The organism is Nostoc sp. DedSLP04, from assembly GCF_034530775.1.
In the GTDB taxonomy this organism is placed as follows: Bacteria; Cyanobacteriota; Cyanobacteriia; order Cyanobacteriales; family Nostocaceae; genus Nostoc.
The window spans coordinates 1-52,532 of the sequence record NZ_JAVRCL010000060.1 but is presented as its reverse complement, the minus strand read 5'-3'; the positions used below and the strand labels follow the sequence as shown (position 1 = coordinate 52,532).

The following is a 52,532-nucleotide window of genomic DNA, read 5'->3' as shown; positions in this document are numbered from 1 at the left end:
GAGCAGGGGAGCAGGGGAGCAGGGGAGCAGGGGAGCAGGGGAGCAGGGGAGCAGAATGACCTCTTCCTCTTGCTGTGAAGCCTACTAGTTTTTTAAAGTTACTGCGTAACGATGCAACAAAGGTGCAGGTTGATGTAACAAAGGTGCGGGTTGATGCAATAAAGATGTAGGTCGATGCAATAAAGATGTAGGTCGATGCAATAAAGATGTAGGTCGATGTAACAAAGGTGCGGGTCGATGCAACAAAGGTGCAGGTCGAGAGACTTGTGTGTACACCGTAGCTTTATGAGGTCAATCTAAAATCTAAAATCCAAAATTGTGTGATGGCAATATCTGGAAATCCTTAAATTCATTCACTCACAAAAGATAACAATAAGATGGAAAGCAAACGAAACTGGAGACTAAGATACTGGATTATTGGCGGGTATGCCGTTCCCGTGCTGGCATTGTTAATTTCTGCCGGAGCGACGGTCATCAATATCAACACGGTGAACCAACGGTCAGAAAATTTACTGTCTTCTTATGAGATTAATTCAACAATTGATGATTTGCTTGTTAGTGTGCAAAGTAGTTCTAAGTCAACCCGGGGCTATTTGTTAGAAAAAACTCAGCAATCGCTTGAGAACTACCAAGAGACTCAAAAGAACTCCAGGGACTTTTTAGCAAAACTGATTGCACTTGCCAGATCGGAACAGGAGCGACAATCTTTAACCAAACTGGAAGAACTGGTGAATAAACAGCTTGTTTTTGAAGAGATCCTGATTGAAAAGGTGAATCAGGGCAAAGTCAAAGAAGCCATTGAAACCTGGAGCAAGGGGAATGCCCGCACTCTGGTTCAGGATGTCGTAGACATGATTGAACAAACGCAGGAGCGAGAAGATCGGACTTTTGCAACCACTGCGAAAGAGCAGCAAGAGGCGCTTAATGCCCTCAAGTTTACGGTGATGTTAGCTAGTGGACTCTCCCTAGTGGTATCTGTTTTGATTGGCATTTGGGTCATTAGCCGCGCTGCCCGCCAGATGAATGCCTCTGCCAGCGCGATCGCCGCTTCTACAACCGAAATTGCTACAACAATCGAGCAGCAAGAACGCACTACCATGCAACAAGCTAGTTCTGTTAACCAAACCACCACCACAATGAATGAATTGGCGGCTTCCTCGCGCCAGTCTGCCGAACAAGCAGAAGCCTCAGCCACCGGAGCGCGGCAGGTGTTGTTGCTGGTAGACGGTCGCACTCAAGAGGGTGAGTTCAGCCAATCGAGTCTACGCGAGAAAGTAGGCGACATTGCCGCCCAAATTCTCCATCTAAGCGAACAAACTAATCAAATCGGCACGATCTCCACTCTGGTTAGTGACTTGGCAAGTCAAACTAATATGCTGGCGCTGAACGCGGCAGTGGAAGCGGTGCGAGCCGGGGAACATGGCAAAGGCTTTGCAGTAGTTGCTGCCGAAATTCGCAAACTGGCAGACCAGAGTAAGCGATCGGCTGAAAAAATTAATGTACTAGTTTTAGACATTCAAAAATCGACCAATTCCACGGTCATGGTGACTGGTGAAGGCACGAAAACCGTAGAAAAGATTGTGGATGCCATCAAAACGATCGCGATAAATGGTCAACAAATTTCCCTCACTTCCAATCAACAGGCGATCGCAGTGCAACAGGTGGTAGATGCCATGAACTCGCTTAATATCGCCGCCAGAGAAACCGCCTCTGGTATTAGTCAAATTAAAGCCGGCACCCAACGCCTGAATGATGCCGCCCAAGAACTAAAAGCCGTTGTGTAAAAACATATTGGAGTTACAAGTATGTTAAAAAATATGTCTCTGCATGGACGATTGATGGGTTCGTTTTTGCTGATGGGCGGTATCGTCATGGTTGTAGGGTTTTTCGGCTGGCGGGGTACTCATCAATTAAGCAGCCATATCGACACCCTCAGTAATAACAGCCTCCCCAGCATCGACGGATTGTGGAGAGTTAATGAAGGGCAGACCCAGATCCAGTCGGCAGAGCGAGCAATTCTCAACCCCGAACTACCCGCAACAGCCAAACAGTCTGAGTTAAATCGAATGCAGGCAGCCTGGAAGCAGATTGACGCAGGACTTGAGGAATATGAAGCCACGCCCCGCAGTCCCGACGAGGACAAACTCTATCAGACGTTTAAGCAACAGTGGCAGGCGTGGAAGCAAGACCATGCTGCCTATCTTCAGGCTTACCAGGATTTTGCCCGCTTAGGTGTTGTAAACCCCACTGCCAAACAGCTGGAATTGACCAGCCAGAAGCGAGAAAATTCTCCAGAAATGAAGGTGGCGATCGCTGCTGCCGATCGCCTGACAAAACTCAGACAAAACGCTGTTGTCAAAAATGATGTTTCCTTTGCGGCTGCAACTAACTCATTGTTGCAACTGATCAAAATTAATCAGGATACTGCTGAAGATGCAAATAAAGCCGCCAGTGACGATACCCGCTTGACCACAGGTTGGGTGGTTACTGGTATTATTGCTGGGCCTCTGGGGGCAATCTTACTAGGATTTTTTCTGAGCAACAAAATTGCTAAACCGTTAACAGGCAAAATTGCTCAAATTGTTCAAACAATGGCTGCTTCTACCAATGAAATCGCCGCTGCGGTTGAGCAGCAAGAACGGACTGCGACTCGGCAGGCAAGTTCTGTCAATCAAACCACTATCACTATCGATGAATTGGGAGCCTCATCGCAGCAGTCAGCCGAACAGGCAGATTCGGCGGTAGCAGGCGCACGGCAGGCGTTGACTCTTGCCGGTAACGGTGCTGATGCTGTAAAACGTACCCTCAAGGGTATGGAAACCCTACAGCAGAAAGTCGCAGCTATTGCAGAGCATATCACACGTTTAAATGAACAAACCAAGCAGATTGGCAGTATCTCTGGTTTGGTGGGCGAGTTGGCAAGTCAGACTAATATGCTGGCGTTAAATGCGGCTGTAGAAGCAGTCCGGGCAGGGGAGCATGGTAAAGGCTTTGCCGTTGTCGCTGCTGAAATTCGCAAATTAGCAGACCAGAGCAAAAAATCAACCGAAAAGATTAGCACCTTGGTAGGGGACATTCAATCTGCCATCAGCATCACTGTCGTTGTCACCCATGAAGGCACTAAAACTGTGGAAGAAGGGACGCGAATTGCCCAGGAAACCTCAGAATCCTTTGCAGGTGTAGAAGGTGCAGTGAATAACATTGTCATCAACAGTCAACAGATTTCACTCAATATCAACCAGCAAGCGATCGCCATTCAGCAAATTGTCTCTGCCATGAATGACCTGAATATTGCTGCGCGTGAAACTGCCAGTGGCATTAGCCAGATCCGCTCTGGTACTCAACAACTAAACGAGTCAGCGCAAGCACTCAAGGCAACCATTTAGTCGCTCAACCCCCAATATAGATCGGTTAAAGGGGAAAAGGGGAAAGTTTTTGAATACATCCTTTACTCGCAACCCCATTCCCTAGACCACACTCGATTGTGAAAAATGCTTATCCGAACCGTATTGGCTCAACCTCTAACTACTTAAAACTATGATGATCGATGATGAAGAACTGAGAGACGTTTTCAAAGTAGCCAGCGAAGAACACCTGCAAAACCTGGATGATGGATTGCTGCATTTGGAAAACCATCCCGACGATCTGGCTGTCCTGGAAGCTTTGATGCGAGAGGCGCATTCCCTCAAAGGCGATGCCAATATGCTGGGAATCAAAGATATAGGCACTCTGGCACATCAAATTGAGCATGTTTTGACTCAACTCAAGCAACAAGAAAACCCTGCATCTTCGTTGGGCAATCGTACAACAGACTCACCCTATGAACGCCTCGCTCATGCGATCGCCGCTATCCGCAAACTCGTTCATGAAGCCGTCACCGGAGAACCTGCCAGGGTTGATACCTTTTCTGTTCTGGCCGAATTGATGGGAGCGCAGCCGGGAAAAAGAGAAGATAATCCAATTCAGGAACCAGAAGTCAACAGTATTGAAGTCATAAATACAGTAAAAACCAATACTTTAAATACAAGTCAAGAGCCAAAGGAAAACGCAGCAATCCAAAATCCAAAACTTGTACTGAGCGAAGTCGAAGTATCCAAAATCGTTCGACTGAGCGAAGCCGAAGTCCAAAATCCCCACACCCCCACCAATAGCTACCGCATCGAAACCATCCGCGTTGGTACTCGCCACCTGGATACATTGATGACGCAAGCAGGGGAGTTAACTGTCACCAAAATTCGGATTGCTCATCGCTTGGGAGAAATTGAGGCGATCGCTAATTTGTGGGAAGAATGGAATCGAGATTTATTCACTAATCGGTTTGCGTTCAGCCGAGAGCAACAAGGTGATGTCGCCCTGCAACGTCTAGAAACTTTTCATCATCACTCGGAAAAACGATTAGAGCAATTGGGTCATTTGGTGAAAACCTTGCAAAGTTCCCTTTCGGAAGACACAACCCGACTGGAACAACTCAGTAGCGATTTAGAAGAAGGGATTCGTACCCTGCGATTGCTGCCCTTTGCAACGATTTTCAACCTCTTTCCTCGGATGGTGCGCGATCTGGCACAGCAGCAGGGAAAATTGGTGGAGTTGATCGCAGAAGGCAAAGACACCCTTGCCGACAAACGCCTGTTGGAAGAAATGAAAGATCCGCTAATGCACATCCTGCGGAATGCGATCGATCACGGGATTGAGCCACCACAGGAACGGGAACGGCTAGGAAAACCAACAACGGCAACGATTCGGCTCAAAGCTTACCAGACTCCCACTAACATTGTGCTGGAAATCAGTGATGATGGGCGGGGGCTTGACCTGGATAGAATCAAACAAATAGCGGTGAAACGGGGCATTTGCGGTGAGGAAGAATCAGCAGCAATGACTCCCAGCCAGATCCAGGCGTTGATCTTCGCACCGGGATTTTCAACAGCCCCCCTAGTGACAGAAGTATCAGGGCGGGGTGTGGGGCTGGATGTGGTGCAAACCAATGTCGAGAAATTGAAAGGTACGATTCAGGTAGAATCGGTTCCCGGACTGGGATGTACGCTGCGCGTCAATCTCGGTATCACCTTAGCAACCGCCCATGTCTTGATTGTGCAAGTGAACCAAATGCCCTATGCCATTCCAGTGGAGTTTGTCCAAACCGCTTGCTTAATCAAGTCAGAAGAGATTTTTCCCTTGGAGGGACGGGACACAATAATTCGGGATAGTCAACCCATTTCGATTGTGCAGTTGGCCGATCTATTAGAACTGCCCCCGATGCCATCTGGGTTAACTCAAGAAACAGCACTTTCCTGTATTATTCTTCAGGTTGGGCAAGCACAACTGGGTGTAGTGGTGGATGCCTTAGTCGATGAGCAAGATGTATTGATTAAACCTCAAAGTCATTTACTTAAACGAGTCCGCAATGTTTCCGGGGCAACAATTTTAGGCACTGGAGATGTGTGTATGGTGCTGAATCCCCAGGATTTGGTGAAGTCAGCCCGATCGCGATCGCAGTCCATTTCTTCTACCCAAACTCGTCAACTTGCGCCCACAAAACCAACCGTCCTATTAGTCGAAGATTCTATTGCCACACGCACGCAAGAAAAGCGGATTTTAGAAACCGCAGGCTATCAAGTGATTACTGCTGTGGATGGTTTGGATGGATTGAACAAGCTGCGATCGCACACTGTTGATGCTGTTGTTAGCGATGTGCAAATGCCAAATCTCGATGGCTTGGGGTTAACTGCTAAAATCCGCCAATATCAAGAATATAGCGAACTTCCAATTATCCTGGTTACTTCCCTTGCCAGCGATGAAGATAAACGTCGGGGTGCCGAAGCCGGAGCCAATGCCTACATTATCAAAGGCAGCTTTAATCAAGAAGCCTTGCTGTCAGCCCTCAAACGGTTAGTGTAGAGGTTTTCAGATGAATGAAGAATAATTTTCTCGTATAGCCGTAGTCACATAAGTTAGGACATTTTGAAAATGTGAATGCTAGGAATAGTAATAGTTTTACCTTCTGCCTCCAGCAAGAACTGCCTTCTGCCTCCTGCTATAAAATCTCAACTTAATGTCAATTCATGAAAAACTCTGCCCCGATTCGCGTCTTTCTGGTGGAGGATTCGCTCGTCGCCTTAACCATCCTCAAGCGAATTCTGGCGAGTTCCCCGGAAGTGAATGTGGTGGGAACTGCTCCCAATGGTGTGGAAGCATTGGAGCGAATTCCAGCCGCACAGCCCCAGGTAATCTGCACCGATTTACACATGCCCAAAATGGATGGACTGGAACTAACCCGCCGGATTATGGCAGACTATCCCCGTCCCATTCTGGTAATCAGCACCTCCGTCAACACCCAAGAAGATTCCCGCAATGTTTTTAAACTGTTGCAAGCAGGTGCTTTGGATGTTTTTCCCAAACCCAGCATTGACTCACTTTCAGACTATGAACAAGTCAAGCACGAATTAATCAACCGGATCAAAGTTCTGGCAGGGGTTACAGTCTTTACTCGCCACACTTCCCGTGCGACGGTAGAACCCAGAAAGTATCCTGTTAGCCCTAAAAGTAAGCCAGAACCATTCAACTCAAAACCTGCCAGTAACTCGCAATTCCCGATTCGTAATTCCCCGTCCCTGCCGAAAGTCGTGGCGATCGGAGCCTCCACAGGCGGCCCCCAGGCATTGTACGCGATCCTAAAACAACTGCCTGCAAACTTTCCCGTACCCATTCTGTGCGTCCAACATATCAGCGAAGGATTTCTGCAAGGACTGGTAGATTGGCTAGCAGCAGAATGTTTCCTGCGGGTGACGATCGCCCAACCGGGAGAATTTCCCAAACCGGGTACTGTCTACTTCGCTCCCGAACGACAACACTTACAACTCGACACTCAAGGGCGATTTATCACCATCAGCACCCCTGCCGTTTCCGGGCATCGTCCCTCCGTCACAGCTTTGTTTCAAGCCGTTGCCACCTGTTACCCGCGATCGGCGGTTGGTATTTTGCTGACTGGCATGGGACGGGATGGTGCAGATGGATTACAAGCGATCGCTCAAGCCGGAGGCACTACCATTGCCCAAGATGAACAAACCTGCGTTGTCTTCGGGATGCCCAAAGAAGCGATCGCTCTGGGAGCCGCCCAACATATTTTGGCGATCGGCGAAATTGCTCCCATGCTATTGAATCGAATTTCCAGTTATAGGCTGGGTTAGGTGTAGCCATAACCCATCAATGCTATCCATGTCCAAATGCCAAAATCTGAGCAGCACTCAGCTTAAAACTAGGAATAACTGTCGATGCCAGAGGGGTGTCGCCCATATAAATCGTGTCTTCATATTGCCCGTTCACCCATAAGCACAGCGTCACTTGCTGTATTTCCGGGTCAATAATCCAGTATTCTGCAATCCCTCGTGCCGCATATTCTGTGCGTTTGTAACGGTAGTCTCGATCGCGATTCTGCTGTCCGGGTGACACCACTTCAATTACGATCGCAGGTGGCGGCATATCCCGTGTTAGGGTTGCCCGCTTTGCTCCTGCCAAGGCAGTTCGTGATTCTTCTGTATGAACGAGGATATCTGGCAATCGACACTTTGCCCGTCGCCCAGTTACTTCAACCTCTGTTCCCACAGCAATTAATGCAATTGGAAAATATTTTGCCAACTCAAATAACAGATATTTAGCAATGTCTAAATTGCCCTGGCTTTCAGTTGGCATTTCCACTAACTCTCCATCTACAAGCTCATAGCGCGTGTCAGTCCCGTCGTCATAGGCAAGGTATTCCTCCATTGTCATCAACTTTGGGACATTGAGTGCAATTTGAGTCATGGTTAGGAATCTCCGCGATCGCTGCCGTAAGGCTGTCAGGATAGAAAACTGGCTGTGCCAATTTTAGCAAATCTAATTCTGCACCAATGGTTTACTAATTTTGTCCAAATGCCAAAATCTGAGCAGCACTCAGCTTGAAACCAGGAATAACTGTCGATGCCAGAGGGGTATCACCCATATAAATCGTGTCTTCATATTGCCCGTTCACCCATAAGCACAGCGTCATTTGTTGCCTTTCAGGGTCAACGATCCAGTATTCCGCAATCCCTCGCGCCGCATATTCTGTGCGTTTGTAACGATAGTCTCGGTCGCGGTTGTCTTGTCCAGGTGAAACCACCTCAACCACCAAGATTGGCGGTGGCATATCTTGGGTAATTGTGTTGCTGCGTTGTCCTGCCAGCGTTGCGTATCCTTCCTCACTCAGTATGGTCAGATCGGGTAAGCGCACCTTTGCTCGTTTGCCACTCACCACAATTTCCATATCTTTGAGGTTGATCAGCACAATCGAAATGTATTTTGCTAATTCCAACATCAGAAGTTTGGCAAGCTTGCAGTTTTCTGGGGATTCAGTCGGCACTTCTACTAACTCTCCATCTACAAGCTCATAGCGCGTGTCAGTACCATCGTCATAGGCAAGGTATTCCTCCATTGTCATCAACTTGGGGACGTTGGGTGCAGTTTGAGTCATGGGTAGAAATCTCCGCGATCGCCGCCGCAAGGCTGTCAGGATAGAAAACTGGCTGTGCCAATCTTAGCAAATCCTCATTCTGCGCTAATGTTTTACTCATCGCACACTGTTAAGCTAAACCACATCTAGTTTGCATATCTAAGATTGATATAACTATTGTGGGGTGGGCAGCGTTCGACTGAACTTCGACAAGTGTTACAGTGAGCCTGTCGAACTGCTCAGTTACCGCGATCGCGCCGAAGTCTGATGAACAAGCAGCAGATCAGGAGCCAATAAATTTTCGTACAGCTTCTCGCAATTGTTCAGCATCAAAAGGTTTGATCAGATATTCTGTTGCACCCGCCAGATGACCCTTCACCCGGTCGAAGGGGGAATCTTGAGAAGTCACCATAATCACGGGCAAATGCTGAAACTGGGGCAGGCTCCGCACCGTGCGGCAAAACTCCAACCCGTTTACATCCGGCATCTGCACATCCAATAGCAAGACTGAAATTCGTTGATGATAAATGATCGACAGGGCATCAACCGCGTTAGCGGCTGTTATTACTTGATAGTCCGGTTCTAACGCTCGTTTAATCATTTGATGAATCACAGGGCTATCATCAAGCGCGAGAACAATCGGTGAGCTTGTCGTACCATTTGACATACTTTACAAGTCGATGAGTCAATCATCGTTGGCATTTAGCCTAGCATTCCCAAAGGAAGACTTGAACAATTGATATGTTGATAATTTTATACATACTTTAAGTACTTTTAACCAGAGGCTCAACCGGAATTTGAATCAAGAACTCGCTGCCTTTCCCAAGTTCTGAGGAGCATTTCAAAATGCCGCCATGTTTTTCAACCACAATTTGATAGCTGATGGACAGTCCCAGCCCGGTTCCCTTGCCGATGGGTTTGGTGGTGAAGAATGGATTGAACAGTTTTTGCTGGGTTGTTTCTGTCATGCCAGAACCGTTATCTCGAATCCGAATCACTACACTATCTGCGTGCGAAAATTGGGATAGATCGGAATTACCCGATTTTTCTCTACTAATGAGTTCTGTTTGAATGGTAACGATCGGATTAGGCGTTTCATCTAAGGCATCGATCGCGTTACCCAAAAGATTCATAAATACTTGATTCAATTGCCCCGCATAACAATCAACAGGCGGTAAATTGTCGTATGCTTTAATCACTTGAATCTCAAACTTGGCACTAGTTAATTTCAACCGACTCTTCAAAATTAACAACGTGTTGTCAATCCCTTCATGGATATCCACAGGTTTCATCTCTGCTTCATCCAGACGCGAGAAGTTCCGCAGAGATAGGACAATTTGCCGAATTCGTTCTCCACCCATTTGCATCGATGACAATAGATTAGGCAAATCTTGCATCAAGAAATCAAGATCGATGGACTCTATCTTTTCCTGAATAGCATCAGTTCCATTGGGATAGGTTGCTTGATAAAGATGCAATAGTTCCAGCAAATCCCGAACATAGTTGGTTGCATAAGTAATATTACCGTTAATAAAGTTAACCGGGTTGTTGATTTCGTGGGCAACTCCGGCCACCAATTGTCCCAGGCTCGACATCTTCTCTTGCTGTACCAGTTGCATTTGGGTTTGCTGCAACTGGCTCAGGGCGTTTCCTAGATAGGTGGCTTGAGTTTGAGCGGCAAAGGCGGTTGCTCGTGTTTGGGCAAGCAGTTCTGCCTGATCGAGAGCGATCGCTACTTGATCGGTGACAGCTTTGAGTAACCGGACTTCGCTATCAGTCCATTGGCGCGAACCGCGACAGTGATGGCAAATAATAGCACCCAATTGACTAGAATGGGTTCTCAGTGGCAGCAACAGCACCGAGGTTACTGCCAGTTGATGCAGCAGGGTGCGATCCTCCGGGGTGAGTGCCTCTGAGGTAGTAGAAACATCCTCAATCCTTAGCATATCTAGATTTAAGATAGTTTCTGCCAGAACGGAGCCTGGGCCAAGGGAAAGTTCCCCCAACGCCATCTGAATCTCTGGGTTAGTCGCTTCGTGAGTCACCATAAAGTTGAACCGATCTTTGTTGGGCAGACACCACACAAAGTCACAGCGATCGACTTGCAACAGACTATGAATCTCATTCACTGCCGTTTGTAAAATCGTGTCCAGATCCAGAGAATTACGGATTTGATTTGCCAGATTAAACAGAATTGAATCTTGTTGACCAACTAATTCCTGAGTAATCAATTGCTGTTTTAGTTGTTTGATTTCCGGGATCGTTTGACGCAGCTTCGTGGTGTTGCGCTTTAGCTCCAATTGCGCTACCACTTGGTGGCTGAGTGTCTGCAATCCTTTTTGTTGTTTCTGACTCAGATCGCGCGGTTCAATGTCCATGACGCAGAGTGTACCCAAGACACAACCGCCAGTTATTACCAGGGGCACTCCGGCATAAAACCGGATATTGGGAGCATTTATAACGAAGGGATTGGTGGCAAAGCGGGGATCGGCCAAGGTATCTGGAATTACAAATACATCTGACTGGCGAATGGTGTAGTTACAAAATGCGAGGTCTCGGCGAATTTCTGTTAATGTGATTCCCACCTTAGACTTAACCAACTGGCGATCGGCTCCGATAAAACTCACCAGTGCCATTGGAGTTTGGCACAGATCGGCTGCCAGTGCTGTTAAGTCATCTAATGCCCGATTGGGTACAGCATCCAAACCCTGAAACTGATACACTGCTTTGAGCCGTGTCAGTTCGTTGGTGCAGGCCATCTTTGTGCAGGGAAGCATGGAATCAAGTAATAATTCAGGGATTTTCATAGTTTTATTTTAATTGAGGGGCGATCGCTAATTTGACACTGAAACAGGTACATTTGCAATCGCTACTCTAAGTTTTCTAAAGCTTTAGTTTTTATAAGTTTTTCTTTTTTAGAAATATTTTAAATCAAATTATGAATGCGAGTTTAAGTATAACGCCGTCCATATGCAAATTTTGTTTTTTTGACCGCACAAAAGTTTCCAGTTTATCTAATTCCCTAACGGATGGTATTTTATCCGTTGGCGGTGCCTCCGGTAAGTTTTCGCTAATTTGTTTTACCCAGTTAATTATAGTCGTGCGATCAACCCCTGTCTGACGTTCAATTGCTCTAAAGCTAGCACCATTAACGTATGCTTTTAAGCATTCTATTTTTTTCTCATCTGAGTATCCTTTTGGTGGGCTGTAGACATCAATGAATTGGCGTTAGCGTTCGCGTAGCGTCTCGTAGAGAAGCGGGGCGGAACGCACGTCGCAATTAGTACATATGTAATTCTGTTTACCTCGCCGCCAGCCATTTTTCCTAATCTCAGTACAGCCGCAGTATGGAAAATTCACAGTATGGCACCTCAATTCCTCCCTCTATTATGCAACCCCGACTTTTCAATAAAGCAGCGAGGGTTCAGTTTTTCTGCCAGACATCTTCTCAAAGCCGCTTTACAACTAGCATACGAGCTTAACTTCTCGCTCATACGCCCAAGATCGGCAATGCCAAAACAAGATATGTAAAGAAGTGACTGCATAAATTTATTGAGCTTGCCCTATAGAAGTTTTGACCTACACTAGCCACTTACTTGTGTAACTTTACTAAAGTTATCTTTTTAAATAAAAGCAATAAATTTATGAGTGATTTACTAAAGCGTTTAGAACATCTATCGCCTCAAAAACGCGAACTTGTGCTGCAAAAATTGTTGGCACAGCAATCTTCTACAATCAACAATAAACCTAAAGTTCCACGAATTGAATCTGTTAGCACTGATAAATTAATCCCTTTATCTTTTCCTCAACAAAGACTTTGGTTTCTCGACCAAATGGAGGGTAATAGCGCTGCATATAATATGGCTGCTGCGGTAGAAATTACTGGTAATTTGCAAGTATATCTCCTCGAAAAAATCATCGCAAAAATCATTCAACGTCATGCAATCCTTCGCACTAACTTTAAAACAATTGATGGAAATGCTGTCCAGATAATTACACCTTGTTTAACAATAGCTGTTCCAGTAATTGACTTACAAACATTGCCAGCAGAAGAACAGTTTGCCGAGGTAGAACGTTTGGCAATTGAGGAGCAACTACAACCTTTTGACCTGACAAAAGATTGTTTGTTGCGAGTGACATTACTACATTTGGCATCAGAATCTTATGTATTGCTAGTAACGATGCACCATATTGTTTCTGATGGCTGGTCGATGGGGGTATTTATTCAAGAGTTTTCCAGTTTATACACAGCTTTTTCTCAAAATCAACCTTCTCCACTACCAGAATTAGCCATCCAATATGCTGATTTTGCTCATTGGCAAAGGCAATGGTTGCAAGGTGAGGTATTAGAAAATCAACTCAACTACTGGCGGCAGCAGTTAGCTGGTATCCCACCAATATTAGAATTACCTACAGACCGTCCGCGTCCTCCAGTTCAAACCTTTCAAGGTCAAACTTTACATTTTGAACTCAACCAAAATCTTACAAAACAATTAAATATCCTGTGTCAAAAGTCAGGGGCAACTATGTTTATGACCCTGATGGCAGCTTTTGTAACTTTACTGTTCCGCTATAGTAACCAGTCAGATATTGTTATCGGTTCCCCGATTGCTAACCGCGATCGCCAGGAAACACACTCACTAATTGGTTTATTTGTCAATACTTTAGTACTGCGGACTAATTTAGAAGGAAATCCGAGTTTTGCAGAATTACTACAAAGGGTGCGACAAGTTGCTTTAGATGCCTATGCTCATCAAGATATGCCTTTAGAGAGATTAGTTGAAGCTTTGCAACCAGAGCGATCGCTTTCTCACATGCCTTTATTCCAAGTAGCATTTGCGATGCAGAATGCACCGATGGGTAAATTAGAATTACCCAACTTGAGCTTAAATCTTTTAAAAATCGAAAATCGCACAGCGAAATTCGATCTCACCTTATCAATGCAAGAAACCGAGTCAGGACTTTTAGGAGAATGGGAATTCAATAGCGATTTATTTGATGCTACGACTATTAGCCGCATGGCAGGGCATTTCCAGACTTTGCTGGAAAATGTTGTGGCTAACCCTCAGCAAAAAATTGCGGAATTATCATTATTAAGTGCTAGCGAGCAGCACCAGCTACTTGTAGAGTGGAACGATACCCAAACTGATTATCCCCAAGGTAAATGTATTCATCAGTTGTTTGAAGAGTGGGTAGAACAAACACCAGATGCAGTGGCGGTAGTCTTTGAGAATCAGCAACTTACTTACCGAGAGTTGAATCATCGCGCCAACCAATTAGCACACCAGTTGCAAAACTTAGGTGTAAAACCAGATGTCCTGGTGGGTATCTGTGTTGAACGTTCCCTAGAGATGATCGTTGGGTTATTAGGGATTCTCAAAGCAGGTGGTGCTTATGTACCTTTAGATCCTAATTATCCGAGCGATCGCTTGGCTTTTATGCTCGATGATGCTCAATTACCAGTGCTATTGACACAACAGCGATTGGTTGAGAAGTTACCACAGCATCAAGCAGTCACAATTTGCCTGGATGCAGACTGGAACCAAATTGCCAACAATAGCAGCTCTAATCCTGTTAGTGCAGTTACCGCTTCCGATTTAGCGTATGTAATTTATACCTCTGGGTCAACGGGTAAACCCAAGGGCGTGATGGTGGCACATACTGGGTTATGTAACTTAGTAATAGCGCAAATTCAGATTTATAACGTCCAAACTGATAGTCGCATTCTCCAGTTTGCCTCCTTTAGTTTTGACGCTTCTATTTTTGAAGTTGTGATGGCTCTGGGAACGGGAGCTAGACTTTACCTGGGAACAAAAGAATCTTTATTGCCCGGTTCATCGTTAATTGAACTATTACAAAACTACGGCATTACCCACATCACTTTACCACCATCAGCTTTAGCGGTCTTACCTGCCGAAGAACTCCCAGCTTTGCAGAATATTACTGTAGCCGGAGAAGCTTGTCCTCCCGACTTGGTTGAACGTTGGTCTTGTGGTCGGCGTTTCTTCAATGCCTACGGCCCAACAGAAGCGACTGTCTGGTCAACAGTTGCAGAATGCAGGGGTAACATCACTAACAAACCCCCCATTGGTCGTCCAATTGCTAATACACAAATATATTTGCTCGATGGAAATTTGCAACCTGTACCCGTTGGTGTTCCTGGCGAACTGCATATTGGTGGCATTGGATTAGCCAGAGGTTATCTCAACCGTCCTGAGTTGACACAACAAAAATTCATTCTTCACCCCTTTCAAAGAGGCAGGGGAGCAGGGGAGCAGGGGAGCAGGGGGGAAACAGAAGACCAATCCTTTGATTCCAAACGCCTCTATAAAACTGGGGATTTGGCACGTTATTTACCTGATGGTAATATTGAGTACTTAGGACGTATCGACCATCAAGTTAAATTACGCGGCTTTCGCATTGAATTAGGAGAAATTGAAGCTTTACTCAGCCAACACCCAGGCGTAATTCAAAATACAATCATCGTCCGTGAAGATATCCCTGGCAGTCAACGTTTAGTTGCTTACACAGTTCCTAATTCAGACCAAGTACCAACAATTAGTGACCTGCGAGGATTCCTAAAGGAACGACTACCTGAGTACATGGTACCGTCGGCTTTTGTGATGTTAGATACTCTGCCTTTAACACCAAACGGCAAAGTAGACCGTCGGGCATTACCTGCACCAGAATCCCGTCCTGAGTTGGAAGTCAACTTTGTAGCTCCACGTACCCCACAAGAAGAAAAGTTAGCGGCGATATGGGCGGATGTGTTGAGATTACAGCAAGTTGGGATTCACGATAACTTCTTTGAAATTGGTGGCGATTCTATCCTCAGCTTGCAAATTATTGCCAGAGCCAACCAAGCCGGAATTCAACTAAATATCAAGCAGTTATTTCAGCATCAGACAATAGCTGAGTTGGCTGCTGTGGCAAACACAACACAGAGCATCAAAGCAGAACAAGGTTTGGTTACAGGTTCCTTACCATTAACACCTATCCAGCATTGGTTTTTTGCACAAAATCTACCTCAACCAGCCCATTTTAATCAGTCAGTGTTGTTGGAAGTACCAGCAGACCTGAAACCAGAAATATTAGAACAAGCCTTGCAGCAATTATTATTGCACCACGATGCTTTACGTTTGAGATTTATCCAAGAAGGGGAAAGCTGGTTACAAACTAATGCTGATGCTGATGGTATAGTAACTTTAACTTGTGTAGATTTATCAGCGATGTCTGCGACAGGGCGAAGCGCGATCGCCTCACAAGAAAAACAAGCAGCCCTAGAAACTACTGCTAACAGGCTACAGGCTAGCTTAAATCTGTCACAACAGTTAATGCAAGCTGCCCTGTTCAACTTTGGTGCCGAACAACCTGCTAGATTGCTGATAATTGTGCATCACTTAGCTGTGGATGGTGTTTCGTGGCGAATTTTGGTAGAAGACTTATTTAATACTTATCAACAACTAAATCGGGGAGAAACAATTCAACTTCCAGCCAAAACATCTTCCTTCAAAGAATGGTCGCATCGCTTAGTTGAATATAGCAAATCAGAAGCACTCGCAGCCGAAATAGACTTTTGGTTGGCTCAGTCATCCGGCTCTACTTCTTTGCCTGTAGACTATACTCAAGCAGTTAATACCGTTGTTTCATCCGCACAAGTTTCGGTATCTCTCAACGAAGAACAAACCCGTGCTTTGCTGCAAGAAGTTCCTGCTGTTTACAACACCCAAATTAACGATGTGTTGTTAACTGCTTTGGTACAAAGTTTTGCTCAATGGACTGGTGAATCTTCCCTACTCGTTGATGTTGAAGGTCACGGACGAGAAGAACTGTTTGCAGACATCGATTTGTCGCGCACTGTCGGGTGGTTTACTTGCCTTTTCCCCATTAAATTAGAATTGGCAGCGATCGCCGATGCTGGTAAAACTTTAAAATCAATTAAAGAACAACTACGCCCTTGCCAAAAACGGGGTATTAACTACGGGATTCTCCGCTATCTCAGCCCCAATTCAGCAATTCGCCATCAACTCGCAACTGTACCCCAAGCACAAGTTAGTTTCAACTACTTGGGACAATTTGACCAATTATCGGAATCTGGATCGTGGAAATTGACCCAAGAATCTGCTGGTGCAGAGCAAAGCAAATTAGGCGATCGCACTCACTTACTAGAAGTTAACGCCTTAGTAGCATCAGGTAAGCTGCAACTTAATTGGACTTATAGCCAAAACATTTACCAACAATCGACTATTGAGGCTTTAGCTGCTGGTTTCATCAATGCACTAACAGATATTATCAATCACTGTCAGTCTGCTAATGTTGGTGGTTATACACCTTCAGATTTTCCCGAAGCTGAGTTAACTCAGAAATATCTGGACAATTTGATTGCAGAAATGGCAATCCGTGACACAGCCAGCAAAAAGAAAAATATTGAGTCGATTTATCCCCTTTCCCCGATGCAGCAAGGTATTCTCTTTCATAGCCTGTATGACCCAGAGTCTGGGGTGTATTGCGAACAGTTAAGCTGCACTCTCCACGGATATATTAATCCAACAGCCTTTGCCCAAGCTTGGCAACGAGTAGTTGAGCGTCATCCGGCTTTGCGTACCTTCTTTGTCTGGGATAATCTTGACAAGCCGCACCAAGTCGTTTGCAAAACTGTAAATCTACCTTTTGCTACTGATGACTGGCGTTCTCTATCGCCTACCCAGCAACAAGAACAACTTACAGCTTTTCAGGAAACAGATAGAAACAGGGGTTTTGAACTTAACCAAGCTCCCTTGATGCGTTGTAGTCTCATCCAAACAGCAGATGATACTTACGAATTTGTCTGGACTTTCCATCATTTGTTGATAGATGGATGGTCTTTACCTATCGTGGTTCAAGAAGCTTTTGCATTCTATGAAGCTGCGAATCGGGGTAATGATTTATATCTAAAAACCCCCCGTCCCTTCCGAGATTATATAACTTGGTTGCAACAACAAGACCTTTCCCAAGTCAAAGAATTTTGGAAGCGATCGCTTCAAGGTTTTACAGCCCCAACTTTGCTAATTGCAGATAAGTCTGTTGTTCACAATTCCCAGCAAAAGCAAACTTATCACGAGCAGCATATTCAATTACCACAAGCATTAACAACTACGCTGGAATCTCTAGCTAGACAACATCAACTGACTCTTAACACTGTAGTACAAGGAATTTGGGCACTGTTACTCAGCCATTACAGCAGTCAAAAAGATGTAGTCTTTGGCACAACTGTATCCGGTCGTCCTCCATCTCTTGTGGGTGTAGAAACTATGGTAGGCATGTTTATCAATGCGTTACCAGTACGGATACAAGTATTAGAAGATTCTCAAATATTACCTTGGCTGAAAAATTTACACATACAGCAGGTAGAACGGGAGCAATACTCTTATACTCCCTTAGTGGAAATTCAACGGGTAAGTGAAATAGCTAGCGGCACACCAATGTTTGAGACTAACGTCGCATTTTATAATTACCCGGTAGATCCTGCTTTGCAAAATTCCAGTAGCGGCTTAAAAATTGACAACATCAGTAATTATGAACGCACAAAATATCCTTTGATGTTAGTAATTATGCCTGGTGAAAATTTATCTGTGGGACTGAGCTATGAAGGCAACCGCTTTACTCACGATACTATTGCTGACATTCTAGACAACTTTGCAACTATTGCTAACAAAATTACTGAACAGCCTGATGCTAAGTTGAAAATATTAGCAGAAATACTTGTCCAAGCAGACAAACAAAAACAACTCATCAAAGACCAAAAACTGGCAGCAACAGCAATTAATAAGTTGAACAAATTCAAGCGTAAATCAGCTTAAGTTTCTGGTGTTGCTAATCAAGTGTAAATGTTCCTCATGCAGAGAAGCAAAGCATAGTCTTTTATCCTCTGCGTGAAACAAAAAAATATATTAACCAACACGAATCAAAATGAACGACTTAGAACTAACAACAAACAGCATCAAAAAGCTACAAATCGGCAAACGCAAAGTAGTTGAAAAATTAGTCAACATAAAACTGCTCAACTCAGCTAATCCTCTACCGTTAGTTATTTCACCTGCTGTAGATGGAATCAATTTAATCAATTGGACACAGCAAAACCGCGATCTGATTGAAACTAATTTACTGAAAAATGGTGGTATACTCTTCCGAAATTTCCACGTCAATACAGTTGAAGATTTCCAAAGGTTTGTGCAGGTGGCTTCAACCGGAGAACTCTTAGATTACACCTATCGTTCAACGCCACGCACAGAAGTAAGCGATAAAATCTACACTTCAACTGAATATCCCGCAGATGAAGCAATTCCCCTACATAACGAAAATGCTTACTCTCCCATTTATCCCATGAAGATATGGTTTTTCTGCGTTAAAGCATCTGAAATTGGTGGAGAAACACCAATCGCTGATAGCCGTAAAATCTTTGAACGCATCAACCCGTCTATCAAAGAACGGTTTATCGAAAAGAAAGTTATGTATGTGCGAAATTATGGCGATTTAGATTTGCCTTGGCAAGAAGTTTTTCAAACCACAAATAAATCTGAGGTAGAAACTTATTGCCGCAAGTTGGGTATCTCTTTTGAATGGACAAGTAACAATACCCTCAGAACAAGCCAAGTTTGTCAAGCTGTTGCCAAACATCCTAAAACAGGTGAAATCGTGTGGTTTAACCAAGCTCATTTGTTCCATATTTCCAGCTTGAAAGCAGAAGTACGCGAATCATTGTCTGCATTACTCAAAGAAGATGAATTTCCTCGCAATGCCTATTATGGTGATGGTTCTCCGATTGAAGTCTCTGTTTTAGATGAAATCCGGGAAATATATCGCCAAGAAGCAGTTATTTATCCTTGGCAGGAAGGAGATGTGTTGATGCTGGACAATATGTTGGCAGCACATGGACGGATGCCATTCGTCGGCAAAAGAAAAATTGTAGTTGCGATGGCAGAATCTTGTTAAAGCAGTTTTATTTTGCTTTTTTTCAACGCAAAGGTACGCGGAGGTTAGCGCAAAGGTACGCAGAGGGTTTTTAATGTTATCCTCCCAAATGCTTATTAGGTAAGTATTTGGGAGTTTTTGTTTAAAATCTGGCAACTTACAGCATAAATTGATTTGACTACCCCTATTAAAACATTGATGCAGGTGCGACTTCGTTCAATTTACATAACTTGTATCGCCAGTATTGATTAATTGAAAAGGATTTCAATTTTATGCACGCTGAAATGACCAATCTGATTCGCATTTCTCCTCAGCAAAAACATTTATGGTTGCAGCAAAAGGATAATTATCAAGCTTACTGTTCCCAAATTGCGATAAATATCGGCGGTAATCTTAACCCCGATATTCTTAAATTAGCTTTAGCAAATATCAGCGATCGCCACGAAATATTTCGCACTGCTTTTCATTCCTTACCAGGTATGAATATTCCATTACAATCAATTAGCGATGCTCCGAAGAGAGCCGCCAAGGGCGATCGCAGCACAATTTCACTTGGAGAATACGATTGGAGTAGTTTAACTTCTCAAGTACAACAAGCTAAAATTGATGCGCTTTTCCAAGATCAAAGCCTCCGAGTTTTTGATTTTGAACAAGCCGCAAGTTTACATTTTATCTTAAGTAAATTAGCTCCAGATAAGCATATACTGTTTATCAGCTTGCCTGCTTTATATGCAGATATAACAACACTCAATAATCTTATATGTGAAATCGGTCGTTCTTATACAGCTTGTTTACACGGCGAAGAACTATCAGATGAAGCGATGCAATATGCAGATATTTCTGAATGGCTAAATGAATTATTAGAGTCTGAGGAGACAGAGACAGCAAGAACTTATTGGCATCAGCAAGATATTTCTTCTGTATTAAATTTGCGAATTCCCTTTGAAAGCAAAAATGTCAATCAGTCATCTGGAGAAATTGTATTTGTACCTCAATCGCTCTTTTTGAAGGTTAATCGAGATACGGTAGAAAAACTGGAAATATTGCAAGAAAATTATCATACTTCAACTGAAACAATTTTATTAGCTTGTTGGCAAGTACTACTTTGGCGGTTAAGCGGTCAGTCTGATATTGTGATTGGGACTGCTGGCGATGGACGCGAATATGATGAATTAAAAGAAGTTTTAGGACTTTTAACTAAATATTTGCCCACTCATTCGCACTTAGAGAATACTTTAAAATTCTCAGAACTTATAGAAAAAGTTTCTGAGTCTTTTCGTTTTGCCAAACAATGGCAAGAGTATTTTGACTGGGAACATCTGACCGCTACAAATGATAAATTTGCTTCTCGTGCATTTTTTCCTTTCTGTTTTGATTTTACAAAACAATCACAGAGCTATGTAAATGCTGATATTTCCTTTTCGGAATATAAAAAATCAGCTAACATAGAGAAATATCAAATTAAGCTCTCCAGTGGCTACAGCCAAAACAATTTATTTTTGAATTTTGATTATGATTCTAGTTTATTTTCAGAGGCTAGTATCAAAACTATTGCTGGACAATATCTGACATTAATAGAAAGTGTCACTCATAATCCAGAAGCAGCAATCATTGATTTAAATATGATTGGTGAAAGCGATCGCCAAAAATTATTGATTGATTTTAACAATACAAAAACGGAATTTTCACAAGATAAATGTATCCATCAACTATTTGCAGAACAAGTAGAACGCACACCCGATAACATCGCAGTTGAATTTAATAACGAGCATCTCACTTATGCACAATTAAACGCCAAGTCCAACCAGCTAGCGCATCAACTACAAAAGTTGGGAGTAAAACCAGAAGTATTGGTAGGAATTTGTGTAGAACGTTCCTTAGATATGCTGATTGGTATCCTTGGTATCCTCAAAGCAGGTGGTGCATATATACCATTCGATCCCACATATCCCCAAGAACGCCTGGGATTTATGTTAGAAGATGCTCAAATTCCTATACTGTTAACTCAACAAAGACTTGTAGATAAGTTTGTTGAACATAACACCCGTTTAATTTGTCTCGATCGAGATTTGCCAGAAAATGCCATACTCAGCATTGAAAATCCTGTAAGCGAAGTCACGCCGGAAAATTTAGCTTATATAATCTATACCTCTGGTTCTACAGGAAAACCTAAAGGAACCATGATTCCTCACAGAGGTTTAGTTAATTACCTGAGTTGGTCTACAAATGCGTATGCGATCGCCCAAGGTTACGGCGCTCCAGTACAATCTTCCATAGGGTTTGACGCGACGATTACCAGCTTATTCTCACCGTTATTGGTCGGACAAAGAGTAGTACTATTGCCTGAGAAGGAAGAAATTGAAGCATTGTCAGCACTTTTGCAGTCTGATAAAAACTATAGCTTGGTTAAAATTACTCCAGCTCACCTAGAAATGCTCAATCAGATGTTACCTAACCACGAAGGTGTAACGAAAACGAGAGCATTAATCATCGGTGGTGAAGCATTATTGGGTAAAAGCTTGAAATTTTGGCGCGATAATGCTCCAAATACCAGAATAATTAACGAATACGGCCCAACCGAAACTGTAGTTGGTTGTTGTGTTTATGAAGTTAGCGAGCAAACTTCTTTATCAGGTGCAATTTTAATTGGTCGTCCTATTGCAAATACTCAACTTTACTTGCTTGATAAAAATCAAAAACTTGTACCAATTGGTGTTCCCGGCGAACTATACATTGGTGGTGCAGGAGTAGCTAGAGGTTATCTCAATCGCCCAGAATTAACACAACAGCGATTTATTCCCAATCCTTTCAGCGATGAACCTAATTCTCGCCTATATAAAACAGGGGATTTAGCGCGATATTTACCTGATGGTAATATAGAGTACCTCGGACGCATTGACCATCAAGTTAAAATTCGCGGCTTCCGCATTGAACTAGAAGAAATTGAGTCTTTACTGGCTCAACATCCCTTAGTAAATTCTGTTACGGTTATTGCCAGGGAAGACCAACCTGGAGACAAACGTTTAGTAGGTTATATTGTTCCTCAAGAGCAAGCCCCAACAAGTAGCGAACTGCGCCAATTTTTACAGAAAAAGTTACCCGAATACATGATACCTTCTGCCTTTTTAATGTTAGAGGTAATACCTCTAACCGCTCATGCCAAGGTAGACCGACAAGCTTTACCGCAACCCGATACATCTCGTCTCGGTACACTCAAAACCGAATTTTTAGCACCACAAAATGATTTAGAACAGAAATTAGCTAATATTTGGGAAAATCTACTCAACGTCCATCCTGTGGGAGTAAAGGATAATTTCTTCGATCTGGGCGGTCACTCGCTGTTAGCTGTACGCTTAATGGCTCATCTTAACCAAGAGTTTGGTAAAAACTTGTCTTTAGCGACACTTTTCCAAAATCCTACAATTGAAAAACTGGCTAATATTCTTCGCCTAGAAACAGAAATATTATCTTGGTCTGCCTTGGTAGAAATTCAAAAAGGTAATTCCAAGTATCCTTTTTTCTGCTTACCTGGGGGTGGCGGCAATGTCCTCTATCTACATAATTTAGCTCGTTATTTAGGGGAAAACCAAACATTTTATGGGTTGCAAGCACCTGGTTTAAATGGGGAATCAGAACCATTGATTTGTGTTGAGGATATGGCAGCTTATTATATCCAGGCGATAAAAACCGTTCAGCCTGAAGGGCCATATTTTCTTGGAGGTCACTCCTTTGGAGGTATTGTTGCCTATGAAATGGCTCAACAGTTAATCAAATCAGGAAATGAGGTTGCTCTGGTTGCGATTTTAGACGCTCCGGCCCCGGTTGCTAGCGACAAACCCTTATATATTGATGTCGATGATGCAACTAGACTGACCGAAACTGCTCGTCTCATCGAACGCTGGGCAGGCAAAAACCTAGATATATCCTATGAAATACTCCAGCCGCTAGAACTCGACGAACAATTGGAATATCTCAAAGAGCGATTAATCACCGTTGATTTACTGCCTGCTGGTACTGATACAAAGCAAGTGCGTGGTTTGGTGCAAGTTTTCGAGGCAAATCTGCAAGCTAGTATCAAATATTTACCACAAGAAGCTTATCCCAATCGCCTGACTCTGTTGCGAGCTAGCGAAGTGAATGCGGAGGATGCTGCACTTTTAACTGATTTACGCGAAGATCCCGCTTGGGGATGGGGACAGTTTTCCGCTCAAAACATCGATATTCTCGTTGTTCCAGGCGACCATATTACGATGATGGCTCAACCTCATATTCTAACTGTTGCAGAACAGCTAGGAATCTGCATTGAGCAAGCAAATGTAGGTAAATAAGGAGTATTGAAATGAGCCAACATCCAAAAAATACAGGAATGCAAATTTTTACCCTCATCTGGTTTGGACAGATGATTTCCCTCATCGGCTCTCAGTTAACTAACTTTGCCTTGGGTGTATGGGTATACCAGCGAACTGGTTCGGTAACACAGTTCGCCCTCATTTCACTATTTACCAGCTTGCCCATGATTCTGATTTCCCCTGTAGCTGGCACGCTGGTAGACCAATTTCCCCGCCGTTGGATGATGATATTTAGTGACTTAGGAGCAGGTATTTCTACGGGGGTAATTGCGATTTTGTTAGCGACAGATGATTTAGCCATTTGGCACATATACGTAGGCGCTGCCATTAGTTCCTGCTTTAGTGCCTTTCAATGGCCAGCTTATACAGCTGCTACCACTCTCCTTGTCCCGCCACAAAAACTGGCGCGTGCCAATGGTATGCTGCAAATCGGGGAAGCAGCTGGTCGGTTGGTTGCACCAATGCTAGGAGGTGTACTGCTGCTGTTTCTCGAAATTGATGGCATTATCTTCATTGATTTTGCTACCTTTATTTTTGCTCTGAGTACTCTGTTACTAGTTCCGTTCCCAAAACAGTACATTGATAGACATCGCGCCGAAAAAACTCTTTGGTTTAAGGAAGCATCCTACGGCTTGGTATATTTAGTGAAAAGAAGAGGACTGTTTGCACTGCTACTTTTCTTTGCCGTTAACAATTTTCTTGTCGGCATTGTGCAGATGCTAATTACACCTCTAGTCTTGTCTTTTGCTTCAGCTACAGACTTAGGTACAATTATGACCGCTGGTGGTGTGGGAATGCTGGTCAGTAGCGTTCTCGTCAGTACAGTAAAATCGCCGCAGCATTTAATTCTCAGTATATTTACTTTTATGCTGCTAGGTGGAATCTGCATTACCTGTGCAGGATTTTATCAATCTGTTTTAGTCTTAGCACTGATAGCTTTTCTATTTTTCTTTGGTCTACCAATTATTAACAGTTCAGCCCAAGTTATTTTCCAAAAGAAAGTACCCTCCAGTCTCCAAGGTCGAGTTTTTGCAACAATCGGAGCGATCGCTAACGCGTCACAGCCTTTTGCTTACACAGTTGCAGGGCCAATGGCAGATAAAATCTTTGAGCCATTAATGACTCCGAACGGACTTTTAGCAGGAAGTATAGGAAAAATTATTGGTGTCGGTCAAGGACGTGGTATTGGTTTGATGTTTATTGTCATGGGAATACTAACTGTATTGGTAACAATTATTGCTTATCAGTATAAATCGTTGAGACTGGTAGAAAAGATTGTGCCCGATGCTATTAACCCAAGTTGCTAAGTAGAAGGCAGGAGGCAGGAGGCAGAGGGCAGAAGGTAAAACCCAATTACTGACAGGGTTTCACAGGTTGACGTTTTACATTTAATTATGTCCACCTACTTAATTGTACTTCCTTAAGTCATAAAATCCCCTCCAGATGAGAAATACGAGGGGTTTATGCTCAACGAAATAATGCCATCTATACTTAGCACTTAACACTCTTGCTCCCCCAGCTTAACTTTATTAACTGAACCATATTGGGTGGGGAAAGCCATACCACAAGACAATTTGGGATATTTTTTGATTTATCAGTTCCCAAGCAAATGCATAAAAGAATTGGCTTACCCCCTATCAAGATACAGAGCGAGATGATTCGGAATTGAAGAATATTTACGAATTACAAATCTCAACATCTAAAATTGCACGAATATTAAATGAGGTTGACCTCCAATGGACATTTTTCGCAAACCAATAAACTTTGATACAAAATCTAAAAAGTGGAGGCTAGCTTTAATAGTTCCTGTAGGACTAGCGGCTGTTGGTGTACCAACCTATATTTTTTCCACTAGCTCAAATTTTAATTTGCAATCTACGAAGCAGAGTAATATTGCCCCAGTAGTTCCAGTTCAACAACCTGTAAATCCAACAGTTGCAGCTTTGGGACGTATCCAAACAAAGGATAAAATCATTAACTTATCTGGTCCATCAGCTTTGCAAACTGCTAGGTTAGATCGGGTTGTGGTAAAAGAAGGCGATAATGTTCGTCGCGGACAATTAATTGCTGTTCTTGATAACGTCAGTCAACTGCAAACAAGCCTAAATAAAGCACAAATAGGTGTTCGAGTTGCTCAAGCGCAACTGATGCAAGCTAAAGCGGGGACTACAAAACAAGGAGAAATTGCCGCTCAACAAGCACGCATTGCAGATTTAGAAGCGCAGTTTCAAGGAGATATTAACATTCAAAAAGCTAAGATTGCTGGATTGCAAGCGCAGTTGAGAAATGCCCAGACGGAATATGCACGCTTTCAATCTTTATACGACCAAGGAGCTATATCTGCGGTCACTAAAGATACTAAAGTTTTAGCAGTAGAAACTTTGCAAGCACAATTCAAAGAAGGTAAAAGTTCTCTCAACCAAACTTTGTCGTCGTTTCCCAATCAGATTAGACAAGCTAAAGCTAGCTTGGAAGAGTTAAAAGAAGTTCGTCCTGTAGATGTGCAGGTTGCTCAAAGCGAGTTGGAAAAAGCAAAAGCAGCTGTTCTGGAAGCCAAAGCTAACTTAGATTTAGCTTACGTGAAAACCCCAATGGGTGGAAAAATTTTAAAAGTTAATACTTTTCCGGGAGAAACTATTAGTGAAAAGGGAATAGTCGATCTAGCTCAAACTCAAACTATGTATGTAGTTGCAGAAATTTACGAGACTGACATTAACAAAATTAAAGTAGGTCAAAAAGCTTTGATATCGAGTATTGCATTACCTAGAAAATTTTCTGGAACCGTTGAAACAATAGGTGTCCAAATAGGTAAGAGAAATGTTGTCAACAATGACCCAGCCATCAATATAGATTCAAGAGTTGCAGAAGTAAAAGTTCGCTTAAATCCCAATGATACTGACGAAGCCGCTAAGTTTATTAATCTGCAAGTCAATGTCAAATTAGAAACTGATATCAATAGTTAAGTTAAATTAATAGATAAATACTAAAATATGAGCGCTACAACACCAGTTGCTTGGTTACAATTAATTCATCGCAAATCCCGACTAGTAGTAACAATTACTGGCGTTACTTTTGCTGTGATGTTGATGTTTATTCAATTGGGTTTTCGAGACGGTCTTTTTGAAGATGCTGTCGTATTCCATAAAAAAATACAAGCAGATTTAGTACTGTTACATCGCGATACCGAACGCTTTTTTGATATGAAAGTCTTTCCACGACGCTATTTGTATAACATCTCAGCAGTTGATGGCATCGCATCAGTTAATCCTTTCTATTTTTCCGTTACAAATTTCAAAAACCCTGAAACTTTTGTCAATAGACCAATCGCTATTGCTGGTTTTACACCCGATCAACCTGTTTTTAATTTGCCAGAAGTAAATCAACAGAAAGAACTGATAAAAGCTGCTGACACTATACTATTTGATAGACTTTCTCGACCTGAATTTGGCCCAATTGTTGCAGAATTAGAAAAGCATGGAGAAGTAATAACAGAAGTATCTAATCGCCAAATAAAAGTGAGAGGATTATTTTCTCTAGGAGGTGGGGTGATGACAGCTGATGGTGTAATCATCACCAGTGATTTAAACTACTCTGAGATTTTAAACCACCCATTAGAAAAAGTTCAGATGGGAGTTATTCAGGTTAAACCTGGTGTTGACCCTGAAAGTATAATCAAAAAAATCTCAAAAGACTTACCTCAAGACGTGAAATTAATGACTCTAGAAAATTATATCAAACTAGAGAAAGACGTTTTAGCACAATCTACACCTATAGGATTTATTTTTAATATGGGTACTGTGATTGGCTGTGTATTCGGTGGCATTATTGTTTATCAAATTCTATACACACAAATTTCTGATAGCTTATTTATTTATGCAACATTTAAAGCTATTGGATACGCAAATTCTTACTTGGTAAAGGTGGTTTTACAACAAGCAATTTTAATGTCATTGATTGGATATATCCCTGGATTTGCTGTTTGCATGTATCTCTATAACTTTGTTCAAGAGGCTACCCGTTTACCAATGATTATGACTATTACTAGGGGTGTAACAGTCATGTTGCTCACAATTGTTATGTGTTCTCTTGCAGGAATGTTAGCGATGAATAAACTTCGTTCTGCTGACCCAGCCGAACTTTTTGGCTAAAGTCATACCATCATTAATAACCTTAGCATTTTCGGAATATTTACACCACAAATTTATCTATCCTCTAATTTTGAGGTAATCATTATGTCACAAGGTTCTATCATATCTGTTCAGCATCTCAACCACTACTTTGGTAAAGGCTCGTTACGAAAACAGGTTTTATTTGATGTTAGCTTGTCAATTCAATCTGGTGAAATTGTAATTTTGACTGGCCCTTCTGGCTCAGGTAAAACAACTTTATTAAGTCTAATGGCTGGTTTACGGAGTGTGCAAGAAGGTAGCGTGAAAGTTTTGGGAAGGGAAATATATCGAGCTAGCAATCAGAAGCTATTACAACTACGCCGTCAAACTGGATATATTTTCCAAAAACATAATTTAGTACCTTTTCTAACTGCTAGTCAAAATGTACAAATGACTATGGAATTGGCTCGAAATATGTCTCGTAAAGAAATGTGTAACCGAGCAGAAGCAATGTTGGAAATAGTAGGTTTGAATCACCGCATTCATTATTATCCTGAGCAACTTTCAGAAGGACAAAAACAACGTGTGGCGTTTGCACGAGCGCTAGTTACTCAACCTAAATTAATTCTTGCTGACGAACCAACAGCATCGCTAGATAAAAACAGTACTCATACAGTCGTTGAAATTTTAAAAGAATGCGCCAGATATCAAGGTTGTTCCATTCTTTTAATTACTCATGATAATCGCATCCTTGATATGGCTGACCGCATCATTCACATGGAAGATGGTCAGTTAAAAAATGATGTACGCGCTGCCTAATAAGTTGTAGACAAAAATTCAAAAGTTCATAAGGTCAAATAAAACGGGAGCATCCCAATAAAACTTGATTTCTAGAGACGTTAACCGTAAGGTTTCTATTTACATCTAACTAAAGTAAAGCTAAATTATCTATGACAATTTAACTGCTTGACATGGCCATACTAGCAGTATATTTTTGATACATATGTTCTTTAGCGTTTGTTTTCCCATGAAGGAGGAAAGTTTTATTTATTCGCTAAATGTCTGTTTTCTGCATAATTTTTGAGGATGCAACACTATTAAATAAAAAAATAATGTTTGCTCCAAATTAATCGGGTATTAGAAATGATTACAAAAATTGAGTCAGGAACTTTAATAAATAACCGTTATCAGATTCAGAAATTTCTTGGTAAGGGAGGATTTGGACGAACTTACCTAGCATTAGACAATCAGCGATTTGATGAACCTTGTGTTTTGAAAGAGTTTGTACCAACAGCGTCAAAAGCAGAAAATCTACGGAAATCCCAGGATTTATTCGAGCGTGAAGCAAAAGTTTTATACCAGATTCAGCATCCTCAAGTCCCCAAATTTTTAGCTTGGTTTACAGATAACCAACGAATCTTTATTGTTCAGGAATATATTAACGGCAAAACTTATTCTGAAATTTTCTCAGAACGCTTGGTGCAGACAGGTCAGCCTTTTTCTGAAATAGAAGTGAGAACATGGCTGACAGATGTATTGCCAGTTTTAGACTATCTCCACGAACGTAAAATAATTCACAGAGATATTTCACTAGAGAATATCATGCTACCTCATAATCAATCTAAACCTGTGTTGATTGATTTTGGCACAGTTAAAGAAAATTACACGCAGATTATGTCTGCTGATTCTCTAAACTTTTATAACTCAATTCGTATTTCAGTAGTTGGAAAGTTTGGTTATTCTCCACCTGAGCAGTTACGTTTAGGATATTCCTATCCTTCTAGTGATATCTATGCACTTGGTGTTTGTACAGTGATTCTTTTAACTGGAAAAATGCCACATGCTCTCTTAGATGAATCACTAAATTGGCAATGGCGTTCTCAAGTCAATATAAGCGATGATTTTGCCAAAATTATCGAAAAAATGTTAGTAGAAGAACCAAATGCCCGCTTTCAGTCAGCTAAAGAAATTCTCCTTGTCTTGAATAATCTAGACAGTAGTTCATCTGTTTTACCTCGTTTTGACTTCAAAATCACATCTCCGATAAAGGCTATTAAGATTCGTAGAGAAAAAAAAGAAACTAATAAGGCATTAGAAGAACTATTAATTTTACAAAATTTAGAACGTAATCTGAGACAATCTAATAATATAAATGAAAATATTAGTCTGCAAAAACCTATTTATCTCAACTTAGATTTATCAGAGTATATAAAGCAAAAATCGAGTGTTAATTCTGAGTCATCTACTCATGCCTTGATTAAAAACTCGACAATACTCACAAAAATTAATAATTTTTTAACGAAAATAACTACTAAGGAAGTAGCAGAAAATAATGAGTGTAATAAGAAAATTTATATTCAACTTAACATACATAATTTCCTGGATAATTGTTTGGTAACTAGTAATTTACAGCTTTTTGAACTTCTCAAGAAAGAATATACTAACTTTGTTGGGCCAATTGCACAGCTAATTATTAATCAAGTACTAGTAAGTTTTCCAGATTGTTCTATCAAACAAATTATTGAAATATTAACAGCAGAAATTCCTGAAAAATTAATGGCAGAACAGTTTCAAAAGCACATGTATAAGATAATTGAATCAAAATTGTATATTTTACAAACTACTGAATAAGTAGCTGTCATCAACTGTATGTCAAAATAACTTTTGTAGGCGATCGCAGCTCCCAAAGCGCTTTAAATCTAGGGGTTTTCGCCACATCAATATTTAGAAGTTAACTATATCGCTTATAAATCCTTTATAAATTACTTAATATTTTATTTTTTACTCTTTTCCTTCAAAGACGCTATATGAAAGGCGATGGCGGAGGCGTTCGACAAATTATTTAGGGCTTTATATATTTCTTAATATTTGCTATTTACGGTTATCTTTTCTAAAAACTGCTTTTTATTTGCATAATTTTATAGATTAGATCGGTAATATACATTGTAAGCAACTTTCCTAATTTTTTGAATGAATTTACTCATCTTAGTTATATATTAGAGTAGAAAAATGAACTTTTTAGTATTGGTTAATCAGCAGCAAGAAGAAAGACAAATTGTTGATGAAAGTAACCTCAACCTAAATAAACATTCTGTCAGAAATATAATTAGTATTCGAGGTGCTAATTATTCCACTCAAGCTATTGAAAAAGCCGTAAATCAAAGCCATCCTTCCTTAAGACAAAATGCAGGAGTGGCATTTACCGTCGAAGTTAATTATCAAGAACGACTAGTAGTTATTCAAGAAGTCAAAAGAACCTATTCACGTATTCTGAACGTGGATGAAGTAATTCAAGCTATCCGTTTTGCTGTGTTGGAAGAACATGGATTGCAAATATATGCTGTAGTACTTCTAAAGGCAACTAGTCTCCCAAAAGACTCTGATGGAAAGATTGACCGTCAAACTTGTCAGAAAATTTTTCTGAATGCAAATTTGAATGCAATCCATACTTGGACAGTAAACCCTCAACAAGATTTGCAGCAACTACAGGCAGATGTAGATGCTTTGTTAGAAAACATACAAATGTCTCAACAGGCACAGTTCAAAGTCTCTTAACTTCACTATTAATTACAAACTCCGTCCATTACTAGATTTCTTATAAGGAAAAAGCAAATGATTACTAGCCTCAACAATTTTGCCAATAAAAATAATGTTAACTTTTCTACTTTAATAGACCTTTTAACCTATAGAGCGCATAATCAACCTGAGCAAACAGCTTATACTTTTCTTGTTGATGGAGAAACAGAAAGCGTTAACTTAACTTATCAAGAATTAGATCGAAAAGCACGCGCGATCGCTACTCAACTTCTGCAACAGGGAGTACCAGGTTCGCGGGCTTTGTTACTGTATCCACCTGGACTAGAATTTATCGCCGCCTTTTTTGGTTGTTTATATGCTGGTTTTGTCGCAGTTCCAGCTTATCCACCCCGACGCAATCAAAAAATGTCTAGGCTACAGGCGATTGTATCTGATGCTGAAGCGGTAGTAGCATTGACTACAGAATCTATATTGACAACCATCTCGCCTCAATTAGCTGAAAATATTACATTGGCGGTGATACCCTGGATCGCAACTGATAGTATTAACATCGGTATAGTTGAAAATTGGCAGCATCCAAATGTCAATAGTGATACTTTGGCTTTTCTGCAATACACTTCGGGTTCTACTGGCACACCGAAAGGAGTAATGATTACCCACGGTAATTTATTGCATAATTCCCAACTAATCTATAACTTTTATCAACACACACCCCAAAGCCAAGGTGTAATTTGGCTGCCACCATATCACGATATGGGATTAATTGGTGGGGTTTTGCAACCGATATATGGTGGTTTTCCAGTAACGCTGATGGCGCCGGTTGCTTTTCTGCAAAAGCCTTTCCGTTGGTTGCAGGCGATTTCTAATTACAAAGCAACTACCAGTGGCGGCCCAGATTTTGCTTATGACCTCGCCTGTCGCCAAATTACCCCCGAACAACTAGCAAGTCTTGATTTGAGTAGTTGGAAAGTTGCGTTTACAGGTGCTGAACCGATACGGGCCGAAACACTGGAACGTTTTGCCGAAACTTTTGCTCCTTGCGGTTTCCGTCAAGAAGCTTTCTATCCTTGTTATGGGATGGCGGAAACGACTTTAATTGTATCTGGGGGTTTAACATCTGAAGTTCCAATTGTTCGTCATATTCAAACCACAGCTTTGTCACAAAACCAAGTCATAGATACTACTGCTGAAGCTGGCGGCAAAGCGATTGTTGGTTGCGGTAAAAGTAGCCCAGACCAAAAAGTATTGGTTGTAAATCCCGAATCATTTATGCCTTGTGCAGATGGACAAGTGGGAGAAGTTTGGGTATCAGGGCCTAGCGTTGCTCAAGGTTACTGGAATAATCCCGAACAAACAAAAAATACTTTTCATGCGTATCTTGCAGACAATACAACTGGCCCTTTTTTGCGGACTGGAGATTTAGGCTGTTTACAGGATGGTGAGTTGTTTATCACTGGCCGTCTCAAAGATTTAATTATTATCATGGGTCGCAACCATTATCCGCAAGATATTGAATTCACCGTGGAAAATTGTCATCCGGCACTACGTCCTGCTAGTGGTGCAGCCTTTGCAGTCGAAATCAATAACTCAGAAAGGTTGGTCATAGTCCAAGAAGTCGAACGCTCTCATCTCCGCAAACTCAACGCTGATGAAGTCATAACAGCAATTCGTAAAGCTGTAGCCGAACACCATGACTTGCCAACTCATACCATTGTCTTAATTAAAACAAACAGTTTGCCCAAAACTTCCTCTGGCAAAGTGCGACGCAGTACCTGCCGAACTGAGTTAGAAGCTGGTACTCTTGATGTAGTTGCCCAGTGGAGTGCTGATGCTCCCAACAAAACGCAAGAAGCAATTGCACCACAAGTAGAACAAACAGTAAACACCGAAGCGATCGCAGCTTGGTTAGTTGCAAAAGTTACTGAACAATTGCAATCTCCCCAGGAAATTAATATTGACGAACCGCTTGCACAATACGGGCTGGGTTCCTTGGCAGCCGTGAGAATTTCTGGAGAATTACAAGAATGGTTAGGACGGGAACTTTCACCGACGCTGTTATATGATTACCCTTCTATCGCTGTTTTGGCACAATATTTAGGTGATGGAGTGCCACAACCGAAGATAATAGCGCAGCAGCAAACAGAAAATAATGCGATCGCGATCGTTGGTATTGGTTGCCGTTACCCTGGTGCTAATAACCCAGAAGCTTTTTGGCAATTACTCCGTAATGGTGTTGATGCTATTAGTGAAGTACCTAAACAGCGATGGAATATCGATACTTTCTACGATCCAAACCGTGCAACACCAGGCAAAATGAATACTCGTTGGGGTGGCTTTTTAGAGCAAGTAGACCAATTTGACGCGCAATTTTTTGGCATTTCCCCACGCGAAGCAGAATCTCTCGACCCACAACAGAGATTATTACTAGAAGTTAGCTGGGAAGCGCTGGAAAATGCAGCTTATCCACCAGATAAATTAGCAGGAACCAATACAGGTGTCTTTGTCGGGATTAGTAATTTTGATTACTCTCAGTTGCAATCCAAACAAATTACTGGATTAGATGCTTACACGGGTACAGGTAACGCTTTTAGCATCGCCGCTAACCGTATTTCCTATTTGTTAGATTTGCGCGGGCCGAGTTTGGCAGTAGATACAGCTTGTTCTTCATCTTTAGTTGCAGTTCACCAAGCTTGTCAAAGTCTGCGTCAGGGAGAATGCGAACTGGCCTTAGCTGCTGGTGTAAACTTAATTCTCACCCCACAATTGACGATTACATTTTCCCAAGCCGGGATGATGGCTAGTGATGGTCGTTGTAAAACTTTTGATGCCGATGCTGATGGTTATGTCCGGGGAGAAGGTTGTGGTGTAGTAGTTCTCAAGCGTCTTAGCGATGCGCGCCGGGATGGTGATAATATCCTGGCAGTGATTAAAGGTTCGGCAATTAATCAAGACGGACGCAGCAACGGACTGACAGCACCCAACGGCCCAGCCCAACAAGCAGTGATTCGGCAAGCGATGCAAAACGCAGGTATCTCACCTGATGAAATCAGTTACATTGAAGCCCACGGTACTGGAACTTTTTTAGGCGATCCTATCGAAATCAATTCCCTAAAAGCTGTACTGACGCCAGGGCGATCGCCGGAAAATCCCTGTGTGATTGGTTCGGTCAAAACCAACATTGGACATTTAGAAGCAGCAGGGGGAATCGCTGGTTTAATTAAAACTGTACTATCGCTAGATCGCGAGGAAATTCCACCCCATCTGCACCTCAAACAAGTTAACCCCCACATTTCTTTGGCTGGAACGTTATCCATCCCCACTGTATGTGTACCTTGGCATCGAGACGATAAACGGCGCTTGGCTGGTGTATCTTCTTTTGGTTTTGGTGGTACTAATGCCCATGTAATTTTAGAAGAAGCACCTCTTCAAAAACAAACAGACCGCGATGAACGGCAGATGCATCTTTTCACACTCTCTGCTAAAAGTGAAAATGCTTTGCGCGATTTAGCACGAGATTATGAAAATTATCTTGGTAATAACCCTGATGCGTCATTAGCAGATATTTGTTTTACGGCTAATACCGGACGTTCCCATTTCGAGCATCGCCTAGTTGCGATCGCTCAATCTAACATCCAATTACAAACGGGACTTGGTGCTTACACGGCTGGTAAAAAAACATCTCAGTTAGAAAGCGGTAAAATTAGCGGCAAAAAGCATCCCAAAATCGTTTTTTTATTCACAGGCCAAGGTTCCCAATATCTAAATATGGGTCGCCAACTTTACGAAACTCAACCGACCTTCCGCGCTTGCATCGACCAATGCGATGAAATTTTGCGGTCACATTTAGATAAACCTCTGCTGTCGGTTTTATATCCTAAAACTGAAAGTAGCTGCATCGATGAAACTGCCTATACCCAACCAGCTATATTTGCTGTAGAGTACGCTTTGGCGCAATTATGGAAGTCTTGGGGTGTGGAACCAACAGCAGTAATTGGTCACAGTTTCGGTGAATATGTGGCTGCTTGCATTGCTGGAGTATTTAGTTTGGAAGTAGGACTGAAGCTAGTTACCGAACGATCGCGCTTGATGGAAGAAATCAAGTCAATCGGTGCGATGGCTGCGGTGTTTGCCAATGAAGCGCAAGTGCAAGCTGTGATTGAATCTTACACAGAACTTACCATATCTGCGGTTAATGCTCCTAATAATATCACCATCTCTGGTGCGATCGCCAAAGTTGAGGCAGCGATCGCCCAATTCACAGCCCAAGGAATTGAGACTCGACGCTTGAATGTATCTCATGCTTTCCATTCTCCTTTAATGGATGAAATGCTTGATGCTTTTGAACAAGTAACAAGCCAAGTCAAATTTCAAGCACCACTGATTCCTTTAGTTTCCAATGTCACCGGGAATTTTCTACCAGCAGGACAAGTACCTGATGCCAAATACTGGCGATGCCATACGCGCCAAGCCGTAAGATTTATGGCAGGGTTGAATACTTTATTGGCAGAAGGTTACGAATTATTCATAGAAATTGGTGCTAAACCAGTTCTTTCTAGTCTGGGTAAACGTTGTCAGCAAAACGAAGATTCGGTTTGGTTGCCTTCTTTGACTGCAAAGCGAGATAATTGGCAAACATTATTGGAAAGTGTATCAGTATTGTATCTGCGAGGAGTAGATATTGACTGGACGGGATTTGAAAGCGATTATTCGCATCAGGTACTTCCAGTTCCTACTTATGCGTTTCAAAGAAAACGTTACTGGGTTCAATCGCAAAATTCGGTTGACAGTACAGAAGTAAATCTCAATAGCAATGGTTCTAAACCTGTTGCTTTTAATGGTGATGCTAGAAGAATACCATCTCAAGCATTGGTAGAAAAAATGCTCAAACAACAACTACAGATTATGTCTGAGCAATTAGAAGTTTTGCGTAGTCATAATTTGTCTACAGACAAATTCTTGCCATTCCAGAATGGAATACGGTCAAGATAAGCCCAAATTTAGCGAAAAATAGAACGGTAAGTCAGTGATTGCATAAATTAATTGACTTACCCCTATGAAAACATAGGCTATATATAGGACTCATTTTATTTTTGCGAAGCTAGGTACACATTTATTTCTTCTCTTCTTCCTTTTATATATAGCCCCTGAAAAAACTAATCAGATTAAATTCCAACCAAGCAATTGATAAAAACTCATGAACACATATACTCTTAACACTGATAATTCTTATTTTCAAGTTCCCAGTCAACCCCATAAATACCAAAAATTATTAACAGAACTACGTACAATTATTGCAAATTTACTCAAATCCGATCCAGAAGATATTGATGTTCATGCTCATTTTTTAGACATGGGTGCTGATTCAATAGTGCTAATTGATGCCATTCGTCAAATTGAAAATACTTTTGGAATTAAAATTACGATTCGTCAGTTATTTGAAGAACTAACAAACCTGAATGCGTTAGCAAATTATATTGATGAGAGTATACAACAAGAACCTATCAAATCTCAAATTCAAGAACAACCCGAAATATCACCCTCTCAAGCGTCAGAAACGACATCCGAAACATTAGTAGAAATCGTTCTTCGGCAGCAGTTTGAATTGATGTCCCAACAGTTGGAAATCTTGCGTAATTCAAGCTTATCAACAAATTTAAATTCTTCCCCTAGCCCACATAAAGAAACGAAATTTGCCCATAACCCAGTAGAATTACACAACTCAACCGCAAAAAAAGATTTTCCCTCTTCTTTCTGGCGAGTTGAACAATCGTCAGCCAAAATCCTCACCCCACAACAACAACAATATTTAGATTCTCTGATCGCCCGTTATACCAAACGTACAGCAAAATCCAAACAGCGATCGCAAACTTATCGCCCTGTCCTCGCCGACAGAAGGGCTTCTGTCGGATTTCGTCCTGAAACTAAAGAAATCCTCTATCCTATTGTTGGCGATCGTTCCCAAGGTTCAAAAATTTGGGATATTGATGGCAATAAATACATAGATATTTCTATGGGTTTTGGCGTACATCTTTTTGGTCATGATGTTCCCTTTATTACAGAAGCTCTAGAAAATCAACTCAAGCAAGGGACGCAAATCGGCCCTCAATCTCAACTTGCTGGTGAGGTAGCAACTTTAATCTGCGAAATGACAGGAATGGAACGAGTCACTTTCTGTAATTCAGGTACAGAAGCGACGATGACAGCGATGCGTATAGCCCGTGCAGCCACAGGTCGTGCCAAAATTGCTATTTTTAAAGGCGCTTATCACGGTCATTTTGATGGCACCTTAGCCATACCACAAACATCTGAAGACGGAAAATTACCAGCACACCCAATGGTTCCAGGGGTGCTGCAAAATATGGTTGATGATGTTTTGCTTCTGACTTATGGGGCTTCTGAATCGCTTGATATTATCAAAGCCAATGCTCATGAATTAGCAGCAGTTTTAGTTGAGCCTGTACAAAGCCGCAAACCCGATTTACAACCTAAAGAATTTCTGCAACAGTTGCGAGAGGTAACACAACAACTAGATATCACCTTGATTTTCGATGAAGTAATCACAGGTTTCCGCGTTCATCCCCGTGGAGCGCAAGCATGGTCTGGTGTTGATGCAGATATTGTCATCTATGGCAAGTTAATTGGTGGGGGAATGCCAATCGGGGTAATAGCTGGAAAAGCAGCTTATATGGACAAAATTGACGGTGGTATGTGGAACTATGGAGATGAATCTTATCCAGAAGTGGAAACGACATTTTTTGCTGGTACTTTCTCCAAACATCCTTTGACGATGGCAGCAACACGAGCCACACTCCTACACCTCAAAGCCGAAGGAGCTACCCTCCAGGAGCGATTGAATCAACGTACATCACAGTTAGCCGCAACACTCAATACTTACTTTGAACAAGAAAATATCCCTGTCCAGATAGTGCATTTTAGCTCGCTTTTTCGCTTTACTTTATCGGGCAATTCTAGCTATCTATATCAGCCTTTAGAAATGGATTTGCTGTATTACTCTTTAATTGCAAAAGGCGTTTATATTTGGGAAGGACGCACCTGTTTTCTATCTACTGCACACACAGATGAAGATGTAAATTATGTAATTAAATCAGTCCAAGATAGTGTACAAGAATTACGCACAGCAGGTTTTTTTCCCAAAAAGCTAAAATTATCGATAGTCCAAAAGCAGACACATAACACATCAGACAAATTGAGAAATTCTGTAGATTTGGAAACCCAAATTAAAAGTGAATTAGAACTAAAACCAGCATTCAAAATTCCCCTGAGTGATGCCCAAAAGCAGCTTTGGTTTTTAGCTCAAATTGGTGACAATGGGTCTTTAGCTTACAACATTTCCCTCAATATTCAATTACGGGGTACACTTCATCTAGCAGCCATGCGTCAAGCAGTGCAGCAAGTGATACAACGTAATGAGGCTCTACGTACAACTATCAGCAGTCAAGGCGATTTTCAAGAAATATTACCATCACTGCAAATAGACGTTCCTGTAATTGACTTTTCAAATGTAGAAGATGGCAACTTTCAACTAGCCCAGTGGTTGCAAAATGAAAACCGCGAATCTTTTGACCTCACCAACGGGCCTTTATTCCGCGTTCGGATTTTGAAATTAAAAGACCAATTGCATATATTAGTTGTTAGCGCCCATCACATTATTACTGATGGCTGGTCAATCAGCGTTATCTTGCAAGAAATGATTGCATTGTATTCAGCAACTTGTCAGGGTGATGTTTGCCAGCTAGAACCACCGATGCAATATAGTTCATATCTTGACTGGCATCGTCAATACTGTGAAACAGACGAGATGAAAGCTCATGAATCTTATTGGCTACAGAAGTTTGCTAGCCCAGTTCCAGTTTTAGACCTGCCCACTGACCGTCCTCGCCCACTAATCAAAACTTATCAAGGTGGCAGACAACAGTTACAGCTTGACAGTAGTTTAAGTGGTGCCATCAAACAATTCAGCAAGCAAAACGGTTGTACCTTATTTATGATGCTGCTGTCTGCATATACTGTCTTACTCTATCGCTTAACCAACCAAGACGACATTACCATTGGTATTGCTGCTGCTGGACGCTCTCTTGAAGGTAGTGAGCGACTAGTTGGTTATTGCAGCCATCTGCTACCGATACGCGGTCAAATTGTCGGCGATGTGACATTCGTCGAACATCTCAAAACTTGCAAAAGTTTGTTGTTGGATGCCTATGAGCATCAAGATTATCCTTTCGCTAAATTAATTGACAAACTGGGAGTAAAGGCTAGTAGCAGCATATCTCCTTTGGTGAACGCCACCTTTAACCTGGAGCGCCCCGTAGACATTCCCCAAATGTATAATTTGTCAAGTAGCTTGTTACCTCAATCTATAAGTTTTGCTGACTACGATCTAGGCTTGAATGTGACTGAGATTGAAAACGAGTTACTGTTGGAATGTGATTATAATGCAGACTTGTTTGATGCTGCCACTATTGACCGCATACTTGGACATTACCAAACGTTATTGATGGCGATTATTGCCAGCCCCCAAACATCGCTCTCGCAATTATCCTTATTAACAGCAACCGAACGCCATCAAATACTGGTTGAGTGGAATAACACTCAAACCGACTATCCCCAAGATAAATGTATTCATCAAATATTTGCACAACAAGCACAATTGACTCCGAATGCTGTAGCGGTAGAATTTACTGAAGAAAAACTGACCTACCGAGAGCTAAATCAGCGTGCTAACCAATTAGCGCATTTCCTACAAAGTTTAGGTGTAAAACCAGAAGTGCTTGTAGGCATTTGCGTTGAACATTCTGTAGAAATGTTAGTAGCGATGCTGGGTGTTCTCAAAGCTGGTGGTGCTTACGTACCCCTAGACCCGGCTTATCCTCAAGAACGCTTGGCTCATATGCTAAGTGATTCTCAAGCCTCAGTGCTACTGACAAGTGCTGAATTAGAGAGTCAACTGCCTCCACACTCTGCAAAACTAGTACTATTGGATACGGATTGGCAAGCGATTTCTCGTCAATCAATCACGAATCCTGTTAGTGTTGTTGAGCCGAAAAATTTAGCCTATGTGATTTATACTTCTGGTTCTACTGGCAAATCGAAAGGGGTACTAATTCCGCACCAAGCCTTAGTAAACCATAACTACGCTATAGCTAAAAATTATGAGCTAAAAGTGAGCGATCGCGTCCTACAATTTGCAAGCTTTAGCTTTGATGTAGCTGCCGAGGAAATATTTCCTACTTGGTTAAGTGGAGCAACTTTGGTACTACGACCAAAGAAAATGTTTGCGATCGCAGATTTTGTGCAATTTGTCAAAAAACAAGAATTGACTGTCCTAAACCTGCCAGTAGTATACTGGCAAGAGTGGGTTTCCCAAATGCCCCATATCAGCTGGGCAGAGAATGTACGTTTATTGGTTCTTGGTAGCGAAAGAGTCCCATTAGAGCGGTTTATTACTTGGCAACAGCAAGTAGGTAGCAACGTTAGTTGGCGAAACGCTTACGGCCCTACTGAAGCTACAATTACAGCTACAGTCTATGATTCCCAAGTGAGTTTAGAACATCAAACAGCTTCCTCACTGTTTATTGGTCATCCCATAGCTAATACTCAAATTTATATTCTCGACCATCATTTGCAACCAGTGCCTATCGGTGTTGCAGGTGAATTGCATATTGGTGGTAATGGTTTGGCACGAGGTTATCTTAACCGTCCAGAATTAACAGTCGAAAAGTTTATTTTCAACCCCTTTAGTAATGAACCGACAGCCCGCTTGTACAAAACAGGAGATTTAGCCCGCCACAGAAGCGATGGTACTATTGAATTTATCGGTCGAATTGATAATCAACTGAAAATTCGCGGTTTCCGTATTGAGTTGGGAGAAATCGAAGCAGCGCTGAGTCAACATCCACAAGTCAGAGAGTGTGTAGTTATAGCCAGCGATGACCAACTAGATAATCAGCGATTGCAAGCATACATTGTTTTTCATCAAGAGCAAAATGTAGATAGTAGGGAACTGCATCGCTTCCTCAAGCAAAAATTGCCTGAGTACATGTTACCCTCTACTTTCTTCCAAGTAGAAACCATACCGCTTACCCCTAATGGTAAAATCGATCGTCTTACTCTAAATCGCTTGGGTGTGTTAATCAACAATATTGAAGTGAATATGGTTTCACCCCGCAACCCTATCGAGGAGTTACTAGCTTCTATCTGGGCTGAAGTTTTAAACTTAAAACAAGTCGGTATCCACGATAATTTCTTTGAATTGGGAGGCAATTCGCTCTTAGCTATGCAACTTGTAAATCAGATCAACGAAGCCTTCTTGATAGAGTTACCGTTGCGTAGTTTATTTGAATGCTCGACAATCGCTCAAATAAGCGAATTGGTACAGACTCACAAACTTGAACAAGTAGAAAGTGATGCTCTAGAACAAATTTTAGCTGAAGTTAATGAGTTAATGGATACAGAAATCGAACAAATGCTTGCCAACTTTTAGTAGACTAACATAGCAGGGTAAGCGCATCTCAAACGCTATTGACAAGCGGGTTTAGAGGTATCCTTATGTTGGGATAAACAAGCAGCAAGAATAGTCAGCATTCTGAAGCATGAATTACCCAACTCTTTACCAAAGCTTTCTCGTTGAACAAGAAAAAACTTTTCCCCACAATGCCAAGAAGTCAAGAAGTCTATTTTTTACTAACTCAAACAATGTACCAATACGAGTTCTCGATATGCTATCTGACGTTGGTGTGCGATTAGAATTTTGGTAAGGCTCAAAGACAGCCCCGCCCCCATAGTTAATAATCCCTTGATGCTGGATAAGAGTTAGTTCTTTTTGCTGGGGAGGAACTGACCTTTTAGCGATCGCTTTCTGTACCCAACTTTTTCATGCCATCCATTCAGTCCACTGGGGCGCATCTGTCACCACGTTGAGCAAACAAGTTTTGGCAAGCGTCTTCAAACTCCAACATCACACCGCAACGCCGATCGATCGTTAAGGTACTGAGTAATTGATGAGGCAGTATGTTGCTTTATTACTGCAACATCTTTAACAGAACCTCTGGGCTGTCCATTTTATCCATTACAACCTCAATAAAAGCAAGTTGGTCACGGTTTTGTTGAGCTGTTTCTAATGCTTTGTCTAACTGCGATTCGGTACTAACTTTAATTGCCCAGGCATTGCCAGCGAAAACCTTAGGGAGCTGATGATAATTCCAAGGTTGAATGTCGTTATATGGCATACGTTCACCGTGAATATCACGCTCTATAGTATATCCATCATTGTTAATCAACAAAATAATCGGTTTTAGATTATAGCGTAAGATGGTTGAAAGTTCTTGTGCAGTCATTTGGAAAGACCCGTCACCAACCAGTAGGATAGAGCGACGTTGTGGTGCGGCGATGGCACAACCAAGTAATGAACCAACAGAGTAACCAATCGATCCCCAAAGTACTTGCCCAACAAAAGTAGCTCCTTTTGGCAAAGGAACGATAGAAGCGCCAAACAAACAAGTTCCAGTCTCAGCAACGATAATGTCATCTTCTTGGAGAAAATGAGCAAATCTATGCCAAAAATGCTGCTGCGTAATTGGTGCCGAAGAGCCGCCAACGATAGGCTCTATAAAACCAGCATCTAAATTTTCTGTTGCTGATTTGAAATTCAGCGTTTGACGATCGCGGTGCTGCAACCGTTGGCTTAAAGCAGAAAGCACATCTGCCATAGCGACATTGTTGTATAAAGCATGTTTAACTTTTACATACTCCCCATGCACTTCAATAGTTTGGCTGGGATCGAGTTTGGCAGAAAACTTACCCGTGTTGAAATCAGTCATCAAAGCACCGATAGTTAAAACACAATCTGCCTGCTCAATACGTTTTCTAACAGATTCCTCACTGGCAGCACCATTATATATGCCGATGAATTGGGGGTGGGTTTCTTCTAGCAATCCTTTTCCCATGTTCATCGTCGCATAAGGGTATCCAGTAGCTGTTAGCAATTCTCGCAATTGTTCATGCAAATGATAGCGAGCTACACCAATATCAGCAAGAATCACAGGTTGGGAAGCTTTTTCCAGTATGTTTACACAGACATCAATTATTTCTGCTATTGTAGCGCCATTGCTCTGAAATACAGGGGGTATAAAGAAATCAGACGGTGCAGACACCTCAGCTAGAGCAACATCCATCGGTATGGAAATATAAACAGGTAATTTCTTCAGCAAACAGATACCTAAAACTCTGTCAATTTCCGTTGTTGCATTTTCATTTGTTAAATATGCTTGAGCCACCGTTACCTGTTGATACATTCGGGCAAATATTGAGAAATCACCAGTACCAAGCGTATGATGGACAAGTGAACCAAGAGCTTGAATTTTAGTTGCAGGAGCACCGGTAATCGCTACAACCGGAACGTGTTCAGCATAAGCGCCAGCGATACCATTAATAGCACTGAGTTCACCAACACCAAACGTAGTTACTAATGCCGCAACACCATTAAGCCGACCATAACCATCGGCAGCATAGGATGCGTTAAGTTCGTTGCAAGTAGAAATTAACTCGATGCCATTGTGGTTAACAATATAGTCGAGAAATTCCATATTGTAGTCTCCAGCAACGCCAAAGATATGCTTGATGCCAATTTGCTCCAGACGAAGCAATAAATAGTCGCCAACAGTAAACTTTGCCATTGTCTTAACCAAATTACCCCTTTAGGGTATGAAAACTATAACTGAGATGCGTATCTCTGAAGTAAGAATAGGATTGTGACTTTTGCCGACGCCCATGCACACCGACCGTCGAGAGTCGATCGGTTGTGATGCAGTTAAAATTACCAAAGTATGAATTGCCAAAGGAAGGAAACTGATGAGTTCATTTGTGCTTTGTTTTCAAGATATTGATAAAACAAAACTCAAGGTTGTTGGGGGCAAAGCTGCTAACCTGGGGGAACTATCCAGAATTGAGGGAATCCACGTACCGGATGGCTTTTGTATTTCTACTGAAGCTTTTAAAAGAATCATTGGAAAAATGCCATCGATTAATGAATTACTCGAACAGTTATCGCATCTATTGATGGAAGACCGGCATAAAATCGGTGAACTTAGCGGTGAGATTCGCTCTTTCATTGAAGGTATAACCATTCCTCAAGATATTAATGAAGAGATCGCCCGCCTCCTCTCCAGGTTTGATGAAAAAAATGCCTATGCAGTACGATCCAGCGCAACTGCTGAGGATTTACCGACAGCCTCTTTTGCAGGCCAGCAGGATACGTATTTGAACATTGTCTCAAAGGAGGCAATCTATCAGCATATCAGCAAGTGCTGGGCATCGCTATTTACCGAGAGAGCAGTAATTTACCGCCTCCAAAACGGCTTTGACCACCGTAAAGTTTACCTGTCTGTGGTTGTTCAGAAGATGGTATTACCGCAGGTGGCAGGAATTTTGTTTACTGCCGATCCCGTCACTTCTAATCGGAAGGTGTTATCCATTGATGCCAGCTTCGGACTTGGTGAAGCTTTGGTCAGAGGTCTTGTGAATGCTGATATCTATAAAGTTTGTAACGGTCAGGTTATTGATAAGAAGATATCCACCAAGAAACTGGCTATTTATGCCTTAAAAGATGGCGGTACGAAATTACAGGAAATTGAACAACACAGACAGAATAGGCAAGCGCTGACGGATGAGCAGATTTTGCAGCTTGAGCGCATCGGTAGGAAGATTGAAGAACATTTCGGCCGCCCCCAGGACATCGAATGGTGTTTGGTTGATGATACATTTTATATTGTCCAAAGTCGCCCCATCACGACTTTATATCCGATCCCGGAAGCGAGCGATCGCGAAAATCACGTTTATGTATCTGTTGGTCATCAACAAATGATGACCGACCCCATTAAACCATTGGGATTGTCTTTATTTCAATTAATAGCTGCTCGACCCATGTATAAAGCTGGTGGAAGGTTGTTTGTTGATATCACACCCGATCTGGCTTCACCTGTTAGAAGAAAAATTGTAGTAGATGTGTTGGGAAAATCCGAACCGCTCATAAAAGACGCACTGATGACTATCATAGAGCGAGGAGATTTCATTGAATCATTACCAGACGATCAAAAAGAACTAAGTCCCGGTAAAAGCAATAAATCTCCATCGCCTGCGGATTTTCAAACACTAAACGAATACGATCCGACAATCGTTTCTGATTTAATTAAGAGTAATCAAGTATCGATAGACGATTTAAAACATCACATCCAAACGAAATCAGGATTGGATCTAATTGATTTTATTCAAGAAGACACCCAGAAATTAAAGAAGAGTTTATCCGATCCACAAAGTTTTGGTGTGATTATGACTGCGATGAATGCTTCATCATGGATCAATGAAAAAATGCAGGAGTGGTTAGATGAAAAAAACGTAGCAGACACGCTTTCTCAATCTGTACCCAACAATATTACTTCATCTATGGGTCTGGAACTATTGGATGTCGCAGATGTAATTCGTCCTTATCCTGAAGTAATTGATTATTTACAACATATAAAAGATGATAGCTTTTTGGATGAACTGGTTAAGTTTAATGGGGGAAAGGAAACCCAAGACGCTATCTATGCTTATCTCAACAAATATGGAATGCGATGTGCCGGAGAAATCGATATTACTAAAACTCGTTGGAGTGAAAAACCAACTACACTTATCCCCATGATTCTCAGTAACATCAAAAACTTTGAGCCTAATGCTAGCAAGCGGAAATTTGAGCAAGGACGACAGTCAGCTTTGAAAAAAGAACAAGAGTTATTAGATCGATTGAAGCAATTACCGGATGGCGAACAAAAGGCCGAAGAGACAAAACGAACGATCGGTCTAATTCGGAATTTCATCGGTTATCGTGAATATCCAAAATACGGCATGATTAATCGCTACTTCGTTTATAAGAAAGCTTTACTCAAAGAAGCCGAACAACTCATACAAGCGGGCGTTATTCATGAAAAAGAAGATATATACTATCTCACTTTTGAAGAACTTCGCTCAGTTGTACGCACAAATAAACTTGATTACCAGATTATCGGCAAACGAAAAGATGAGTACAAATTATATGAAAAACTAACTCCCCCCCGTGTTATCACGTCTGATGGTGAAATCATTGCAGGTCGGTACAAACGAGAAAATCTCCCTGCCGAAGCTATTGTAGGTCTACCTGTTTCCTCCGGAGTTATAGAGGGGCGAGCGCGTGTCATCTTAAACATGGAAGATGCCGAGCTAGAAGATGGAGATATATTAGTCACCTCCTTTACTGACCCTAGCTGGACACCATTGTTTGTATCCATAAAAGGCCTAGTCACCGAAGTTGGTGGATTGATGACACATGGAGCAGTTATCGCACGTGAATATGGTATAAGTGCAGTTGTTGGAGTAGAAAATGCTACCAAGCTGATCGAAGACGGACAGAGAATTCGGGTTAATGGAACGGAAGGCTATGTAGAAGTGGGATTCGTTGGCTAGAAACTATACCCCGCAAGGGGTTAAAGGATTATCCGCAAGATTCTCAACCCTCCGGGTTCGCAGTTCCTACAACAAAGGGAACCTCCGCAACGGACTGCTCACCTTGACAACTGAATGACCATGTAGGTGCGAGTCCTACCCCGCAGGTGCAGCGGTGAAAGCACTTCCCCCAGGTTCAAGACTAGCGATCGCCCCTGGCGTCGATCGCATTCCTCTTGTCTTGAAAATCGAGTCATGCCTATTATATTCCCGGACGAGAGCAGTATTGGATCGGGTATATAATGGCGATCGCCTACTCCTAGAGAGGAAAGTGGAACGGGCATTTTTGAAGCGGGGAAGGCACTGGCAAAATTGAGGGACAGACGGCTGTATCGTTCTACACATAAAACATTTGAAGCCAATCGCCCTTTTAGGGAGACAGTGTCGAACTCACGTTAACTTAATGCTCTGCTAAATAATTCCAATGAATTGGCAAGTAGGAGAAAAAGGAAATCTGGGGATGGAGAAAGTAGCGAAGCGATCGCTCTTAAAGCAAAGCGTAGCCAATCGATTTTCTCTCTTACTGCCAAAAGTTCTGCTGATGTGGACTATTGGAGTCATAAGTGGGGAGTTGGTGGGAAATCTTGGGTCAAGATTCGTTTTACAAGCTTTTTTAGGCTGATCCCCACTAAGACAGTTAGGTTAAATTGCAAATGAAATCATATCCCTGCCTAATTCCCCGATTTAGGTGTAAATCCAGGTTAAGACTGCGGATTTTGCCTAAGCCCTAACAAATTTCCGTCAATATCCTTGAAAGTGGATAATTGCACTCCATGACCAACATCTGTAATTGGCCCAACTGAGACTCCTTTTTCAGTCAGGCTTTGACGAGCAGTAACTATATCATTGACAACAAAGGTACTGACAGTATTACCTGGTTCAACTGAGTTACTCAAGTTCAATCCGATTGCAAAGCGTGGAATATCAGGAAAACTAAACTGTCTCCAGCTAGGTGTGTCATATTTTTCTTCAGGAACTAACCCAAGCTTGGACTTGTACCACTCGGCACTAGCTTCGAGATTAGTAACGTCTAGTTTGGTGACAAAACTATATTCACCAAAAGTGTTTTTCAATGTCATATTCTACTGTGCTAATCCAGAACTTTTGTAATACAGCTATTATAAGCTTTTTCGGATAAAATACTGCAAGCTTACCAATTATAGGGTAAAATTTAGATCCAAAATTTTACGCTTTAGCCATTCAGAAAACAAGTTTGAGATAATTTTTAAGCGCAACATCTCGTCCAATTGTGGCTCAATAATTTCCTCAACCAAAATTAGATGTGCCCCAATGGATGTCAATATTGGTTTGACAACTTGCGGTGGAGTTGCCGCAAAGACAGCAGCAGAAATTTCTGGTTTCAAATCTGCACGGCTTAATATCCCTCGATATCCTCCTTTTCTGCGTAGTTCTGTATCTTGAATATATTGATGAGCAATTTCATGAAAACTTATCTCACCTTCACCCAATGCGTAAAACAGTTCCATAGCCAAATCAAAATCATCTAAAACGACTTCATACATAACTATCTGGGCATAATCAATCTGATGTTCTACAAAAAAAGATTCAACTTTATCTACAAACAGATATTGAGCTAATTTTGAGGAAATTACTGTGTAATAAACTAATTCTTCAAACTCGTCTAGAGATAAACTGTGTCTCTGTAGCCATGACCAAGTAGCATCAGCACCAGTCAAATTGTTCATCAAACGCAAGTTATCTGCCGCTTGCTGTAGTTCTTCTGGCTCCACTTTAATATTAACTTCTTGTGCCGTATGTGAAATAATCTTGCGAGTAAGAATACCTTCAATCACAGAAGGAATTTGACATGAAATCTTGACTTGGTTGATAATTTCTTCGAGAGAAACAGTTGCCACTTCTAACATAGTAAAACTTCTTAGCGATCGAAATGAAATAGAAAAGATAAACTTTTTGATAGTTCTTGATTTTTAGAGTTTCAAACCACCTTTTTGCAACTTTTTAAACGGGTCTAACACAAAATCAACAATACGGCGCTGCCGAACAATTACCTCAGCAGTTGCTGTTTGACCAGGCGTTAAAGCAATACGTTTGTTTCCACTTTGAATATAAGTCTGCGGCACTGCAATTTCTAATTCAAAATTTTCTATGTTACCTTGAGCAGTTTCCACAACTTTGGAGTCTGGTGAAATCCAGTGGAGTTTGCCTTCTATCACTCCATAATCTTGGAAAGGATAAGCATCAAATTTAAGTTTAACTGGCATTCCTACACGCAGAAAGCCACTTTCTTGACTAGGCATCTGCGCTCTGAATATTAGAGGTACTCCATTAGGTGCAATCTGAGTAACCATCTGTCCTGGTTGTACTACTGTCCCGGCGTTATTGATAGACAACTGGAAAATTGTGCCAGCAATCGGAGCGCGGAGTGTTTGCTGTTGTAATTGGAATTGTAAAGAATGAATTTGCTTTTTAGTTTGAGAAATTTCTGATTGTAAATCTACAACTTGAGCTTGGAGTTCTTTGAGTTGTTTGTGACTATCCAAAACTGCAAGCTCACCTGTGCGTCTAATACGTTGATTGGTACTTTGCTGTTTAGCAATCTCGGTGTTGGCCTGTTGAATATCCGATTGAGCTTGTTCTAGCAGTCTTTGACGCTCAAACATTGCACCTTCTATTTCTTCTAATTTACTTTTGGAAATAGCGCCCTTTTGCAAAAGATATTGATAACGTTGTACCTCATTTTTAGCTAGCTTAAGGCGACCAACTTCTAGGGCATATACTTGTTTACTAGAATTAAATTTTTGATGTATTTGGTCAAGTTGAGCAAGTTGCTCAGATTCTTGAGCTTGATTTTGCAATTGCTGAGTACGTAAAGACATTTCCAGTTGATTTTTTAATAGCTGAAGCTGATTAACTCGATTTTGTTGACCCTCAAGTTTTGCCTGAGTTTGTTGCAGTTCAGTACGAGTTAATTCTGATTCTAATTCCAGTAAAGTTTGCCCGGAAAGTACAGTTTGACCTTCTTTTACCTTGATGGCTGTAACTTTTCCGGTAACAGGTGCATCTAATCTCACAGTTCTCCCTTGGGGTTCAAGTCGTCCTCTGGCGCTACCTGTTTCGTCTACTTTGGATAGCATTGCCCAAGGTAAGACGATCGCAACAAATACTACTAGCCAATACAACAAGCCGCGTGTCCAAATCCGTGGTAAGGTATCAATCAGTTCTTTTGTTAAAGAAGACCAGTCTTCACCCAAAGGTGCATAGGATTTTCGCTCTTGTGATGATAGTGTTTTTTTGGATTCTTTCAAGTCTAGTTGATTACTAGGGTAGTGACCGTTTTGACTGAACTGCTCTTGGGTAGTAAATTCATTTGGCATAATTGGTAATACAGTTTTGGATTTCAAATATTGGATTTTTCTGGTTTCTAGCAAAGCTAAAGAACGAAAAATGAAGAGGCTTTTAGTTCAAACTGCTATGGTAAGTTGCTGTTGATTCAGGTAAAAGTAGTGACCGCGTTTAGCCATTAATTGATCGTGAGTTCCACTTTCAACCAAAAGACCTCTATCTAGCACCAAAATTTTGTCAGCATTGCGTACTGTTGAAAGGCGATGAGCAATCACCAGCGTTGTTCTATCTTGAAGAATTTTGTTGAGGTTAGTCTGGATGATACGTTCAGATTCAGCGTCAAGACTGCTGGTGGCTTCATCTAAAATCAGCAGTTGGGGATTTCCGACAAGGGCGCGAGCGATCGCTAGCCGTTGTCTTTGTCCACCAGACAGGGTTCCTCCTCCCTCACCGATTTGTGTTTCATAGCCCATCGGTAATTCTTTAATAAATTCATGCGCTCCCGCTTGTTGCGCTGCTTCTATGACCTCTTCTAAAGTTGCTTCGGGATAACCTAAACTAATATTTTCCCGAATCGTACCACCAAAGAGAAAAGTATCTTGGTCAACGACACCAATTTGAGAACGGAGCGATCGCAATGACAAACTAGTAATATCATAGCCGTCAATCAAAATTTTCCCTTCTGTGGGAGGATACAGCCCCAATACCAACTTGGAAATGGTCGTTTTTCCTGAACCACTGCGCCCTACAAGTGCGATCGTTTGCCCTGGTTGCACCTCAAAACTGATGTTTTCTAAGGTGTTTCTATCACTTTCTGGATGATAACGAAAAGTAACTTTGTCAAAGCAAATATAACCGCGAATTGGCGGTAAAGATTGATGAGACTGGTGTTGTAAATCTTCTTCTGGTTCAGCGTCAATCACATCATTGATGCGTTCAACGGCAATTAGCACCTCTTGCAATTCATTCCATAGCAAAATCAGCCTTTGGAAGGGATTAATAACATTACCCAGCAACATATTAAAAGCAATCAGTTGCCCAATTGTGAGTTCATTCTGAATCACTTGCCATGCCCCAAACCACAGTAAAACTGTGGTGACTACAGCTTCAATACCGGAGCTAAATATTTGCAGTGTATTGCCAATTACCTGCCCAGAAAAAGTTTTTTTCACTGACTTACCAAAAAGTTCTTCCCAATGCCAGCGGACTGTTTGCTCAACAGCCATAGACTTAATCGTGCGGATACCAGTGAGAGACTGAATCAAATACCCAGTTTCTTCATTATGTGCCCCAAAAATCTCGCGGGAAACACGCTGTAAGAAAGGTGTAGCAATCAGCGCCAATAATACGAATGGTGGCACAATTACTAAGGTCATTAATGCCATCTTCCAGCTATACCAAAACATCAATCCTACATAGACAAATACTGTTAGTAAATCGAGAAAGATAGATAGGGCTTCACCAGTTAAAAAACGTTGAATTTTGCGATTTTCCTGCACGCGGGAAATAATATCACCAACGTAACGGGACTCGAAATAGTTCAGAGGTAAACGGAAAGTATGACTAATAAAACCCACAATCAAGGCTAGATCCACTCGGTTAGCTGTGTGGTCTAGAAGGTATTGCCGCAGTCCAGTTATGGCAACTCTAAAAAGGCTAAAGATTACCAAGCCGATGCCTACAGCCGTTAATGTTAGGTCACTGCGTTGCACAACTACTCGGTCTAACAATAATTGCGTAAATAGGGGTGTAATCAGGCCAAAAATTTGAATGAGGATGGAAGCAATAAATACTTCCAACAACACCAGCCAGTGAGGTTTAGTTAATTCAAAAAACTGCCAGAAAGCAGTGCTAGCTTCTTTTGTCTCTTTGAGTAAGGCTGTGGGTTGGAGTAATAAAGTATAGCCAGTCCAACCTGCTTTAAATTCTGCATAAGTGAGGGTACGCTGACCAATAGCAGGATCTCCAACGATAACGCGATCGCCTCTGACTTCGTAGACGACAATATAATGTTTGCCTTCCCAATGCACAATCGCAGGCAAACTTTGCTGGGCAAGTTTATCAAGGCTGGCTTTTACAGGTCGAGTCGAAAACCCGATGCTTTCTGCTGCTGCTGCTAAACCTCGCAGCGATGACCCATCCCGATCGACGTTGGCAATGTCTCGCAGCCGATTGACGCTAAAACGCTTACCCCAGTAAAGACCAACCATCACTAACCCTCTTCTGTCACTTTCCGACATAAGCAAGTAGTAAATAACTGAAATTATC

Annotated in this window: 29 protein-coding genes and 1 pseudogene; 18 read left to right on the top strand and 12 right to left on the bottom strand. The window is 41.8% G+C overall.

What is annotated here, in order from left to right:
* Positions 1-84: 84 nt before the first annotated feature.
* Positions 85-276 (bottom strand): hypothetical protein, encoded by a 192-nt coding sequence (locus RMX89_RS27180; RefSeq protein ID WP_322691107.1) that lies wholly within the window; start codon positions 274-276, stop codon positions 85-87.
* 101 nt (positions 277-377) lie between these two features.
* Between RMX89_RS27180 and RMX89_RS27175 the strand changes: the two genes are divergently transcribed.
* The 4 genes from RMX89_RS27175 (at position 378) to cheB (ending at position 7,184) form a co-directional block, all read left to right on the top strand.
* The gene (locus tag RMX89_RS27175; RefSeq protein ID WP_322691106.1) at positions 378-1,784 is read left to right on the top strand and encodes a methyl-accepting chemotaxis protein; all 1,407 of its coding nucleotides are present in this window, start codon (positions 378-380) and stop codon (positions 1,782-1,784) included.
* A gap of 21 nt (positions 1,785-1,805) precedes the next feature.
* Positions 1,806-3,386 (top strand): methyl-accepting chemotaxis protein, encoded by a 1,581-nt coding sequence (locus tag RMX89_RS27170; protein ID WP_322691105.1) that lies wholly within the window; start codon positions 1,806-1,808, stop codon positions 3,384-3,386.
* 151 nt (positions 3,387-3,537) lie between these two features.
* Positions 3,538-5,895, top strand: a complete 2,358-nt coding sequence (locus RMX89_RS27165) for a hybrid sensor histidine kinase/response regulator (protein WP_322691104.1) — start codon at positions 3,538-3,540, stop codon at positions 5,893-5,895.
* Positions 5,896-6,059: 164 nt separating this feature from the next.
* Positions 6,060-7,184, top strand: coding sequence for a chemotaxis-specific protein-glutamate methyltransferase CheB (gene cheB, locus RMX89_RS27160; protein WP_322691103.1), 1,125 nt, complete (start codon positions 6,060-6,062; stop codon positions 7,182-7,184).
* Between the two features lie 22 nt (positions 7,185-7,206).
* Here the strand turns inward: cheB and RMX89_RS27155 are convergent, their stop codons facing one another.
* From RMX89_RS27155 to RMX89_RS27130, 6 genes and pseudogenes are all read right to left on the bottom strand, one after another.
* Positions 7,207-7,797 (bottom strand): Uma2 family endonuclease, encoded by a 591-nt coding sequence (locus RMX89_RS27155; RefSeq protein ID WP_322691102.1) that lies wholly within the window; start codon positions 7,795-7,797, stop codon positions 7,207-7,209.
* A 94-nt stretch (positions 7,798-7,891) separates the two neighbouring features.
* The gene (locus RMX89_RS27150) at positions 7,892-8,485 is read right to left on the bottom strand and encodes a Uma2 family endonuclease (protein ID WP_322691101.1); all 594 of its coding nucleotides are present in this window, start codon (positions 8,483-8,485) and stop codon (positions 7,892-7,894) included.
* Positions 8,424-8,585 (bottom strand): hypothetical protein, encoded by a 162-nt coding sequence (locus tag RMX89_RS27145; RefSeq protein WP_322691100.1) that lies wholly within the window; start codon positions 8,583-8,585, stop codon positions 8,424-8,426. Before RMX89_RS27145 ends, RMX89_RS27150 begins: the two co-directional genes overlap by 62 nt.
* 162 nt (positions 8,586-8,747) lie before the next feature.
* A complete protein-coding gene (locus RMX89_RS27140; RefSeq protein ID WP_322685026.1) occupies positions 8,748-9,131 on the bottom strand; it encodes a response regulator in 384 nt (127 codons plus the stop codon).
* Positions 9,132-9,228: 97 nt separating this feature from the next.
* Entirely contained in the window at positions 9,229-11,271 is a 2,043-nt protein-coding gene (locus RMX89_RS27135) for a GAF domain-containing protein (RefSeq protein ID WP_322691099.1), read from the bottom strand.
* Between the two features lie 150 nt (positions 11,272-11,421).
* Positions 11,422-11,824 (bottom strand): annotated as a pseudogene (locus tag RMX89_RS27130) (transposase-like zinc-binding domain-containing protein); the annotation flags it as partial.
* Positions 11,825-12,108: 284 nt separating this feature from the next.
* Here RMX89_RS27130 and RMX89_RS27125 point away from each other — a divergent pair.
* The 11 genes from RMX89_RS27125 (at position 12,109) to RMX89_RS27075 (ending at position 41,910) form a co-directional block, all read left to right on the top strand.
* A complete protein-coding gene (locus RMX89_RS27125) occupies positions 12,109-18,303 on the top strand; it encodes a non-ribosomal peptide synthetase (protein ID WP_322691098.1) in 6,195 nt (2,064 codons plus the stop codon).
* 109 nt (positions 18,304-18,412) lie between these two features.
* A complete protein-coding gene (locus RMX89_RS27120) occupies positions 18,413-19,435 on the top strand; it encodes a TauD/TfdA family dioxygenase (RefSeq protein ID WP_322691097.1) in 1,023 nt (340 codons plus the stop codon).
* Positions 19,436-19,686: 251 nt separating this feature from the next.
* Positions 19,687-23,742 (top strand): amino acid adenylation domain-containing protein, encoded by a 4,056-nt coding sequence (locus RMX89_RS27115; RefSeq protein ID WP_322691096.1) that lies wholly within the window; start codon positions 19,687-19,689, stop codon positions 23,740-23,742.
* A gap of 11 nt (positions 23,743-23,753) precedes the next feature.
* The gene (locus tag RMX89_RS27110; RefSeq protein WP_322691095.1) at positions 23,754-25,070 is read left to right on the top strand and encodes an MFS transporter; all 1,317 of its coding nucleotides are present in this window, start codon (positions 23,754-23,756) and stop codon (positions 25,068-25,070) included.
* 429 nt (positions 25,071-25,499) lie between these two features.
* Positions 25,500-26,726 carry an ABC exporter membrane fusion protein gene (locus tag RMX89_RS27105; protein ID WP_322685032.1) on the top strand — a complete coding sequence of 409 codons (1,227 nt, stop codon included), beginning with the start codon at positions 25,500-25,502 and terminating at the stop codon, positions 26,724-26,726.
* A 27-nt stretch (positions 26,727-26,753) separates the two neighbouring features.
* Entirely contained in the window at positions 26,754-27,911 is a 1,158-nt protein-coding gene (gene devC / locus RMX89_RS27100; RefSeq protein WP_322691094.1) for an ABC transporter permease DevC, read from the top strand.
* A gap of 84 nt (positions 27,912-27,995) precedes the next feature.
* On the top strand, positions 27,996-28,691 hold the full coding sequence (locus RMX89_RS27095; RefSeq protein WP_322685034.1) for a DevA family ABC transporter ATP-binding protein: 696 nt from the start codon (positions 27,996-27,998) through the stop codon (positions 28,689-28,691).
* Positions 28,692-29,015: 324 nt separating this feature from the next.
* The gene (locus RMX89_RS27090; RefSeq protein ID WP_322691093.1) at positions 29,016-30,503 is read left to right on the top strand and encodes a serine/threonine-protein kinase; all 1,488 of its coding nucleotides are present in this window, start codon (positions 29,016-29,018) and stop codon (positions 30,501-30,503) included.
* Positions 30,504-30,881: 378 nt separating this feature from the next.
* Positions 30,882-31,427 (top strand): hypothetical protein, encoded by a 546-nt coding sequence (locus RMX89_RS27085; protein WP_322691092.1) that lies wholly within the window; start codon positions 30,882-30,884, stop codon positions 31,425-31,427.
* A 57-nt stretch (positions 31,428-31,484) separates the two neighbouring features.
* The gene (locus RMX89_RS27080; protein ID WP_322691091.1) at positions 31,485-36,398 is read left to right on the top strand and encodes a polyketide synthase; all 4,914 of its coding nucleotides are present in this window, start codon (positions 31,485-31,487) and stop codon (positions 36,396-36,398) included.
* A 205-nt stretch (positions 36,399-36,603) separates the two neighbouring features.
* Positions 36,604-41,910, top strand: coding sequence for a non-ribosomal peptide synthetase (locus RMX89_RS27075; protein WP_322691090.1), 5,307 nt, complete (start codon positions 36,604-36,606; stop codon positions 41,908-41,910).
* Between the two features lie 538 nt (positions 41,911-42,448).
* Here RMX89_RS27075 and RMX89_RS27070 read toward each other — a convergent pair.
* Positions 42,449-44,101: an alpha-keto acid decarboxylase family protein gene (locus RMX89_RS27070; RefSeq protein WP_322691089.1), complete on the bottom strand. Its 1,653-nt coding sequence runs from the start codon at positions 44,099-44,101 to the stop codon at positions 42,449-42,451.
* Between the two features lie 175 nt (positions 44,102-44,276).
* Between RMX89_RS27070 and ppsA the strand changes: the two genes are divergently transcribed.
* The 3 genes from ppsA to RMX89_RS27055 all read left to right on the top strand — a co-directional run bounded on the left by ppsA (position 44,277) and on the right by RMX89_RS27055 (position 47,562).
* Complete coding sequence (gene ppsA / locus RMX89_RS27065) at positions 44,277-46,901, top strand: phosphoenolpyruvate synthase (RefSeq protein WP_322691088.1); 2,625 nt, start codon at positions 44,277-44,279, stop codon at positions 46,899-46,901.
* Positions 46,902-47,055: 154 nt separating this feature from the next.
* Positions 47,056-47,256 (top strand): hypothetical protein, encoded by a 201-nt coding sequence (locus tag RMX89_RS27060; RefSeq protein ID WP_322691108.1) that lies wholly within the window; start codon positions 47,056-47,058, stop codon positions 47,254-47,256.
* A 108-nt stretch (positions 47,257-47,364) separates the two neighbouring features.
* Positions 47,365-47,562, top strand: a complete 198-nt coding sequence (locus RMX89_RS27055; protein ID WP_322691087.1) for a hypothetical protein — start codon at positions 47,365-47,367, stop codon at positions 47,560-47,562.
* Positions 47,563-47,641: 79 nt separating this feature from the next.
* On the opposite strand, the gene RMX89_RS27050 is transcribed toward RMX89_RS27055, so the two are convergent.
* From RMX89_RS27050 to RMX89_RS27035, 4 genes are all read right to left on the bottom strand, one after another.
* The gene (locus RMX89_RS27050) at positions 47,642-48,019 is read right to left on the bottom strand and encodes a VOC family protein (protein WP_099099723.1); all 378 of its coding nucleotides are present in this window, start codon (positions 48,017-48,019) and stop codon (positions 47,642-47,644) included.
* Positions 48,020-48,097: 78 nt separating this feature from the next.
* Positions 48,098-48,826, bottom strand: coding sequence for a peptidylprolyl isomerase (locus tag RMX89_RS27045; protein WP_322691086.1), 729 nt, complete (start codon positions 48,824-48,826; stop codon positions 48,098-48,100).
* Between the two features lie 63 nt (positions 48,827-48,889).
* Complete coding sequence (locus RMX89_RS27040) at positions 48,890-50,296, bottom strand: HlyD family efflux transporter periplasmic adaptor subunit (RefSeq protein ID WP_322691085.1); 1,407 nt, start codon at positions 50,294-50,296, stop codon at positions 48,890-48,892.
* Between the two features lie 87 nt (positions 50,297-50,383).
* Positions 50,384-52,532 (bottom strand): peptidase domain-containing ABC transporter (locus tag RMX89_RS27035; protein ID WP_322691084.1); only part of this gene is annotated, 2,149 nt, incomplete at its 5' end.

Bases quoted from the DNA above. Each gene is read 5' to 3' on its own strand.
- RMX89_RS27175 (WP_322691106.1), top strand. From the start codon at position 378: ATGGAAAGCAAACGAAACTGGAGACTAAGATACTGGATTATTGGCGGG.
- RMX89_RS27170 (WP_322691105.1), top strand. From the start codon at position 1,806: ATGTTAAAAAATATGTCTCTGCATGGACGATTGATGGGTTCGTTTTTG.
- RMX89_RS27165 (WP_322691104.1), top strand. From the start codon at position 3,538: ATGATGATCGATGATGAAGAACTGAGAGACGTTTTCAAAGTAGCCAGC.
- cheB (WP_322691103.1), top strand. From the start codon at position 6,060: ATGAAAAACTCTGCCCCGATTCGCGTCTTTCTGGTGGAGGATTCGCTC.
- RMX89_RS27155 (WP_322691102.1), bottom strand. From the start codon at position 7,797: ATGACTCAAATTGCACTCAATGTCCCAAAGTTGATGACAATGGAGGAA.
- RMX89_RS27150 (WP_322691101.1), bottom strand. From the start codon at position 8,485: ATGACTCAAACTGCACCCAACGTCCCCAAGTTGATGACAATGGAGGAA.
- RMX89_RS27145 (WP_322691100.1), bottom strand. From the start codon at position 8,585: ATGAGTAAAACATTAGCGCAGAATGAGGATTTGCTAAGATTGGCACAG.
- RMX89_RS27140 (WP_322685026.1), bottom strand. From the start codon at position 9,131: ATGTCAAATGGTACGACAAGCTCACCGATTGTTCTCGCGCTTGATGAT.
- RMX89_RS27135 (WP_322691099.1), bottom strand. From the start codon at position 11,271: ATGAAAATCCCTGAATTATTACTTGATTCCATGCTTCCCTGCACAAAG.
- RMX89_RS27125 (WP_322691098.1), top strand. From the start codon at position 12,109: ATGAGTGATTTACTAAAGCGTTTAGAACATCTATCGCCTCAAAAACGC.
- RMX89_RS27120 (WP_322691097.1), top strand. From the start codon at position 18,413: ATGAACGACTTAGAACTAACAACAAACAGCATCAAAAAGCTACAAATC.
- RMX89_RS27115 (WP_322691096.1), top strand. From the start codon at position 19,687: ATGCACGCTGAAATGACCAATCTGATTCGCATTTCTCCTCAGCAAAAA.
- RMX89_RS27110 (WP_322691095.1), top strand. From the start codon at position 23,754: ATGAGCCAACATCCAAAAAATACAGGAATGCAAATTTTTACCCTCATC.
- RMX89_RS27105 (WP_322685032.1), top strand. From the start codon at position 25,500: ATGGACATTTTTCGCAAACCAATAAACTTTGATACAAAATCTAAAAAG.
- devC (WP_322691094.1), top strand. From the start codon at position 26,754: ATGAGCGCTACAACACCAGTTGCTTGGTTACAATTAATTCATCGCAAA.
- RMX89_RS27095 (WP_322685034.1), top strand. From the start codon at position 27,996: ATGTCACAAGGTTCTATCATATCTGTTCAGCATCTCAACCACTACTTT.
- RMX89_RS27090 (WP_322691093.1), top strand. From the start codon at position 29,016: ATGATTACAAAAATTGAGTCAGGAACTTTAATAAATAACCGTTATCAG.
- RMX89_RS27085 (WP_322691092.1), top strand. From the start codon at position 30,882: ATGAACTTTTTAGTATTGGTTAATCAGCAGCAAGAAGAAAGACAAATT.
- RMX89_RS27080 (WP_322691091.1), top strand. From the start codon at position 31,485: ATGATTACTAGCCTCAACAATTTTGCCAATAAAAATAATGTTAACTTT.
- RMX89_RS27075 (WP_322691090.1), top strand. From the start codon at position 36,604: ATGAACACATATACTCTTAACACTGATAATTCTTATTTTCAAGTTCCC.
- RMX89_RS27070 (WP_322691089.1), bottom strand. From the start codon at position 44,101: ATGGCAAAGTTTACTGTTGGCGACTATTTATTGCTTCGTCTGGAGCAA.
- ppsA (WP_322691088.1), top strand. From the start codon at position 44,277: ATGAGTTCATTTGTGCTTTGTTTTCAAGATATTGATAAAACAAAACTC.
- RMX89_RS27055 (WP_322691087.1), top strand. From the start codon at position 47,365: ATGAATTGGCAAGTAGGAGAAAAAGGAAATCTGGGGATGGAGAAAGTA.
- RMX89_RS27050 (WP_099099723.1), bottom strand. From the start codon at position 48,019: ATGACATTGAAAAACACTTTTGGTGAATATAGTTTTGTCACCAAACTA.
- RMX89_RS27045 (WP_322691086.1), bottom strand. From the start codon at position 48,826: ATGTTAGAAGTGGCAACTGTTTCTCTCGAAGAAATTATCAACCAAGTC.
- RMX89_RS27040 (WP_322691085.1), bottom strand. From the start codon at position 50,296: ATGCCAAATGAATTTACTACCCAAGAGCAGTTCAGTCAAAACGGTCAC.